This is a genomic window from Oryzifoliimicrobium ureilyticum, assembly GCF_037199735.1.
Taxonomy (GTDB): Bacteria; Pseudomonadota; Alphaproteobacteria; order Rhizobiales; family Rhizobiaceae; genus Rhizobium; species Rhizobium ureilyticus.
The window spans coordinates 1-57,671 of the sequence record NZ_JBBBVQ010000026.1; the positions used below are offsets into that span (position 1 = coordinate 1).

A 57,671-nucleotide genomic window follows, 5' to 3' on the forward strand; every position below is an offset into this window, starting at 1 on the left:
AGAAGCTGATCCCGCTGATGATCCTCAATGCGCTGGAGGGCAAGCCGCTGCCGGTTTATGGCAATGGCGCCAATATCCGCGACTGGCTTTATGTCGAAGATCATGCAAGGGCACTTGACCTCATTGCGGAGCGCGGCCGCATCGGCGAGACCTACAATGTCGGTGGACGCAACGAGCGGCGCAATATCGACGTCGTCACACGCATTTGCGAACTGATGGATGCGATCCGTCCGCAGGCAGACAGCCACAAGCGTCTCATCACCTATGTGGATGATCGTCCAGGCCATGACGCCCGCTATGCGATCGATGCCGACAAGCTGGAGAACGAGCTCGGCTGGCGCGCGCAGGAGAACTTCGACAGCGGCATCGAAAAGACCGTCCGTTGGTATCTGGAAAATCAGTGGTGGTGGGAACCACTGCGCAAGGGATATGCCGGCGATCGCCTCGGGCTTCTCAATGAGAAGAGAAAGGCAAGCGCATGACCAGTGCTCTGAAACGCATGGTGGTCACAGGCAAAGAGGGACAGGTCGTTCAATCCCTTCTGGAGCGCGCCAAGCAACAGCAGATGTTCGAGGTGATTGCGCTTGGTAGACCGCAGATGGACTTGTCGCAGCCCGAAGGGCTATTTGACGCAATAGCCTCGGTACAGCCAGACATCATCGTCTCGGCTGCCGCCTATACCGCGGTTGATCAAGCCGAAAGCGATGAGGAATCCGCGCAGGTTGTTAATGGCCTCGCTCCTGGCAAACTTGCGGAAGCGGCAGCTCGTCTGAATGTGCCGATCGTGCATCTCTCCACCGACTATGTCTTCGATGGCAGCAAGTCAGATCCTTATCTTGAAACGGATACTGTTGCACCGCTTGGCGCCTATGGCCGGTCAAAACTCGCCGGCGAACAGGCGGTTGCTGCAGCGACGGACAATCATGCCATTCTTCGAACGGCCTGGGTCTACAGTCCCTTCGGCAAGAACTTCCTCAAGACAATGTTGAAGGTTGCCGAAAGCCGCGATGAGCTGAATGTTGTCGATGATCAGCGTGGGAACCCCACCTCTGCACTGGATATCGCCGATGCAGTGCTTCAGGTCGCAGCCAATCTTCTGGACAGTGATAGCCGCAGTCAGCGTGGCGTCTTCCATATGACAGCCAGTGGCGAGGCAAGCTGGGCTGATTTTGCCATTGAGATCTTCAAGCAGTCTCAAGCCTTGAATGGACCACATGCAGTGGTCCACCGCATTCCATCCAGTTCCTATCCAACGCCCGCCAAGCGACCTGCCAACTCCCGTCTCAACTGCACAAAGCTGCTCGACGTGCATGGGGTTCAGCTTCAAGACTGGAGGCAGTCGGCGGCTGAGATCGTGGCGCGGCTTATTCAACAATAAACTTTAAGGGCACATCGATCATGAAGGGCATCATTCTTGCTGGCGGTAGCGGCACGCGGCTTCATCCGATGACGAGGGTCATCTCGAAGCAGTTGATGCCGGTCTATGACAAGCCGATGATCTATTATCCGCTGTCGACGCTGATGCTCGCAGGCATCCGTGAGATCCTGATCATCTCGACACCGCTTGACATGCCGCTCTTCGAGCGCCTCCTCGGCGATGGATCGCAATGGGGCGTGAAACTCAGCTATGCCGTTCAGCCGCATCCCGGCGGCCTTGCCCAGGCCTACATCATCGGCGCCGACTTCATCGGCGACAGCCCATCCTGCCTCATCCTTGGCGACAACATCTTCTACGGCCATGGCGTGACCGATACCTTCCGCCGCGCCATCGACAACCTGCAAGGCGCAACCGTCTTTGCCTATCGCGTTGCCGATCCGGAGCGCTATGGTGTCGTCGAGTTCGACGAGACGCGCAAGGCCATCTCCATTGAGGAAAAGCCCGAAAAGCCGAAATCGAGCTATGCCGTGACCGGCCTTTACTTTTACGACAAGGACGTCGTTGAGATTGCTGCCAATCTGAAGCCATCGCCGCGCGGAGAACTTGAGATCACAGACGTCAACAAGGAGTATCTGAAGCGCGGCCGGATGAATGTCGAGACGCTCGGACGCGGTTTTGCATGGTTTGACACCGGAACTCCCGACAGTCTCCTCAACGCGGCAGAGTTCGTCGCGACGCTGGAACGGCGTCAGGACGTCAAGATCTCTTGCCCGGAAGAGATCGCCTATCGTCAGGGCTTCATCGACCGCGCTGCCCTCACCCGCCTTGCACAAGAGTATGGCAAAAGCGCCTATGGGGCATATCTGCGGGAAAGGGTGTTGGCGGACGATTTCGGATGATCATGACGAATGTATCGACGAGGATGCGGCTCCAATAAGTTATGTCGTCCATCCGGCGGTGTGACAGGCTCCGATAAAAGAATTGCCCAGATGAAACGAAGGCGTGCGTGGCGTATTCATGACCACTCCCGCCATGAGGACGGCTTGCCGATAACAGCTGTCAATACATGTATAGACATTAGACTTGCATGATGGTTCAATCTTCAAAAAGGGGGTCATCATGAAAAGCTCAATGTTCGATCTGACAGGAAAACTTGCGGTCATTACCGGTGCAAGTCGAGGCTTGGGTCAGTGGATCGCCGTGGCCCTCGCCGAAGCTGGAGCGAATATTTGCGTGACCGCGCGCGACGAAACATCCCTGAGCGAGACGAAGAATAAGGTCGAAGCGCTGGGCAGAACCTGCGCAACAAGCGCCCAGGACGTTACGGATCTTAAGTCGATCGAAGAAACACTGACTAAATTCGACAGCGCTGCAGGTCCCATCGATATCCTCATTAACAATGCCGGTTACGAGCAAGTTTCACCCTCGCTAGAGGTCGAAGAGGAAATCTGGGACAGGATCATCGGGACCAATCTCAAGGGGGCGTTCTTTTGGTCGCAGGCTGCGGCGCGGCAGATGTCGAAGCGGCCAAGCGGCGGGACCATCATCAATGTCTGCTCCCTCACCTCCTATGTCGGAATACCGACCGCCGTGCCCTATGGCTCCTCGAAGTCGGGCCTACTGGGGATGACTCGTGCCCTTTCTGCGGAGTGGGCTTCGCTCGGTATTCGCGTCAATGCAATTGCGCCTGGCTACTTCCGCACCGCGATGACGGAGGGATTTTATCAGGACGAGGCATGGGCAACCAAGATGGAGGAAAAAATCCCACAGCGACGTTTTGGAGACAGCTCAGACATCGGCGGCGCAGTCGTCTTTCTCGCCAGCAGCGCGTCGGCCTATATCACCGGCCAATGCATTCCCGTGGATGGTGGTTTTCTCGCCTCGATCTAATCGAAAGACGCTTGACAGCTCCAAGGTCGCTGTGTTGTCTTAGCATGTATAGACAATTAAAGAACCAGTAACGGGAACGAAGTCTCTGACTTCCTCGAAGTCCGCCGAATTCTTCGGCGTCTTCAATCAAACAGCCTGTGACACACCGCGCTGCCTTCATGGGTCTGAGCGCGAGACGTGGATAAGCGTGCCGAGCAGCACGACCTTTCCACAGAGAGCGCCTTCGTGCGCCAAGAAGGATTTGGGCATGACCGAAGTCACCTTTCATGACTATGCGAAGCTTGGAGCTGACGAGAAGGCCGCGCTCCTACGCCGATCCGAGACTGATATCTCTGCATTTGTTGAAAAAGTAGCGCCGATCCTCGAGGCTGTCAGGACCGAAGGCGATCGCGCGGTCGCTCGCTTCGGCCGCGAACTCGATAAAGCCGAGGTCACCGAGGCAACGCTTAAAGTCACCGAAGCGGAGTTCGATGCAGCATTTAAGCTCGTCAGCGAGGATGTCATTGAAGCGATTACCTTCGGCATCGAGAATATCCGGCACTTCCATGAGGAACAGAAGCCGGAAACCATGTGGCTCAAGGAAATCAAACCGGGCGCCTTCGCGGGCGACCGCTTCACGCCAATCAAATCGGTCGCACTCTATGTTCCGCGCGGCAAAGGCTCTTTTCCTTCGGTCACCATGATGACTTCGGTTCCGGCCGTTGTGGCAGGTGTTCCCGATCTTGCGATCGTCACACCGCCCGCCCCCGACGGCAGCGTCGATGCCGCAACGCTTGTTGCGGCTCGTCTTGCCGGCGTTGAAACGGTCTACAAGGTGGGCGGTGCTCAAGCCGTCGCGGCTGTTGCTTATGGCACTGAGACAATCAAGCCCGCCCTTAAAATTGTTGGCCCTGGAAGCCCGTGGGTGGTGGCCGCCAAGCGCTGTCTGTCAGGCATTATCGACACGGGCCTTCCTGCGGGTCCGTCCGAAGCGATCATCTTTGCAGACGACACGGTTCATGGCGGCCTTGCCTCCCTTGATCTCCTTATCGAGGCAGAACATGGCCCAGACTCTTCGGCCTATCTGGTCACCCATAGTCGCCGCGTCGCCGAGGAAGCTTTGGCTGCCCTCCCCGAACATTGGGCACGCATGACTGATCAGCGCGTTCAGTTTTCGAGCACTGTTCTTTCAGGCAAATGCGGTGGGGTCATCCTCACCTCCTCGGTCGAGGAGAGCTATGAGTTCATCAATGCCTACGCTCCAGAGCATCTTGAGCTCCTATCGCAAGACCCCTTTGCGCATCTTGGCCAGATCACCGAAGCCGCCGAAATCCTCATGGGTCCTCATACGCCTGTCAGCATTGGCAATTTCTGCCTCGGTCCAAATGCTGTCTTGCCAACAAGCCGCTGGGCGCGGACCTTTGGCCCTCTTTCTGTCACCGATTTCGTCAAACGCAGCTCGGTTGGATATGTAACGGCCTCCGCTTATCCCGAGTTTGCAAGGCGCGCTCACACTCTCGCCGAATACGAAGGTTTTTCCTCGCACGCTCACGCGGTATCCGCGATCCGCGATAAGTACCTATCAAAACGAGGCTGACCGATGAAGGCGGCGCGACTTTATGACAAGTTTGATCTGAGGGTGGAAGAGATCGACAAGCCGTCGTCTCCCCCCGAAGGATATGTGACGATCGATGTGCGCGCTGCCGGCATATGTGGTTCCGACCTCCACAACTTCAAAACCGGCCAGTGGATCAGCAGACGCCCTTCAACGGCGGGGCATGAATTCTGCGGAAGGGTGAGCGCCGTCGGTGAGGGCGTCGACAATATCATCGTCGGCGACCTGGTCGCAGCCGACTCGCGCTTCTACTGCGGGCAATGTGAAGCATGCCGATCGGGCCGGACGAATATCTGCGAGCATCTCGGATTCGTTGGCGAGGTATGCGACGGAGGATTTGCGGAGCAGACACAGCTACCTGCACGTCTCCTTCACAAGCATGATCCCTTCCTCGATCCTGCAGTCGCAGCGATGGCAGAGCCTTTGGCAGTCGCGCTTCATGCCATGCGGCGGCTCAACCCACCAAGGGGGGAGCCAGTTATCATCATTGGATGCGGAACGATTGGCGGCCTATGCGGTCTCCTGTTATCGCATCTTCATGAGGGAAAGCTCCTGTTCGCAGATCTCAATGGCGAGCGAGCTCAGATGGTCGCCGAAATCTGCAAGGGGTCGGTCGTCGCGCTGGACAAGGAGCAGACAAGAGCCGCACTTGATAGAGCACGCCTACGATATGGCATTGATGCGACCGGGAGCATCAAAGCCATTGCCGAGGGGATCGATCTTTTGGACGGAGGTGGTGCGCTGGCTCTCGTGGGCATTAGCCACGGAAAGCTCGACATCGATCCGAACATCCTCGTGGAACGCGAAATCGCTCTTATCGGTTGCCACGCTTTCAACGACGAGCTTCCCGAAGCCGCTGCGCTGCTTCCAGAGCTTAAACCAGCACTTTTGAAATTCATAGAAATCCTGGAAAATATGGACGACATTCCTGAAGCGTATCAGCGACTTATCGACGGTCGTTCAACCAAGCTGAAAACAATCATACGCATCGCTGACTAATCCAAACGATCTGTCCGCGTGCAACGGAGATGGACATTGCCTGGCCTGTCTGACACCGCTCTTCCGCTGTACGAAAAGGTCAAGGACTTCGTCCTCGACAATATTGGAAACGGGAATTGGCCGCAGAACAAGAAGCTTCCGTCTGAGCATGAATTGACATCATCGCTCGGCGTGTCGCGCATGACGGTCCATCGCGCGCTGCGCGAGCTCACCGCTGAAGGATACTTGCGGCGGGTTCAGGGTGTGGGCACCTTCGTCTCCCCTCCCAAGGCCCAATCAACGCTCATCGAGATCAGCAATATCATCGCGGAAATCAAGGCGCGTGGAAGTGAACATCGCGCAGAGGTTATCCTGCTAGAGCGCATTGAGCGGCCAGATCAGATGCTTCTGGACGCATTCGAATTTGAGGCGCCCTGCCCCATCGACCATTCGATGGTTGTTCATTACGAAAACGGCGTTCCCGTTCAACTGGAGGAACGCTGTGTCAACACGCAGCTTGTCAGCAACTACCTCGATCAGGACTTTACCTCGATCGGCACCTACGACTATCTCCAGCACAGTACGCCGCTGACTGAGGTCGAGCATCTGATTAGCGCCATTCCGGCGACGGAAAGACTTGCCCGCCTCTTGCAGATCCGGGAACGCGACAGCTGTCTCGTCCTCCACCGCAAAACCTGGACCGGGCCGACGATCGCGACAGTCAATACGTTTACCTACGTGGGAAGCCGCTATTCTCTTGGCAGTCGATACCTGCCGCCGAAGAAGTGAAGGCATCTCGGGCAATGAAGGAATGATGAAGACTATGGGGCCGTCCGGCAGTCGAACCGCACTCATCCGAGAGAAAGCCAAAGCACGCAACGGCAGTGCTGAAGGGCTTCTTGCGGGTCTCCTGCGAGATCTGTTTCAGATCGAGGCGCAGGATGTGGCGATCAACTACGATCAATATAGCCTAAATTCGCTGAATGGCTTCTTCTCGGCCGATGGAAAGCAATACTTCTTCAAATTCCATCAGGAGGAACATGAAGAGGACATGAGCGGCGAATATTATCGCGCCGATATTCTGGCAAAGGCAGGCCTGCCGGTAGACCAGCCTATCATGATTTCACAGCTTCCAGGGGAGCAGATCCTCGTCTACAAACGCAGGACAGATCCTCGCTTTTCCGATTTCCTTCGTTCCCTTGATGAAGACCATGACGATGACCTGGCTCGTCTGGCGCTCGACGCAGAGCACGAACTGAATGAAGCCGTTCTCGCCGTCTATCTTAAGACGCTGCATCCCGTTACGCCTGAGCAGGTCGCACAAGAACCGATCCATCGGCTATTCCATGACCGCCTCGTCAGCGTTCCTGAGGATGTCTATCCGGGCGGACGATTGTCGAATTTTTACGTCAGCAAGGTCTTCAGATTTCCCGGCCTAGACCTATCCTGGGACATCCTTTCCAAGGCTCATTTTGTCATCAACGGTATCAACTATCGCAACACGTTGGCAGAGCTTTTTGACGCAGCACATGAGCGATTGGCACCGTCGCGTCTTGACGACAGTGGAGGCGTCACGGCGCATGGTGATGCCCATAACGCCAATGTCTGGTTCGAAATACGGGACGGTCACGCAAGGCTTGCGTTCTTCGATCCAGCTTTTGCCGGCGAGCATGTCCCAACGCTCCTCGCCGAGGTTAAAACCACGTTCCACAATATCCTCGCTCATCCGTACTGGCTTTACGATCCTGCGATTGCTCAACAAAAATTCAACGCAAGGGCGAGGTACGAAAATGGCGTCCTTTACGCGAATTTCGATTGGGAACTGACGCCGGTTCGGGCAGGTCTTCTCAAGATAAAAGCTGAGAGCATGTGGCGCCCGCTCCTTGCTGCTCTGAAGGACCGTGGATTACTTCCGGCGGATTGGCAGAAGGTTATCCGGCTTGGGCTCTTTCTATGCCCGACACTCGTTATGAACCTTCGGGCGGATGCGACAAGCCATAATCCGACGTCGTCCTTGATAGGCCTTTCAGTAGCGACGATGCTCGGGTCCGAACCTTGTGAACGCGACGACCTTGTGTCCCACTTCCTTTCAATGATCGATCCGGAGGCAAGATCGTGACGTTCGTCAATATCAACGACCTCCGGCTTGCATCCAAGAAGCGGCTACCGAAACTGCTCTTCGACTATATCGATGGTGGATCGCTTTCCGAGGAAACCCATCGCCGAAATATTAGTGACTTTTCGAAACTAAGGCTTCGTCAAAACGTTCTCGGCGAATATGCCGAACCTGATCTAACGACCGAGTATCTTGGAAGCAAACACCCGCTGCCCTTTATGTTGGGCCCGGTTGGGTTTCTTGGGCTCTACTCAAGAAACGGGGAACAGAAAGCAGCGACTGCCGCTCACGCTGCGGGAATTCCTCTTTGTCTTTCCAATTTTTCGATCGCATCCTTGGCGGATTTGCGTCGGGTGACTGCCGGCGAACTAAACTTCCAGCTTTACCTGCTCGATGACCGAACGCTTTGTGAAGACTTCTTGAGCGCTGCGGAGAGCGCCGGCGTCGAGAAGTTGTTCGTCACCGTCGATACCGCCATCACCGGCATCAGAGAGCGCGACGTCCGCAACGGCTTTCGATCACTGACGCACGTGACACCGAAGCTCTTTGCGAGCATGTGCCTCAGACCCCGGTGGTTATTGGAGATGGGCCCCGGCGGCATGCCATCTGTTCGCGCCGTCGCGCATCGGAATGACTTTGGCAAAGGCGCGCTGGAACAGGCAGCAAACCTTTCGAGACGCATCGACAAAAGGGTGTCTTGGAAGGACATCGAGGTGTTGCGCGATCGCTGGAAGGGAAAGCTGATTATCAAGGGCATCCTCGCACCGGAAGATGCGGTGAGCGCCCAGAACATTGGCGTCGATGGCATCGTAGTTTCAAATCATGGCGGACGCCAACTCGACGGTGCCATGAGTACCATTACAGCCCTTCCGGCCATCCGGGCCGCGGTCAGGCCGGACTTCTCGCTGATGCTGGACGGCGGCGTGCGAAGAGGAAGCGACATCATCAAGGCCATCGGCCTTGGTGCGGACGGCGTCATGTTGGGGCGAGCTTATACCTTTGGCCTTGCGGCTGCAGGTAAGGCTGGCGTCGAGCACACTATCGAAACCTTAAGGCGAGAGATCACCGTCACGATGACTTTGATGGGCGTCAACTCAATCGCGGACCTGAAGAAACGGGGGCGCGACCTCATCATAGAGGATGAGAGACTGACTCCGACGAAAGATGAAAGCCTTTTTCAGACAGAATGACTTCCACCAAACGATCCAACGGAAAACGTCAAACCAACATCAAGTGCAGGTCCAATCAACAAGAAAGAGGGGTTCCCAATGAACTACAGATCGATCCATCAGCAGTTTTCGCGTGCAGCCATGGCGCTCGGGCTAGCCGGCATTCTCGCCGTCGCCCCAGCCCAGGCGCAAGATCCAATTCCATCAAAGCCCGAGCCGGGCACCTTCAAGATCGGCATTGAGCCATGGCTTGGCTACGGCCAATGGCACGTTGCCGCAGCCAAAGACTTCTTTAAAAAAGCTGGTCTAGAGAAGGTAGAACTTGTCAACTTCAGTGAAGACAAAGATATCAACGCAGCCCTTGCCAGCGGTCAGCTCGACGCCGCTAATATTGCTACCCACACGGCCATGGGCATGGTCGCGGCTGGACTACCTGTAAAAATCGTTTCGTTGCTCGATTTCAGCCTAAAGGCGGACGCGATTCTCGCGGGCGGCGACATTAAGAGCGTTGCTGACCTGAAGGGTAAGAATATCGCGTTTGAAGAAGGCACAACGAGCGACATTCTGTTGAACTACGCGCTTTCCACCAACGGCATGACCTTCAACGACATCACGCGTGTCCCGATGCCAGCCGCCGATGCCGGAACGGCCTTGATTGCGGGGAGAGTCCCGGTTGCCGTGACTTACGAACCCTATATCTCGACGGCACTTGCGCAGGACAAAAACATCAAGCTGCTTTTCGAGGCTGGTAAGGATCCAGGCCTGATTTCGGACGTCCTCGTCGTTCGCGAGGAAGTGCTGAAGGAAAAGCCTGGCCAGGTCCTTGCGATGATCAAGGCATGGGATGCTGCTCTCGCGGATTATAAGAAGAATACGGAAGAGGATCGTGCAATCATCTCCAAGGCCGTTGGTGCGTCACCAGATGATCTGAAGACAGCCTTCGATGGAGTTCAGTATTACAGCTCTGCAGAAGCTGCCAAAGCCTTTGCTGGGGACTTCAAAACGAAGACCTTCGTTGACGTTCTGAAAGCTGCGAAGACAGCCGGCTTGGTCAACCAGGACGTTTCCGCCGACAGCATCATCGACACCTCATTCGTCGATGCCGCGAACAAGTGATTTCCGAGCGCCCACAGGATCATAATGACCAGCTCTGAACTGTCTTCGACAATGAAAACAGGGCCCCGCGCGCAACCGCGCGCGGGCGTAGGAAGACCGCCAGGTGCTTTCCGGATTGGCGACTCTATCCCCGGTCGATCATTCGTCCTGATCGCTATTGTCGTGTTTGCCCTCCTCCTCGCCGTGTGGTGGATGGCGACAGCCACCGGTTGGGTAAAACCGATCTTCTTGCCCTCACCCGGCGCGGTGTGGAGCAAGATGATGGAACTCGCAATCGATGGGACGCTGTGGACTGATGCTGGGATCAGCATCTACCGCATGCTCGTTGGTTTCTTGATCGCATCAGCTTTGGCGATCCCGATCGGGATTATGGTCGGCTGCTTCAAAACGTGGGAAGCAGCAATCGAGCCCTTCGTCGATTTTGTTCGTTATATGCCTGTCGTGGCCTTCGTGCCTCTGACAATCTTGTGGGCGGGAACAAGCGATGTCCAAAAGTTCGTGATCATTTTTATCGGGACTTTTTTTCAGCAGGTCCTGATGGTTATGGATAGCGTCAAGCGTGTGCCAAACGATTTTGTCGGACTTGGCCGAACACTCGGCATGTCCGAGTTCAACATACTACGCCGCATCGTCCTTCCCTCGGCCCTTCCGGGGATCTGGGATACGCTGCGCATCAGTCTAGGATGGGCGTGGACATGGCTGGTGCTGGCAGAACTCGTCGCAGCCACATCCGGCCTTGGCTATCGCATCGTGGTGTCGCAGCGATATTTCCAAACGCAGACGATCATCGGATACATCCTGCTCCTCGGCTTGCTTGGTCTAATCACAGACCAGAGCATGAAGGCCCTTGAGCGTGTCTTTTTCCGGTACACTTCAAGGCATTGAGATGAGCGAACCCAAACTCAAAATCGAAGGCCTGAATAAGTGGTATGGGGGCAAGAAGAGCCCCGTCCATGCTCTGAGCAATATCGATCTTGAACTTGCCGACAATGAATTTGTCTCTCTTGTCGGCGCCTCCGGCTGCGGCAAAAGCACTCTCTTGTCGATCGTTGCCGGTCTACAGGCATTCGATAACGGCGTGCTCCTGACGGACGGCTCCCCAATCGTTGGTCCCGGACTTGATCGTGGGGTCGTTTTTCAGTCCTACACGTTACTGCCATGGCTGACGGCGCAACAAAATGTGGAGTTCGCTCTGAAGGCCGCGGGCCTTAAGGCGGGCGAATGCCGGGATATAGCGCGCCACCACATCGAGCTGGTCAAGCTCACCAAATTCGCCGACGCGTTTCCATCGCAATTGTCCGGCGGCATGAAACAGCGCGTCGCAATTGCCCGCGCACTATCTTATCGTCCGAAAATGCTTTTGATGGATGAGCCGTTCGGCGCACTTGACGCTCTAACGCGTCATCAGATGCAGGAGCTCCTTACTCAGATCTGGGAGGAACATCGCCTGACAGTTCTTTTCGTCACGCATGACGTCGAAGAAGCCGTATATCTGTCTGACCGTATTGTTGCGATGAGCATAAACCCAGGACGGATCAACGCGACCTTCCATGTCGGATTATCTCGCCCAAGGAGCCAGGACATGATTTCTACGCAAGAATTCATCGCTCTTCAAAAGGAAGTGCTTGGTGCGATCCGTGCAGGTTCGCAGGACGAGATGGAACATTAAAACAGGCAAGCAGCCAATTGGCGCAGCAGCCAGACGCTTTTTTTAGTTGAAAGGTCAAGTCATGTTTGAAACCCTTACCGCCGCCCCGCCGGACAAAATCCTCAGCATTTCGCTTCTTTACAAGAACGATCCACGACCGGAGAAAATAGATCTGGGCGTTGGCGTCTATAAAGATGCCCAGGGAACGACAGCGATCATGAGGGCGGTACGTGACGCTGAAAAGCGGCTCTTTGAGGCACAGACAACGAAGACCTATGTCGGCATCGCAGGTGATGAGAAATTCAACAAGGGTATGCTGAAGCTGGTCTTTGGAGAGACCGCCGATCTTTCGCGGATGTTTGCCTGCCAGACGGCTGGAGGATCGGGCGCGCTGCGCACGATCGCAGACCTTTTGATGAAGGCAAGGCCTGACGCAACGGTTTGGCTATCGGACCCGACATGGGTGAACCATCTTCCTATATTGAAGGCAGCGGGCTTCAAAACTGCGAGCTACCCTTACTTCGATCCAGGCACCGGCACCGTCAAGTTTGACGCCATGCTTGAGGGATTAAGGCAGGCCAATCGCGGCGATGTCGTCCTGTTGCATGGATGCTGCCATAACCCGACCGGGGCAGATTTAACCATGGAGCAATGGAGCGCTGTCGCTGAGGTTATGATCGAGCGTGATCTTTTTCCGTTCTTCGATCTTGCCTATCAAGGCTTCGGCAACGGTTTGGACGAAGACGCGGCTTCTGTTCGTCTCTTCGCCGGAAAGGTTCCTGAACTCGTCGTCGCAACCTCATGTTCAAAGAACTTCTCGGTGTATCGCGACCGGGTGGGCGCCGTCATCTTGATGGGAAAAGATGCTGAAGCTGCCCGCATCGCAGGTAGCCAGGCCCTTGCTACAACGCGCGTCCTCTACTCGATGCCGCCGGATCATGCGGCAGCCATCGTTCGCATGATCCTTGAAGATGATGCATTACGCGCCGACTGGAAATCCGAGCTCGAGACCATGCGCCTGCGCATGCTCAACTTGAGATCGGGCTTTGCCGATGCGCTTCGTCGCCAGTCGAACTCTGCCCGATTTGATTTTGTCGCCCAGCATCGAGGTATGTTCTCTCGCCTCGGTCTAACCGAAGAGCAGGTCGAACGCTTGCGGAACGACTTCGCGGTCTACATGGTCGGCGATTCCCGGTTCAATGTCGCGGGGCTGAAGGAAGATCGTCTCGATGACCTCGCGAAAGCGGTGGTTGCGGTCCTTTGATAGGAGGATCAAATTATCCGCGTGGAGCAAGTTAGGTCCCAAGCGCTGTGGCGCTACCGCCTGATGCCGAGGAGGTTTACGTCCCAAAGAGGTAATATATGATGCGATCAGGCAATTTTGAAAGCGGCTTTTTTTCCCTGGCTCGCCACGAAGGAATCGCGGTCGGCATTACGTTCGTTATCAATGAACCAAGACGCGATCGGCCTGGCGCTAATCACGGAACGAAGTTGCAGCGTTTGTAAAGTTGTCAAACAGGAACAGGATGGGATTACCGAGCATGGACAGCAAATTTCATCAACCAGTCGACGGTGCTCAAGTACCTCGTTTTGCTGGGCACGCGACCTTTATGCGGCTGCCTGCCGTCGCATCGGCGGCTGGTCTTGATATAGCGCTCGTCGGTATTCCCTGGGATGGCGGAACAACCAACCGTGCCGGTGCCCGCCACGGTCCGCGCGAAGTGCGCAACCTCTCGAGCCTTATTCGCAGCACCCATCCTGTCTTCAAGACGGAGCCTTTCAAGGTCACCAATGTCGCTGACGTTGGTGACGTTTCCGTCAACCCTATCGACCTTCTGGATGGCCTCAAGCGAATTGAAGAGGGAATTTCCGAAATCGTCAGCCATGGGGCACTCCCGCTTTCCGTTGGCGGCGACCACCTGACGACCCTGCCCGTTCTCAGAGCTGTGGCAAAGACTGGTCCGGTGGGCTTGATCCACTTCGATGCCCATTCCGATACCAACGACACTTACTTCGGTACTAACCCTTACACACACGGGACGCCCTTCCGCCGTGCCATCGAAGAGGGTCTGCTCGATCCTCACCGCATCGTTCAGATTGGCATTAGAGGGTCCATCTATGAGCCCGGCGAACACGACTGGGCCAAGGCCCAAGGCGTTCGGATCATTTACATGGAGGAGTTCATCGAGAGAGGAGCTCAGTCCGTTATCAAGGACGTCAAGGATATCATTGGCACATCGCCGGCCTATCTCACCTTCGATATCGACTCCATTGATCCTTCCATGGCGCCGGGCACCGGGACACCGGAAATAGGCGGCTTCACGACAAGGGAAGCTCAGCAGCTCATCCGTTTGTTAGACGGCGTCAATCTCGTCGGTGCGGATGTAGTAGAAGTCGCTCCCCCGTTTGATCTGGTCAACATGACCTCAATCGTCGGTGCCACCATGATGTTCGAAATTCTTTGCATCATGGCCAGACAGATCGAACGCGGGCGCTAGTGGCGCCCACCAGTCCTTCGCCCCTCCGAGCTACTGTGTTGCGATTTTGTAGGCTAATCTCTCATGCCGAAATCTAGAGCCTTTAGGTTCACGGAGCTTTATTATCTATTTTCCGAGTTTGGTACTAAGTCGTATTCCACACCAAGGGCAATTACTAATCACCGTCCCGTTATTAGTCCCTTTGCCACTAGCTAGAAAATACACACCAGCATCTTTAACAACAGCCTTTCCGCCTGAAGCTGAACAAGCATGTGCTATGTGAACACATGGATGCCCGTCAGCAGACCGAAAGATATGTGGGGTTGCGTACGCGCTTACATTATATGGATACTTGAGACATCTACAACGTTCTCAGCACTTTGGAATCCTTGAGGCTAAATCTAATATGGCGTCTGACGATCCGATCCGATTGGTCTACAACCCGGACGAAGCTCAAATACCTGACACCACATTGGGGGTAGTACATCAACTTTATCAGAACTTCAAAATGACCCATAGCACCAAGTGGGAAGCTTGGTATGAGAACAGGATTCAGGTCGAAACCCTTACGGCAGCTTGGGTTGGTGCATTCGTATTTCTAGGAACGTTTATTGCGATACGCTCGTGGTGGGACTCGATTTTCGTAGTTTTGATCACGACTCCGTTCGCGGCTCTGGCGATGTATTTTACAGCCGTCCGGTATGGCAGAGCGCGACAATCGGCTTTCTCCGCGAAGTTCGTTGAATATCAAGTGAAGTTCGATAAAGAGTTCAACAAGAGTATTGAGGTCGAACTTTCTTCTGCCGGTTTCAGACAAACCACGACAACACATTCCTGCACATTGTCGTGGATAGAGTGCCACCTTGCACTAACGCAACCAGAACACCTGGTTCTTGTTTTTCAGACCGCCGTCGTCGCCATCCCTAATCATCTCCTTCCATATCCTCCAAAGGAGATAACGGAGTTAATTCTCCGCTGGACCGATCAAACGATGGAAGAACTGAATAAGAAGAAAACTCAGGAAGAGAGCACCGAGCACGATCGTGGCCCAGTATCTGAAAAGGCCTCTGATACTAGTGAATGATGTACAATCAGTATGAAAGTTAGGTGGGGCCGTCGGACGAATCACAATGACGTCGAACGGGGAAGATGCAGAACGAAATTGATCCCGGTCTTTGAACTGACTTTTTCGGCCGTGAACCGTCCGAACCAGTGATGCTTTATAAACCACTGCGCGACCGCTTCGTCATATAACTCTGTGATAAAAGTGACGATGGTTGTCTGCAGTTCCAACATAATTTCTTCAGAGGTCAGTCTCGCGGTAGATATGAACTTCTGTTTTTTCTTGGCTGGCGTCTTGCCATCAGACACATAGAGAGTGATGCGAGGTTGATCATATTGACTCACTCGGATTTTTAAACGACGTGGCTTTCGAGCATCGAAATCTGTCTCGATAGCCTTCAAGATCGCCGTGACTTCCTCTTCCGATATGTTTACTTCGGGCAGGACATCCTCGACCGGTTGTAGCTGATCTCCAAATACCGACTGTGTCACTTCGGAAGAATATTCGGCATAGGTCAAATGTTTGACAGGGAGTTTCTCAAGCCAGGCGCGTCGAGTGCGGATGGCCATTTCTCGGGCACGAGCATCCCCATATTTTCGGATTGAGAATTGGGCCTTGTTTTGACCATCATTCGTCAGAAGCGTTACTTGCCAGACTTCCTGACCCCGAAATTCGGTCTTTCTTACGCCAGATATTCCACTGTTATTCGTCGACTTTAACAGAACCGCCTGTTCGTGATTTGTCCGTGGCGGCAGGGCCGAGATGATTGCATCCCGAAAGGCCACGGCTTCGGCGAGACTGGCCTGTTCCGAGCCATATATGCTGTCTTTGAATGTACGCCTGATAAGACGGCCGCGTCGCCTGAGGTTCACGCACCAGCCATCACCTCTGTTTGCCTGCGCCAGTTCACGGATAATCGCATAGCCTGCGCGGTCGCCAGGACGACCGTTAACGAGATCGTCCGTCTTGTGATTGTTCAGCGAGATGTCTTCCAAAAGTTCAACCACCTGATGCTGTCTTAAGGTGGAAATCATCCGCGTCTAATCTAGGTTGCTTGTTGATATACGCAACGGACGAATGGCAGAAAGTGGGCTACATCCTTTATTTTGACACAATCTACCATTGATTTCTGGCGCAAATTTGTTCAACCGACGACCTAGAGTATAAGTAATTCCTGAATTTAGAGGGTTATGATGACCGAACAGCCATCGTCTTCCGATTTCATCCAGGCAAGTCGAATTCTAAAGGTTAAGTCTCCCCTCGGCCAGGATGTCATACTGCCTGAACGCCTGCAGGTTGAAGAAGGAGTCAACAACCTCTTCGATATAAGGCTGTTCTTTCGCGTCAAGCGAGAGTCGCTACAGCCTCAGGAACTGATTGGCAGGCTGCTTGATGTGTCCGTTGAAGTCCAGCAAGGTCAAGGCGACGATGGCGGTGTAAGGCGGCCATTCAACGGCCTGGTAACAGCTCTTGACGAAGGACCTCCGGTCACACGGGGACTCCGTTCCTACTCACTGACTTTACGACCTCAGATGTGGCTTCTCTCCCAGAGAAGCGATTGCCGTATCTGGATGGACAAGACATCGATCGATGTCGTCGAGACCTTGTTCGCCGAGCATGGCTTGCCAGCGCCAGATGTGTCAGGGGTTATAACACCACCACGTTCCCTCCATTACAGCGTCCAATGGGCGGAAGATGACCTTTCTTATCTTCTAAGGCGATTCGAGGAAGACGGATTATTCTACTGGTTTAGCCATGAGGATGGCAGCCATAAGCTGAATGTTGCAGACACCGCCAATGGCTGGCTTGGACCTTCGCCTTCTGCACAAGGCGAAGGAAAGGTGCGCCTGGCGCAGGGTTCATCTGACCGCAACCACATCACAGATTGGGCAAGGCGCTATTCCTATGTTCCCGGTCAAAGAGCCGGGGCAGACTGGAACTTCGAGACGCCAAGCATGGTGCCGGGAACTATGACGCCCTCGTTGGTGCAAATGCCGGACGCAACAAAGCGCGAGCTTTACGAATATCCAGCCCGCATCTCCTCCGTCGCCGAAGCAGAACGCGCCCAGAAGCTGCGGGTACAAGCAAGTGAGGCAGACCATAACAGGGTATTCGGGGCGTCAACCGTTCGCATCCTGGAGGCCGGTCGCCGCTTTACGCCGTACGAAGTAGCTCATCCAGAGCATGAGTACGAAGAGCACGTGATCATCCGCTCGGTTCACACGGTTGTCGACCGCTCTTATGAGACGAATACCAACGAGCCGGAATATACAAACCAATTCGAAGCGATCCCCTCGCGCGTTCCGCTGACGCCCCACCGCAGCACCAAGCGACCACGCATCGAAGGCACACAAGTCGCCATCGTGGCCGGTCCGCAGGGCGAAGAGATTCATCCTGATCAGTACGGGCGCATCAAGGTCTGGTTCCCTTGGGACCGCAAAGCCAAAAAAGACGGGACAGATACTTGCTGGGTTCGTGTCAGCCAGGCATGGGGCGGCGGTACATGGGGAGCGCAAGTGATCCCGCGCATCGGCATGGAAGTGATGGTCGCCTACATTGACGGTGACCCAGACCGACCGGTCGTAACCGGCGTCGTGAACAATCCATCGAACACCGTCCCCTATGATCTGCCTGCCAATAAGACGAGGATGGTCTTGAGGTCCAACACCCATAAGGGGCAAGGCTTCAATGAGATGACGTTCGAGGACGAGAACGGCAAAGAGAACCAGTTCTTCCATGCTCAGAAGGATCAGACGACCCGCGTTCGCAATGACCGGACCAAACGTATCGACCGGCATGAAGTCTCTTCCATCGGCGGCAATCGTGCTGTCGAAGTCTCTGGAAACCAGAAGCACGAGATCGGCGGCTCGGTAAATACCGTCGTTGGTGGTACCGGTCCGATGGCAACGATGGCTCTGGCCGGTGTCATGGGCATTGCCGGAAATACAGCCGGGTTACTCGGTCAGGCGGCACAGATTGCTGGCGTTGGAGGCGGAATAGGATCATTCGTGACATCGATGGCCTCGTCCGCCTTGGGTTTCCTGGGAGCAAGCGGATTATCCGCAAGAGAAGGCGTGGTGTCAGGACCGAGCCCGCGAGCAGATGCTGGCACCGCCCTTGCAAATTCCGGATCAGGCGTTGGCGAAGCAGCTAGTGGCCTGTTTCCGATGTCCGGTATCATGAACACCATTATCGGCGCGTTCCAGTCGACATCCGTTGGCGTTGCCAGGGCCGAACAAATCGGATCGATCCACGTCGTCAATGTCGGCCAGGTGTCTCTTGAGAGTGTCGGCACTTTCAAGAAGATCGCGGTTGGAGACGAATTTGTCATCGAGTGCGGCGATTCCAAACTCGTGATGAAAAAGAACGGAGAGATTCTACTTCTAGGAAAGAAGTTCAACTTCGCGGCAACCGACCATATCCAGCTTTCGAGCGAACTCGTCGATTTGAACTGAGGGTCGTCAGGTGAAACTCGACAATCGCCTGCCATTTCCAGCTCTCGCGTTTCGTCAATTCGATATGAACGGCGACCTCGATTGTGTGGTATCCATGCGAGCGACATTCTTGCACCGCCAGGACGAAGTTCCGGATATCGCATCTGAACAAGAGCCGTTTCATTATGAGGACGTTTATGGAGGCGACCCGCACAAGACGCCTCTCCTGAAGCAATCCGACCTGACACCTGAAAAGCCCGGGACGGATGTCACCTACCTCGGGACATCCTGGGCACCCGGAGGACAGCCAAGCAAATCTTGGGTTGCGTCGATCAAGGTTGGCGACCTCTCAAAAGAGGTTGGAGTCTGCGGAGAGAGATTTTGGCACCCTGTCGTCAAAGAAAAGTGGGCAGGTTTCAAAGCCAAGGAGCCGCTGCGGGTCATCGCCGACTGGAAACTTTCAGAGCCCGCCGAGGTGTTGTCGGTTCCGATATGCTGGTCAAAGGCTTTCGGTGGCGAAATACCCGGGACGGCTGATGAACAGGCGGGCATTCCCATCGACGTTGATCGTCGTAATCCACTTGGATGCGGCATCGTCTCGCTGGAAATGCCGCATGACACACAGCCTGTGCCAGCCCCGCAGATCACAAAGCCAGGATATAAATTGGATTGGAAGGATCGACCGCAGCCTGAAGCGTTCGGACCAATGTCACCATGGTGGATCACCCGGCATCAATATGCGGGTACGTACGACGGCGATTATGTTGAAAAGCGCCATCCACTTTTACCGGAAGATTTCGACGCCAGGTTCTGGATGTGCGCTCATCCCGATCTGGCGTGCCCTTCCTTCCTCAAGGGAGACGAGGCGTATGAACTCACAAATCTCGATCAGGTAAACGCGGTTGCGCGGGGAAGACTGCCTGACCTCACCTTCGGCGTCCGCTGCCAGATTGGGGAAAGAGACGAATGGACTGTGCTGCGCTTGGACGGCATTCACTTCGACTGGAGAAATGACAATCGTATCGTCATGACGTGGCGAGCCCGGTTCCCGCTGCCAGAAGCCGTCGGCGCGGAACTGACGTTGACCAGGGTCTCAGTGAAAAGCAGACCTGCCGATAACCTTGTGGGGGAAACCGCATGAGCATACCGACAGAACCCAGACTCCGCGACCCGGAATATCCAGCACCGTGGACCACGTCGCAACCTCGCGAGGGTCTTCGCGACATAGACGAGGCGAAGATCGTCTCACTCTCGCCCGACATCTGCTTGACGCCCTGCGGGTCCTCGGTTGTGGCGGTGCCTTATCCGATCGTCGACTATTGCGGACATGACATTGGGTACACCAAGTCTGTAAGGCTTAACAAAAAGAAAGCAATGGTTCTAAGGTCTCGCACAAGCCATGTGCACGGAGACAGCCCTGGTGTTCGGAAGGGTATAAAATCAGGTACTGTTGAGGGCGTTTGCGAACCCGTTGGTCATTCGAAAAGTGTCCGGGCGGAAAAGTCCTACTCAATTCGCCATCTCGACCGTTTCTGGATGAATGACAGGAATGCGCCAGGCGAGGCCATCTATGTGAAGAGTACAAAGACCGTTCCCGCACCGAAAGAAGACGATCCGGTTCCCGGATCATTGAGATGGGTAGGGAAATCGGACGAAGGGCGCGTCGTGAGCGATGCTGCGCCTGAGCGCCTGATACCGGGTGCTCAGTACGCATTTTTAGCTCCGCAGCAGGTGCCTCAACCGACGAATCCGGCACCGGCTCCATTCAGACCGGCACCGGCACCGGCTCCTGCTCCCGCGCCACCCAATAATGTTGTACCCATCAGGCCAGGCGTTCAGATCGGAGAGGCTGCGGTAGAAGCCGGGGAAGCAGTGAGGACTGGCGGCGCTCTCGCAAGGGCGATGAAGTGGGGTCCTTGGATTGGGGCAGCTATTCTTTTCCTCACCCCTACCGACACTGCAATGCCTTGGAACGACGAGGTGCCGCAAAACCCCCACGAAGATTGGGTCTTCAGGGAGGCAAGAAGAAGGATCGCTGAAGGAGACGATCAAGACAAGGTTCTAGAATGGTTTCGGGAAAATCGGCGGCGTAAACCAACACAGGAAGTGAAACAACCGCAAGAAGAACCAATAAAGACGCCCACTCCTGCGCCGAACCCGGATAACGTTCGTTCAAAGAAGGACAAAGACGACAAGAAGTGCCTCGTTGGTCCTTACGACGCCATAAGGGATGCTTGCAGCGCGAGAAACGGCTACGCGCACCATGTCGTACAAGACATGACCTATCGGTTGGGAGACCGCAAAGGAAAGGTTACGACAGACCGTATTCCTAAGGCACCAACCGAAGGAGAAGGGATTTCGATTTGTCTCACAGAAGACGAACATAGCAATAAGGAAGGAACAAACGGTGTTCACGTCTGGCTTCGGAAACTTTTGCCGACTGTAGCGAACCCACAATATCCTGCAACCGCCCCAGTAGGTCGCATTCTCAAGGTATCCCAAACCGCGCTCCTGAACGCGGCTAATGATAAGGCATGTGCCGCACTTGCTAACTCGCTGGCGGAGGAACAGGTCAAGCATAAAACTGGAACGCAAGCGCCTGGGCGAATTAAGAATGCCCCGCTACCGAGCGGAGAGACGAAACAGGTCCTCGAAAGAGGATACTATTAATCAGTGAGGCTGGATCATGAGTAAGGACTTCGAAGACGAAGAAGATTTTGAAGAACTTTACGGACCGTGGGAACCTTCCCTTTACAATGCGGTCATGGCGAACGAACGTCACTTCGCGATGCTTGTCGGCGGGCCTCGTTGGGATGATCCGTATACCATCATCCTGAAGCGCGATACCGTTGATCGGACGTTCAGCAGAAGCGATGTCCGCCGTGAGTTGACGGGTATCGAAGTCATGCCGGACGCCAACAGATCGCCGGACGATGAACCTTCTTACGTCGCTCTCAGCATCAGTGGCGATATTTATATCTTTCATCCGGAAATAACCGAGCATTTTATCATACCCGGGACAAAGGCAGAGTCGGAAGATAATCCCGATATCCTGTTTTTTACGATCACGCCAATGGGTGACCAGTTTCTGGTGGCGGGAACACAGGGATGGCTTAAGCTAGGCCATGACAAAACGTGGCAGGATGTGGCTCCAAAAATCGATGTTCCGGATCCATACAGTCCACCTGAATATAGAATCATCGGTGTTGACCAGGAAGATAATCTCTTTCTTGAGGTCAAGGTGACGCCGAGCATGGCGTCTTTCAATCTTTATCCTGGTCACCCCTTATACAGAGACGATATGTCCGATGATGAAAAGGAATCCCTCCAGAAGAAGCTCGATGAGGAATATGAAACGTACCCAGTCCTTACCAAATTGTATACGGGTAAGCCTGGAAACTGGAAGAAGCATGATCTTCCTGATCGTATCGCCGAGGTGAAACAAGATTCGGCCAGTCTTTCAAACGTCTGCAGGGACAAGCAAGGATTTTACTACGTCCTGGGCGACAAGGGACTGATTATGAAGGGAAGCGCCGCGACGGGCTTCAGCGACATCTCCTTTGCTGGGGACAGGAACACACGGATCAGCTTCGGCGAATTTCTCGGTGACAGAATGATCGTCACCACCCATGACGGCGTGTCCCAGTTCGACGGTCACATGCTGTCGCCGTTCGTTCCCAAGATCAAGGTTAACAGCCCTCCTTATCTCGTTCAAACCAGCAACCTGCAGATCGAGGGAGGCAAAGCATATCTCTTCGATTATCAGCTTCGATATTTCTGGACGGATGGGGCCACCTGGGGGCAGTACGATATTCCAAAGGAACTGAGCGAGCGGCCGTTCAAAGGTAACCCTCCTCGTAAATAAGGCTGGGAAAATCCGCGTGGGCCACTGTTCGGTTGCTCAGTCCATAAAGCAGCCGAGCATCAAAGGCGAAAGCTAAAGCGGCTGCAACAATGAAGCGGAGCCTACTCCGTGTTGAATAGCGCAGTAGAAGACGACGACAGAACAGGCTCGGAGAACTCACCTTAACCGTAACCGCTGTTCCACTCCCACATTGTCGTTTTCCGCCTGATTTGTGATCGAGGTTTCAGTGGATAAAGAACGGGAGTTTCTCTATGGAGACCTCATCAGAGTTTCTCACAACCAGAGAGCCTCGACGTGAGATTCACCGAGATTGGCCTGATGAGATCAAGGCGAAGATCGTTTCGGAAAGCTTGAGGCCTGGCGCGACGGTCAAGGAAGTTACCCAGAGATAGGGGTTGCGAGCCAAGAGCCTTAACACTTGGCGGACGATGGCGCGGCAGGGCAAACTGATCCTGCCAGCACCTGAGGACCCGCTAGACTTCGCGACGGTGATCGTTGATCCACCAGTTTCTGAGCATCGGCCGAAAGCGATTGGCAAGAGCTATGCGGCCACAGCTTCTCAGCCTCGATGACACCTGCCGCGCAAAGCAGACGACAATTGCCTCCAGGAACTGCGGTGGATCTATGATCGCCGGGAATTGTCAGAGGCCAAGAGCGATCTCGCTGCTTGGCTGAGGAAATGGTCACCGCGATATCCCAAACTCGCCAGCTGGGCGGAGGAGACCATCGAGGAGACGTTCACCTTTTACAGGCTGTCTCGCCAGCACCACAAACACATGAGGTCAACGAACATGCTCGAGCATTTCAACGAGGAGATCAAACGCAGGAAGATCGTGCTACGTATCTTTCCCAACAAAGACAGTTGCCTAAGCCTCATCCGCTTGCTCGGAGGAAAATAACGTCGTATGGGCAAAGATCACGGAAAGCGGCTCACGCGATAAGGCTTTGGTGATTTTCCATCATTGGAACGCCACCGGTCGCAATCGGCAAATCGCGAAATGTTTGTCGCAGAGCGGAATTGCAGTAGTCGAGATTGCCATGCCCTATCACATGGCGCGGAGCCGTCGCGGCTCGCTTTATGCTGATTACATGCTCAGCGCCGGCCTCTGTCGAACCATCCAGTCTATCAAGCAGGCAGTATGGCATGGGCGAAAGCTAGTTGAGTGGCTGAAGTCTGAAGGCTACCGAGACATATCGGTCCTCGGCATGAGCCTCGGTTCGTGGGTTGCGGGCTTGGTCGCGGCACATGAGCCGGCCGCAAGAGCCTTGAGCCTGCGCTCAGCCTTGCCGATCTGCGCAAAGCTTGGGCTCCTGAACCTGAAGGAGGGACACGGTTGTTTTGCCCGAGCTGTCGCAGCGCCTCATCCAGAAGCTGGCCGACGCCGGAACTAATCCGAGGGTTCTAGACCTCAACTGCGGGCATTACTCGCTCAGTATGCCGCCCTACATTCTGATGGCGGGCTAGAGGCTCAGGAGGTTCTTCAAGCGGTCTCGGACTTCATAGCTAAACTTGTCAGCGGAACTTGTGAGGATATGAATAATTGGATATGACTATATCCTCTAAAGGATATGCCCATGCCGCTTTATATCAAGGATCCGGAAGTGGATAAGCTTACAGAAGAGCTTATCACTCTCACAAAGACATCCAAGGTTGATGCCGTGAAAACGGCCTTGAAACACGAGATCGCCAACCGTAAGGGCAGCTTGTCCATCCGCGAACGGCTTGCAAAGTCTCTGCAGATGGCCCGCGCTGCCGGACCATTTGCATCGGGCGACCATAAACGCGAAACCGACGAAATGTGGGGCGAGGACTGATGCTGTTCGTCGACGCATCCGTGATCGTGGCAATCCTTGCCGAGGAAGAGGACCGTGACGCACTGCTAGACCGCCTTGGACAGGACCCAGGGCCTTTCTATGTGTCTTCTGTCGTCCGCATGGAGGCCTCGCTTTCGCTGACGCGGCGCAAGGCAGAGGCAAGTGGCCGGGACAAGCCGGCGTCACCTGAAATGCTCGCGGATGCTCGCCGGTTGGTTGACCAGTTCATTTCTGATCTGGAGGCCAAAGAGATCATGATCAGCGGCGATGTCGGCACAAAAGCGCTCGACGCGGCGCAGGACTTCGGAAAGATCGTAAATCATCCGGCAAAGCTCAACATGGGAGACTGCTTCTCCTACGCATGTGCCAGAGCCTACAGAACCAAGGTTGCCTATAAGGGCAACGACTTCGCCCTGACCGATATCGGTTGGTAAGGTCTGAGCGGTTCCGGACCGCATAGAGCGCACTGATATCAGCGGGGCTTTCGCTGCCGCCGCTCTTGCAGCGGCCATGGGTTCCCGAGAGCAGAAGTCACGGCAGAGGTCGGTGGAATAAACTATGCCTTCCCATCCGGCTACCGCGCAAGCGCCTCCAAAGGCAGTCTCTAAGTTGAGGCTTCCCTGCCTGAATGGGGCCATGGCAACCTACCAAACCGGGTTGGGACGATCATCTTCAAATTTTGGTCCACGACACGCGCGAACAGAACATAGCCGAGTTATGGATAGGCTTTATGATGGATCGCCCTGGGTTTCGGGAAAGCCTGACACGATCGTGAGGAAGTACCGATCAGAGCCAAACTTCGTCGTTCGGGAAACGGCTTCCGGAGAAGATTGTATTCCTTCCGGATCAAGATATCAGTTCAATGCCTGAAGGCTTTTTGGTCTGCAGCAGGCCAGGGCCACCAATTTTCCCTTATGCATCCTGCAAGCACTATTTCGTCCAAGATCATCAGAGATGGCAATCACCTTCGGGCGCTAGTTTGTCAGGGATTGTTGGTCAATCCGCAGCCGCGCGAAGCAATATCTCGATCATCACAAAGAGTAGCCCAACTGACCGATCGCGGCATTCGCCCGTTTGCCAAGATTGATATAGAGCTGCACAGCCCTCATGCGGTCTTCGTACGAATACATGAACTATCTCCTAGTGGTGCAAGTTTTCGTCCGCATCTCCGACACAGACAAGTGACCGCGAGAGGTGGTAACCGCCGTAGGTTTCGACTGAATTGTGAAAGTCTCGTTTCGGGGCGCTTCGATGCGATAATCGGGCGTGAGACAGAAAAGACCGCCCTGGTTTTGAACGGTCGATCTTTGCATTTCGAAAGGGCCGTTCTGGTACTGACGCAATTTTCCTCAATCGCTTTAAGTGTTTAGAGCTTTCAACGATAGCACCAAGGTCATCGGATTTGCCGGTGACGCTGAAAATTCAAAATGTTCATAGAAGGCCTTGACCTCCTCAGAGATCGCGTGAACCAGAAGGCCGCGAATACCCATGATGTGGGCCGCCTGTCCGGTGCGGAGCACGGCGTCTTGCAGGACCGCGGGGCCGATGCCTTTTCCCTGCCAGCTGCGATCTATCGCCAGTCGACCAAGCACCGCCATCGGAACGGGATCGGGCATATTGCGCCGGATCGTTCCTGGGGCTTTTGAGAATGCGAGGGCTCCCGATGATAGGCAATAATAACCGACAACGCGCTCGCCTTTACAAACGACATAGGGTCGCGAGGCGCCGCTGACCTGATTGGCCCGCGCGCGGCGGCGCGGCCATTCATCAAGACTGTCGTGCCCGCTGTTGAATAAGTGTAGATCGTGCGCTTCACCCAGAAGCACCGGTGCCGATAACATTACGGCTGCCAGGGCTTTGGAGCGTTCATCAATCGTTCGAAGCCCTCGCCGCTTGGTGGCTGGTCGAGGACGGCGAGATAATATTCATAGCTGTCCGAATCGACCTGCACGGTCGACAAGCGCGTCTTCGGCGGCCCGACGCGCGGCAGTCGATCATAAAATCCGAGCGGGTTTTCCCGTGGACTTTGGCGGCACGGTCGAACAGGCCGCGAACGTCCTCAAGAACCTTAAGATTGACGGGCCGCTTATGGGTATCGCTGGCGTTTTTGTTGACCATGATATTCTTCCTTTCAAATCGATGTAGCACCAACCCGTGCACAATGTGTATCTCCTTCCTACGGTATTGCGCGTCGATGGCATGACTCGGCCCTTTACCCCCTTTCGGGGATAGGCGTCGATCATTTCCGTGGCGAACGCATCCAGCGTCAGCCCGGGGACCAACCCGGCGTGCAGCCCAAGGAAGCTGCGATAGCCGGTTTCGGAGAGGTACTGCTTGTCAAAGTCGACCGCATCGGCGCTGGAATTCATCCGAGGTCTTTACTGCGATCCGATGCCGAATATCCCACCAGTCTCGATCCGCACATTCATGCTTTGCGCTTCGATGGTGAAGCTGCCGGTCTGCCCCCATAGCGGAATGTCCCCAACAGCGGTTACAGTCGGGCACCATATAGCCCGGCGCGTCCCGCCGACCAGAATGCCAGATTCTCTTATGATGCAGAGCCTCTGTTGTTCCTTAGGCCTGCTGCACCGCTAGTAGATTTACATTTCCAGGACCAAGTTCGCTGATGGATGCTCAGTGTGTTCAGACTAAAGCGCGCGAATACCTTGGGCCCTACTGGCGTAACTTCTTTGTGACCCGAGGAAGCTCAACTGGCCCTTAGTTGATGGCGTTCCTGGTCTGAAACCGATAATGAAGTATTCTGACTGGCACGGCAGTAAAACATAGCACGCGCGCTCCTCAGGAACTATTGGAGACCACACGAAATGAGCCTGGAAGAGCCGCTGTCGGGCGACTGCATTATTGAAGCGGGAACCGTCCTGTGCGGCGTGCTACCCGACGGCACCATGTCCATATGTCACAATGCAGCAATACGTGTCGTGAGCGGCGTGATCGAGCAGATCGCGCCTCTTGCTGCCTTTGCCCAAGACAACGATCATCTTCCTCGCTTCGGATCTCCCGACATGATCGCTATGCCTGGATTGGTCAACAGCCATCACCACTTCGGGATTACGCCGTTGATGCAGGGCGTACCCTTTGCTCCTCTGGAGTTATGGCTGCCGCAATTTCGGGCGATGCGCCAGATCGATGTCCGGTTGGACACGCTCTATTCCGCGATCGAGATGCTGGAAAGCGGAACGACGATGGTGCAGCATATCAATAGCGGTCTCACCGGCGCACCGGAGGACTGGATGGCGACGGCAAACGCTACGCTTGGCGCATACAGAGAGATAGGGATGCGCGCCGGCTTTTCCTTTATGATCCGCGACCGCAACCTTCTGACCTACGACGAGGACGCAAAGGTCCTAGCCGCCCTGCCGGATTCCGTCCGAGGGTGGATCGCGCCCAGACTAGACGCATCCAACATCCCTCTTGCAGATATGATGGCATTTCACCATGCGCTCAAAGAAAGCTGGTTTGAGACTAGACCGGATCATGTCCGGATCAATCTCGCCCCCGCCAATCTGCACTGGTGCACGGACGAATGCCTGCAGACGATTTTCGAGACCGCGCGCGAAACCAGTTCTCAGGTCCATATGCATCTTCTAGAAACCGAGCGGCAATCCCGCTTCGCTCACAAAAATTTCGGGCACAGCGCCGTTCAGCATTTGAAGGCGCTTGAGTGCCTGGGTCCAAACGTCACGCTCGGCCACGGCAACTGGATGAATCGAGAGGACCTCGACATCGTCGCCGAGTGCGGCTGCAGCATATGCCATAACGCATCATCCGGCCTGCGGCTCGGTAGCGGCATCGCCCCTGTCAACGAGATGCGCCGCCGCCGCATTCCAGTTGCGCTCGGAATAGACCAGTCGAATATAGCTGACGATCGCGATATGACGCTGGAAATGAAGCTCGTCTGGGCACTGCACCGCGAGACAGGCATGTGGAATGACCGTCCTGATTCTGGTTCCGTGCTGCAGATGGCGACGGAGCATGGCGCCAGAACCATCGGCTTTGGCGGCTTCACCGGCAGGCTCGAACCAGGTTTTCAAGCCGATATTGTGCTCATGGATCGCCGCAAAATTGGACGACCGCATGTAAATCCTCGGACACCGGTGGCTGACAGTGTCCTGCATCGCGGCGGTCGGCATGCCGTCACTCAGGTGTTCGTTGGAGGTCGTCTGGTCGTTGATGACGGAAAGGTTATCACCATCGACCGCGACGCGGTGCTTGCAGAACTGGCCGAACGATTGCAACGAGCTGAAACGCAAGAAGAGCGGCGAGCCTGGGATGCGATATATGGCCTGATTCCTCATCTTGAAGCATATCACCGCACATTCACGGCAACAGGCGAATATCGTCCATATCACTACAACGCGATGGCGAAGAAAGACTGAAGAAAGACTAGAGGAAGAACGTTTCAACAATACGCAGAGCAAGGTGGCGCTCGTTACATCGCCTGAGACCGAGCAGGCTGGATGGCTCTTCCAAGGGCCGGAGTACGCTCCAAATCGGACATCAAAGGCGGCATTTCGTTCACAGGATGCCTACAGCCTCGACAACATCGCGCAACGCAATCGGCTTCTGAAGCCTTTGCACCTCAGTCAGTTCCTCCGGTATCACTTCTGGATCGTAGCCTGTCAGAAACAGGAACGGGATGCCACGACGAGTGAGCCTGCGCGCGATATCGAATTTTGGGCCGCCTGCGCCCAGATTGAGATCGAGAACGACCGCGCTTGGAGTCTCGTCCTGAAGCAGACGCACTGCGTCTTCCTCTGTAGCACAGGGGCCAAGTACCATCGCTCCCGCACTGCGCAGTGCCGCTGCCGTGTCAGACGCGACGTAATAGTCGTCTTCGATCACCAAAACTGTTTTACCGCTGAGGTCCGTTGCTCCGGTCATGTCCAGCCTTCCTTCGTAAATCTTCGTTGGCATCGGCGCGTCTGTCTCGAGAATGCTCTCGGCTTCGCGGAGCGGAAACTCGATATGGCAGCGAGCTCCTTCCATGGCAATCGTCGTTTTCCCTATTCCACGAAGCTCGTAAGGGATTTTCGTTTCGATCAGCTCCGACCCAAAGCCGTGACGGGTCGGCGGCGGTCTCGGCGGAGCACCCTCCTCGACCCAGTCGATGGCGAGCTATGCCTTTTCCCTCTTTTCGAAGAGCTTCCAGCGCACGAAGATTTTTCCACCGCTGACCGACAACGCTCCATACTTCAGGGCATTCGTGGAAAGTTCATGAAAGGCGAGCGTCAGGACTTCGACCGCTTTGGGCGACAGCATGATGTCGGGGCCGGTCAGTTCGTACTGACTCTCCGAATGCGCTTGTGCACTAATCTCGCTTTCAAGAATGCTGCGCAGCGATCCGCCTGCATTGTCCTGGCGGGTCAACAGCGTCTGCACGCGAGCCAGAGCAAGCAAGCGACCAGCGAGCGATGTCCTGTAATCTTCGACGTCAACCGCACCGTCGGCGGACCTGACTACCGTCGATCGGATCATGGCCATGATGTTCCGTACCCGGTGCTGCAGCTCGGCCAGCAACACGCCCTGGTGCTCAGTCAGCAGCTTGGCCTCGGTCACGTCCTCGGCGAGACCGCCAATGCGCTCCACCCGGCCTTGAGTATCAAAGAGTGGGAAATCAGTATTCCTGATCCATCTGAATGTCCCGTTATCGTGCCGCTGAATTCGAAATTCGTGTACCACCGCTTCTCCATGGCGCGCCTCTCCAATACGCCTGAGCGCGACCTCACGATCCTCCGGCAGGATCAGCGCTGCCCAACGCGTCATGTCACCGAGGAATGCGTTGGGCTCGACCCCGTAGATACGTGCAATAGCCGGGCTAACATACTCCATCGCCAGTGTCTCGGCGTCGCGTATCCACATGCCGGCCGCGGATGCCTTGGCGAACTGCTGGAAACGCGCTTCGCTGTCGCGCAGAGCAGTTTCGGACCGAGCGCGCTCGATCGCCGTCCACGTGCGTTCCGTGGCTTCCTCGATTAATTGGATTTCGTTGTCGGTCCACGCTCGGGTCGTGGCCGTGGCGGCCGTCAAAGCCCAAAACATATCCTTCTCGCCCGCGCCTAGTCCGAGGCAAATCAGAGCGCGAACATGGACTGTTTTAAGCGACTGCCGTACCGCATCGGACAGCGTTCCGTCTTCGATATACTGGACAACCAGGGTGCTGCCAGTGATGTGTCGGATGCCCTCGGAGAAGTCTACGTGACGATAGTTGCCCACCATCGGCGCAAGGTCCTCGCGGCGATATTCGGCCGTGACATGGCTCTCGCCGCGCCCATAGTCCAGTCCGGTGATGTAAACTCGATCTGCGCCGATATGGCTAGCAATTAGGCCAAGCGCGGTGCGCTCGATTTCACGCTCGTCCGCGAGCGCGCGAAGCGTGTCGCTGAGCCGTAGAAGAAAGGCCTGCCGCTCCCCGCGTTGGCGTGCCAGAATCTCGGCTCGCTTGCGCTCAGTGATGTCGGCGAACACGCTGGCAACCAGGCGGCTGCCGCGCTCTCCGATGACGCACGCGTAGACTGAGTACCACCGATCACTGTCTGGATGATATTGCTCGAACCGGACCGGATCACCAGAACGAACGACGGCATCGTAGGTAGCGAGCCACGTCGGAGCCGAAGCCGGTGCATACTCGCTACCGAGCTTACCGGTAGGATCGCGTTGTCCAGTCTGCCTGAGGAAGGCTGGATTGACTTGGACATAAAGGCAATCCCGCGGCGCGCCGTCCGCACCGTAGAGAATTTCCAGTACGCAAAATCCTTCGTCGATGCCCTCGAACAAGGTGCGATACTTGTCTTCACTGGCACGCAGCGCTTCCTCGGCACGCCTGCGCATGTCGATGTCGATATTCAGGCCGACCCATTTCGCGATGTCGCCCCGTTCATTGAGCAGCGGCGCGGCAAGAACGTTAGTCCAGCGCCACCCACCGTCCGGGGCGCGAAGGCGAAACTCGGCGTTGACTTGCCTGCGTGTCGCCATCGCCTCTCGCCATTGTCGCTCGGCATAGGCGCGGTCGTCAGAGTGGATCGCGTTCATTCAGCCATAGCCAAGCCATTCTTCGAGCGTTTGGCCGGTATAGGCTCGCCAGCTCGGGCTGTCGCCGACAACCACGCCGCTGGCGTCAGTCTCCCAGACCGCCTGCGCCCAAGTTTCGATTAGTAGACGGTTTCGAGTGTCGCTCTCGCGCAGGACAGCCTCGACGGCAGACGCTATTTGTTCGGCTATCTTCAGACGCCGCTCTAATTCGTCGCTTGAAATCGGTTCGTTGGCCATGACAACAGTTTCCTACACGATCGCAGCATGCCCGGTTTTTGGGTTAACGCACAACTAGCTCAGATGGCGACTTTCGTCGGCGGGCGGCAGCGGGCATGTCCGAACGCGTAAGGGCGTCGAATGTTCGTGCTTCTGAGGCGTTTGCCCGTCGGACCTAACAGGTCGTTAGTGGACAATGGCAAGAGCAAGTTTGGTGACCCTGATCCGCGACAGCGCTTCCCATCTCATGCTTGTGCTAATAACATACCCCACTGCGCGAGAAGCCGAACTCCAAAGTCCGTGCTTTACCCTCCCAATGGAAAGAACAGCCCCATAGCCGTCCGAGGTTGGTTTGCGATTTTCGAGGTGCAGGAGTCGCTTTGCAGCGCCTCTTGCCATTGAGATCGCATTCATTTGATATTGATCTGTCCTTTGCCCCACCAATGAACGTATGGCTAAGCTGGCGCCCGCGCCATCTCTATCAGCGCGTGCAGGACGGCGCGCCGGCCTCCGCCCCGTCGTGTTTGGCCGATCTATCGAGGCACTAACTGTTTGGCTAAGTCGGCAAGGATAGACAAGGGAAGCGTGTTCCGCAGCATCAGGCGATCAGGCACCGTCCTGCGCCGGCCACCGGATGCGCAATCGATCAGGGCCATCCTCCAAACAGCCGTTCCAGATGGCGGGATCGAAGGCTGAGCGGATTTCAGCCGCCGCCGGTCTAGTTATCTCACCGAGGCTGACAACCGTGGCATGTCGCCCCCACAGGCTATGGAGCAATACGGGCATCGCCCGGTCTAGCAAACGTCGAGCGACTATAACAGCTGGGTCAAGCCTTTCGGGCCCGTATATGCGCGGGCGATGCGTCATGTAACCTGCCCCAAACTCGCCGGAACTGCCTCGCCGATGAAAACCCTGCCCGTTCGGCAATACTATCCATATCGAGCCTCGATCCGACCACAAGCTCTTTAGCTAGCGCAATGCGCATACGGTTGACATAGTCGATCACGCTCATGCCGGCATGCTCGTTGAAGAGTCTCGACAAATTGCGGGAACTGGCTCCAGCGATCTGCGCAAGCGTCTCCAACGACCAGTCACGCGATGGATCCGAACCAACCGCATCTTGGACCCGGTGAATGGCTGGATGGATATGGTTGCGTCCTTCGAGCCAGGGCGAAAGCTGAGGATCGGCGCCAGCCCGGCGTAAGTATATGACAAGATTGCGGGCAACGGATAATGCAGTTACGTGGCTTACATCGCGCGCAATGACCGCTAGCATCAAATCGATACCCGCCGTGACACCGGCACTCGTCAACCGTTCTCCGTCCTCCACGTAAAGCCTGTTCTCTCTCACTCGCGCCGTCGGTGCAAGACGTGTCAGATCGGGGATCAGGCTGTGATGCGTTGTGCATTCATAGCCTTCGAGCAGGCCGGCACGCGCGGCGAGCAACGCGCCGGAGCAGATCGTCGCAAGGCGGATACCGGACCGCATGGTTCGCCTCAACCAATCAACGATTTTGGCTTCTAGTACGGCGTCCGTGGCTCGCATATCGGTGCCCGCATCCAACGGCTCGTCAACCGCCCCGGACACAACGACAAGGGCACCATCTGGAAGGCTCGCAGGCAGCGGGTTCATAGCCGTCAGGCCAAGCCCGATCGAGCTGAGAACATCGGAGGATGGACCGATATAGGTGACGGAAAATCGAACCGTCGCCTGCTTCATATTCGCTGTTCTCAGAACCTCCATCGGCCCGGCAATATCCAAGAGAAGAGCGCGCGGCGGCACTATCACGAAAACCGGGATCAGCTTCTGCTGCGCGCTTTCCTTCATTCCGCTGCTCTCTCAGGCACCTTGGTGAGCGCTTCTTCAACGGTCGCGATGCGGGCGAAACGGCCCGCCAGTACAAGTTCCGTCCTCGCACGAATTGCCGCGGCACTCCATTCGCGGCCCGACACGTCGGTCATGGGAAATGTAAGCGTCGCCTCGCTGACGTAATCGACCTCGTAACCAAGATCGGAAGCATGCCGAGTTGTCGTCTCGCAGCATTGTTCGGTGCGGATGCCGGAGACGATGATACGACGAATACCTTTCTCTGTCAGCCAAACATCCAGCCCGCTGCCGACCAGGGCGCTGTGTCGGCGCTTGCGGAAGACAGCATCCGGCTCGATGCGCAGCGGCGCTAGCGGACGAACGAGACCGGAGGCTTCGGAAAACGCTCCGGCATCCTCGACATGGAAAATCTGAACGATAGAAATGCCGCCAGCCTTCGCGCCGTCGATTAGCGCCTGCTGACGTTCAATATAAAGCGCCACCTCCGCGTCGCGAAAATAAGGGCGATGACGGAACGATTCCTGAGCATCGATGACAAGAAGTGCGGTCTCGGCGGACATTTTCTGTTATCTCCAATGGTGAATATGAAGATATTCTAGCGCCCGATACATATCATGTAAGATCGTATGCGGACATATACCGGACATATCACGCCAAATGCTCTCGGTTGCCTAAGCTCTGACTTTTTACCCAGGCGCTTGTCAAACTCCCATTCCGACATGGCAATCGCAGTTTAAAGCGGCCTGCTAAGTAAGGTTGAACGCCCTTTTTTCGCCGACCCAACCGGTCTTGATCAGGAATTGCTCCCAAGTGAGACTGGAGGGATTGATCCGCCTGCTCCACGAGAGATCCCGGTCCTTACGGAAATATCCGTATTCGACCGCGTATTCCGCCATGCCGATGTTTTCTCGAACAAGTTCTTGATTTTCACCGAACTGCGGAAAATGACGAACGAACTCATCGGGGGAGTAGGCAGATGCATACGCAGCTTTCCGGCCCGTGACGCGCTTGAAGGTCGAGATCATCTCGGCGGGTGATAGGACGTCGCCGATTATCGGAAGCGTTTGCCCGGCGTAGGTTTCGGAGTGGTCGAAGATTTCCAGCACGGCCGGCCCTGTCGCCGTCAGCGGATCGACGAAGGGTGCTCGGAAATTCTCCGGCAGATAAACGGGAAAGACGAGCGTGTCGCCTTCCTTACGCGGCGTATAATATTCGAGAAGGTTGGTGTAGAAGAACGCGAGCTGGACGAATGAGCTGCGAACAGGAAGACCCTGGATATATGCCGCGACGCGCGCCTTGTCCGTGAAATGCGGCGCGAACTTCGCACCTCCGGTGATTTCATCGACGTTTTCCAGCGTGCTGAAGACGATGTGATCAACACCCGCCTCAACAGCGGCATTCGCGAGATCCCTGCCGATATCGAACTCGTAGGTTTCCGGCGGGGCGACAACTGGGGTCATTAGGAAGGCGCCCTGAGCTCCCCGAAACGCTTTCACAAAATCGCTCTTGTGGTCGATCGCAAGCGGCACTGCAATGAGTCCAGCGCCCTGCTCTGCCAGCTTCAGAGCCGCAGGTGAGTCTGGACTTCTTGTCAGCGCACGCACGTGATATCGTCCACTCCCCAATAAGGACTTTACGACGCTCCGGCCCTGCTTGCTCAGGCTGCCTGCGACGACAATGGTAGGCTTTTGATCAATCGACATGTGTATCTCCATCATTTCCTGGAGCAGCGCAGCACGGCGCTCCCTGGAGATGAAAATTGCAATTAATCAGCCATGTGTGAAATCGATTGATTTATGAGTTAGTATCCACCAGATGGATATGAAACGCGTCGATCTCAACCTCCTCGTTAGTCTTGAAGCTCTGCTTGTCGAGCGCAACGTCACCAGGGCAGCTGCCCGGCTGCATATGAGTCAGCCTGCACTCAGCGCCCAACTGAACCGTCTTCGCGACCTGTTCAAGGATTCGCTACTTGTGCCAGGGCACCGTGGCATGGTGCCGACCGCTAAGGCCCTTGAGCTCATTGAACCGTTACGAGCTTCGCTGGATCAGCTCCGCGGCACACTACAGGGCCATGACAGCTTTTCGCCCGCGACGGCAGAACTAACCATTTCGATAGCCTGCACGGACTACGTCGAAGCTGTGGTGGTGGCGCCTCTGATGATATCGCTGCGTGAAAAGGCGCCTAATATCCGGGTTGCGGTGCACCGCTTTACGCCGGCGAAATTAGTGCGGCAACTATCCGATGGCGATATCGACCTAGCCATTGCCACGCCGGATTCCAATCAAGCTCACCTGCGTACCCGACACCTCTTCGAGGAGAGCTATATTCTGATCGGCCGTCTCGGCCATCCGCGAATAACGGAAGGAGCGACCCAATCTGGGTTTGCCCGACTTGATCAAGTCGTCGTTTCGCCGTCAGGCGGCGGATTTTCCACGCCGGTTGATGCCGCTCTCGAGAGAAACGGTTACTCGCGCAACGTTGTCGCGTCTGCCGCCTCTTTCCTCGTTGTTCCGGGCATCGTAACAAGGAGCGACCTTGTCGCTTTGGTGCCGCGACGCCTGATGCGGAACCGTCTAGCTGAGGTCGCATGGGCAGACATTCCGTGGCTTCAGGAACGGTTCCAAGTGGAGCTTATATGGCATGAACGGACGCACGCGCATCACGGCCAGCAGTGGATACGCGAGCAGATCCACGATCTCATGGTCGCTACGTAGTAGGCGCTGACGAGGCCTAGTATGGCGCTACGAGTGCGGGCACAAGCCGGTAAGGTGGATCGGTGGCGTCTCATTGATCCAACTGCTTGACGCGAGCGACCTCTGCAGCCGCATCCATCCGCCATCGACAATAATGATCACAGGACACGCGATTAAGTGGCCTGGGCTAACCGGTCGATCTCGGCAGCTTTCCCCTGGAGATGGTCCGGCTTGTCCGTGACCGACAAGATCCAGCTCGTCAGTGGTGCGGTTGCTGATCCTGGACATGGCCAAGGAAAAAAGCTTTGCTGCTGGGTTCGAAGGGTAACGTTCAGTTGATCCGCGCTGAAAATGCGATCGATATCGGTGGGAACAAGATTACCGCGAGGTCGCACATTTGGACGAGAACGTGATGGTCGAGATCCATGCTCGTTGCCAAATCTTTGCGCTCAAGAGATTTCAATCGAAAAATTCCATGTACATCAACGAGCGCTGAAGGACGGACAGCGCTTGGTAATTCTGGCGACGTGTGAGTTCGCGCTAATCTTGATCTGACAACTATTCGCGCGGCAACGGCCTTGGGCCACTAGTGGTCGATCAGCGGAATTCGCGCAGTTATCATTTTCACCATTTTAAGTTTTAAGAAAATGAGGCAAAAAGTGTCGCCGGTTACGGCTCGGGTGCGACGTTCCTGGCGATGCTGTCCGGCGGGCCGCCCCCAGAAATGGCCCGCTGCCGCAGTGCTCCCCGGCACTTCGGCAGCCCGATAAACACAGCGCCATTTGAGCTTGGACGCAGCCTTTTAATGTGCTTCGCTTTCGCGCTGGATGGGTGAGAAAATGTGAATCCCGGTCTCGCGAACCTTCTCCTGTGGACCAATCCAATGAGCTTCTTGGAGCCAGCTTTGCAGTCGACGCGGGCTCCATGCTGTTATTGGGTCCCACCATTCGGTGGCCGGAGAGGCACGCAATATCGTTCGAGTAGGACCTTGGCCGAGGGTTCATGCACGTGGGCCGGTTACCAAAGCCTGCCGTGTTTCCTCATCGGCCGGATAGAAGCATTCCAACGCCAGTTCTGCTAGGCTCACGTCGGTCGCGGTACCGAAAATGGTTGTCGTTGACAGGAACGACAGAACCCTGCCATGCGCCTCACTGTGAATAGACAGCGGTACTGCGATGCGGGCGACAGAGCATGGCGGGCTACGACTGGCTGGACAGGGAAAGCTGCTGAGCTCGGCATAGAGTACTTCGAGCTCATCGTCTGCCGAACCCGCCATGTCTAAGCGCAGCCGCGTCAACAGGTGGTGCCGCCATTCGGCCAGATTTGCGATCCTTGGCGCCAGTCCCTTTGGATGGAGCGTTGCGCGCAGCACATTGACGGGGGTTGTCAAGAGTACCGGATCGACACCAGCAAGCATTGCAGTCAACGGATCGTTCGCCCGCACCAGATTCCAGTGACGGTCCACGGCCAGAGCTGGAAACGGAGCATGAGCATGCAAGACTGCCTCCACGGCAGCTAGCGCGACCGCCATATCGGGAGTGTCAAGCGCGCGCTCGCCGTAAACGGGCGCATAACCCGCCGCAAGCAACAGCCGGTTCTGCTCCCTGAGCGGGATGGCAAGCGGTTCGGCGAGACGCAGCAACAACTCGCGGCTGGGTGCTGACCGTCCAGTCTCAACGAAACTCAGATGGCGGGTCGAGACCTCCGCCTCACCGGCGAGATGAAGCTGGCTCAATCCGCGTCGCGTTCGCCAATCGCGTAACATGTCTCCAGCTCGGGTGCCTTGTCTTGCCATGTCCCTAACCTATCACACCACCGCGAAGACACCATTACCTGCAGGGTAATCGCCTTGCCTAACCCGCTCGGGCATCATCAACCTATCAATAACTGGAGATGACAGATGGCCAATCCTGACCGAGTAGCACGCGACTATCTCGCGCTGTGGAACGAACCGGACCCGTCGATACGCGATCGTCGTCTTCGGGACGACTGGACGCCTGACGCCCGCTACGTCGACCCGCTGATGACAGGTAACGGCTATCACGGCATCGCCGCTATGATCACCACTGCTCGTGCGCAGTTCCCTGGCCACGTCTTCAAGATGCGCGGAATGCCCGATGGACATGGTCCCTTTGTGCGTTTTTCCTGGACGCTCTCGCCGAACAACGGTTTGCCGATCGCAGGCGGCACCGACATCGTCCGGCTCGCATCTGATGAGCGCATTGCCGAAGTGATCGGTTTTCTAGACAAGGAGGTCGCATGAACACGGCCTTCATTTCGCGTGGCAACGGCCATACGCTCTACGTTCGCGGCTGGGGTGATGGACTGCCCGTCGTCCTGATGGCCGGCTGGGGGTTGGACGGTCGGATTTGGGGTGAGACGATGCTCCACCTTAATGCCGCAGGTATTCGGGCGATCGCCTACGATCGCAATGGTCACGGACGATCAACCGATCGGCCAGGCTATACCTATGATGCGCTGGCAGATGACCTCGCAGCTGTCCTGGAAACGCTCGACCTGACGGGCGTCACGCTTGTTGCCCATTCCGGCGCTGGCGGAGAGGCAATCCGCTACCTTTCGCGTTACGGACCAAAGCGGATCGAACGGCTCATTCTCGTGGGCGCAACGGGTCCGCGCGTCATTGGTGTAAATGGTATCACACCAGACATGATAGATGGCCTTTGCGCTCAATTGTCCTGTGACCTTTCAGGATGGATCGATGCCAACATCGAACCCTTTGCACCGGGCACACCGTGGCGTGTCAACGAGTGGATGGCTGCAATGGTATTGGATTGCTCTCGCCGTGCCATCGTTGAATTCCAGCGCACGATCGCCCTGAGCGATCTATCCGCTGAAGCTGCGGCCCTCACCCTACCTGTCACCATCATCCACGGCGACCGCGACATCTCCGCGCCTCTAGAAAGAACCGCCCGCGTCTATGCTGCGACGATCCCTGGCGCAGAACTCGTTGTCTACGACGGCGTCGCACATGGTGTAATGGTGACTGACGCTTCCAGGCTCGCCAACGATATCGTGCAGCGGGTGATGCGATGATTGCGTTTGCATCTAGCCGCATCATCATCGTTGATCGACTGCATGTCGCTGCAGCGGTGTGTGGTGCGCGGGTCTTTCTGGACAGAGAGGCTATCACGTGATCGCGGAAACCTACGTTATCACATTCCATATCAAACCTGATCGTGTGGATCGTTTTCACGCACTGCTTGATCCGGTACTAGACGCGATGCGTCATGAGGCGACCTTCGTCTGGGCGACCTTGCACGTCGATCCCGAAAGGTCCAACGTCTTTCAGCTACACGAAACGTGGACGGATCGAAATGATGTCCTCAATGTTCAGCTAAATCGACCGTATCGGCGGGCATGGCATGCCGGCTTGGACGACATCTTGGCCGAACCCCGGCGCATTGCTATCTGGACGGTCGTGCGATCTGATTGATCCTGTCGCTGCGACGGCACGACATGAGATATGGCTGCCGTGATGTTCACCAAAACCACAGGCTGGCGGCGTAAGCGTTATCGGCTCATGAAATAGCGCCTTCAAGATTTTAAGCGGCAGTCCAGTTGATTAAGACGCCAAACAGCGTGCGCTTGATGGCGAAGGAATACAGCTCAAGTAAAAGATGCGAGCGGATGACGGTCCGCCTTAGCACACCATGTGTTGCGTAAAAATTCGACTTTCGAGCCGTGGGATGTTGATCGGATTCCGCTGATGGAGACCTGTAGAGCCGCACATTACGAGCCATGGAGAGCAAGAGGGGATGAGCGGTAGATTGGAGGGCCCGGCAACGAGTTTGCGCAATTAGGTAGCAACTGCCACCAAGCATTTGCCAGAACTTCCGTCACGCCGACCAACCGACGGCGCAGGTCGTTCGACACGGGCAAAGTGTATTAGAGAGTGTACTGTTTTTCAGCCCATTCGACGAATTCTTCGAGTCGCTCCAAAGCTCTCTCGGCATCCCTCCGCGTCTTTGCCCTTGAGCCATACTGGACCTCGTCCTTCTGCTCGAGGAGTGCCCGCAGATTGGATTCCTGCTTGGAAGGAAACTGCTTGCCCACGCCGCTTTCAGCAGCTTGGTTACCGCCTGATGGTCATCCTGGTTGATTTCGCCACGAAACTTGGCTGTCAGAGCGTCAGCATAGGCGATAGCGCAATTGACGACGGTCGACTTGGACGGGTTGCCGATATCGCCGGGGTCTGCCACAGCATTGGTGTCGCGCGCATCTTTGAGGTATCCGCGGGCTATCAGAAGTCTGCCGTTTGCAAAAGCCTCATCCTTCTTCTTGGCCGATCCCGTTCTAACCAATTTCGTCTCCTACCATGCCAATGCCTTCCTCGGGACGCTTTCCAGAAAGGAGTATTGCCTCCGAGATGACGTTCTTCCACCAAGGGTCTGCGTCTCTATCCAATCTTTTGATGTCAGCAAAGTCCAAGCCAACCACATTCGGGAGAAAGCCGAGCCGCTCTGCCACGTCTCTCAGATTCTCGCGCACGCTCTCGGTTACCTCGGCGAGGTCGTCAGTCTGCGCGATTATCCCGATATCCAAATCGCTATCCATACTGTCCTCCCCACGCGCAACGCTGCCGTAGTAGAAGAGACTGAAGATTGGCATTGCTCTAGCGGACGCACGCACCGCATCTAGGATCGCCGCGAAGCGATCACTTTCTGCCTTGAAAAGCTCTGATAACACGGGAGCAAAGTAGTGGTCGACGTTGAGGCGGTAAACGCTTGATCGTCCCAATCCGGACGACGATACGATCCCAATCGAGACAAGATCGATCAATGCCCTTCTCACGCTTTCCTGAGCCAGGTGGGTTTTCCGGAGTATCTCCTTGGAAGCTAGTATCCCTCCATGAAGCGACAGTGCCCGCACCACCCGCAAGTTGGAGTCGACGCCTAGAATGGCAGTCAGAGGATATCGGAGTGCACTTTCTCTTGATGATCTGGCCATACGATTCTCCAAGGAGAGCGAAGTTTGACGTAAACTCGATATCTAGTTTTAAAGCTCGATATTAAGTTTTAATACTAGATATTGAGTATTAGGCCAACTGTCGATCTGGAGGGGGCGGGGATACTCTCGCTGTGAAGCTGCCCGGCTTTCGCCCATTGATTACATCGAGTTTGGTGGCAGTCGCTATCTAGGTTCGCGAGTTTAGTCTGATGCGCGTACTACCTCCCCAGAGCAAGCCAATCTCGCTAAATTTCCCCGGCTGCGCCCACGTTATCGAAAAGCGGCCAAGCTGGATGACTGACCTATCCCGACAGGCACGCGGCCTCAAACGACCTCTCTACACACAGGATACCGAGCGCAATCCCACTGGCTCTTCTACATGACGAAACATGGCGCCGGTTCGACCTTGTTGCCTATGCAACGACTCTGTTTCTGCCGAGTGTTTTTGCCTGATAGAGATTTCGGTCCGCGGCCCTCAGCCGCTCGGACGCGTCAAAGCCTGGTGAGCAGTGACATGCGCCGATGCTCGCGGATATCGGCGCCGACACACCAAAATCCGCAGACAGAACGATTGCGGCGATTTCTGCTCGAACCTCCTCGCAACTTTTGTGCATTTCTTCCAAATTTAAGCCGATTTGGAACACACCAAATTCCTCACCTCCCAGGCGTCCAACAAGATCTGACTGTTTTTGGTAACTAGATAGAACCCGACCTGTCATACGAAGCGCCTCGTCACCAAACGCATGACCATAACGATCATTGATTTCTTTGAAATAATCCAGGTCAAGAAACAGAAGGCCCCCGGATACACCCTGTTGGCTCAGCACTTCAAGATCTTCCAAGAATGCGCTTCGCGTCAGAACTCCCGTCAGGCCATCGGTGCGCGATTGAAGACGAAGGGCCTCATAGGCGTCTTCCAGTTCCTGTAGAACCTCTCTCGTCTTAGCCTCTGCCCGCTGAATCCGGTCGGACTGGACAAAGTGAAATGCCGACGCTGGGATCGATATGGCCAACGGACAAAAAATGGTCATGAACAGCCCCGCTCCAATCACTTGCCCGCCCAACAACGGCACGATGCAGAAGGAAAGAGCGAGCGAGGCCAACATCGAGCATAGTCCAGTCACCAACGACTTCTGAATAATGCGACGCATACTCACCACCGGCAAAATAGAAGTGTCTATGGACCTCAGCCATTAAAAGTCGGCTAACATATTGTTTCTTCCAGCATGCTGGCCCGAGTTTAACCTCCCAAAAACGCATTCTTCAAACTAATGGCCAACTTGCAAGGCCAGGCAGAACGAAAGATCACTTTATTATTAAAGGAGGAAAGAGCGATCACCGGCTAATCGATGGTCGTTAATAGTGCTTAACGATCTTCGCAATTAGCTCAGAGCCTTCAAGGCGACATGGAAGGGATGCCGCCACGACGAGACAAACCGCGCGTTTATCGACATTCAACGATCTGGAAGCTGACATCACTAGGAAAACAGAAGCTGCGAAAACCGAAAACACGGAAGATGCGATTTCGGTGCTTGGTTTTGAAAGCTATGAGACTATGCACCGTATTCTTTCGTCCTCGCGGCTCGACAATGTTAGGCTCTGACCGCGCAGGGACTGCTTGCAATCCGAGAAGTGACACGGCGCGTGAACCGCGATGCGCAGGCCATTCATCTGACGTTACAACGCTGATCAATAGCGGTGTGATTGATCGTCATAAAACATTCTTTAATTTCAGTATGATAGAATTCGCTTTGAATTTTATGTGACAGCGAAAACAGCGGCGTGACCTCCTCGTCGATGTCACGCCGACCGGCATCACCCTGCTTCTTTGCCTCCACAAGTCTGCTCCTTCCAGATATTGCCGAGCTCGATAGGGAACGGCTTGTCTATGCTTCCCTGGCGAAAAGTTCGACAGCGAATACCTTTAACAGCGCTACCTCACCCATCGTCAGTTGCGTAGGATGGCCGTTGTGGTTGAGGAGCTGCCGTGTTTTCGATGTGAAGTTCCCATCCGTTGAACCGAAACTCGCAGTGCCGCCCAAAGCACGAATTCAAGCGGCCACCGGCCAGTCTCTGCCCAGGCCGGCGCCCGAGGCACTGCCGCTGAAATTCGTGCTCCCATATCCATTTTTCGAAGAGACGGCGCAAACTGGCTATCGATACGGCAGGCCTTCAGCCATTACAACGATACTGCCCGGAAGAGCGGCACGGCGTCTATAACGGCAGCACCGGCCACTCCGTCCATCATCGCATGGCCGCCCCGCCTTTTCGGCGTGGTGTGATCGCATCACGCAGTCAGGCGGCAAGAGCTCATTCACCGCCTTGAAGATAGGGTTCGTTGGTGACGCGTAGCAGCACTTCCATGCGGTTGCTGGCGTTGAATTTGGCGAGGACGGAGGAAACCTGATGTTCGATTGTGCGCAGCGACCGTGAGCAATGCAGGGCGATCTCCTTGTTGCTCAGCCCCTGCACCAGCAATGACAGAACCTTCTGTTCGGACGCGGTGAGCCCCAGCGGATGCCGGCGCGCCGACGCGTAAGGTCCCCGCGGTGCCTTCGGGACGCCGCGTGTGAGGCCCGCCTGCTGCGCACGCCGGCGCGCGAGTGCCGCGGCCGGCTTGGCACCAAGATCATCCAGAATTGCAATGGCTTGTGGCAGGCTGGAACCGCCGCTGTGCATCAGCACAAGCGCGGCCTCGTAGGGTTGTTTGAGCAACTGCCAAATGCGGCTGGCACCCGCCTCATCGCCTTGAAGCTCCGCCAGCCTTGGGCCAGGCAGGGCATCCGTGACCAGCCCCGACGGTATTGGCAGTCCGCAGCGGCGGCGCCAGACGAGAAGTTCGCCTAGGTCCCAGCCCGAAAGCTCGGGCACTCGAAAGGCATCCAATGCCTGAATCTGCGCCTCAGCGCCCGAGCGGTCGTCACGCAACCAGGCGAGTTCGGTGAGTGAAAGTCGGACGGGAATGATCCTTTGCGGCTCGCCGGTGCTCAGGCCTTCCTCCAGTGCACGCTGCAGCAAGTCGAGTGCGCCAGCGACGCCGAGCCTCGCATGAACCCGACCCAGGACGGAGAGCGCCGGCAGCCGCATGACGCGCGGCAGGCTGGGTTTTTGCACCACCCGGTTGGCGATCGTCTCAGCCTCGTGAAAGCGGCCCTGCTCCATGCGCAACTGGGCCTGGTGCCCGAGCAGATAATGAGTGGCCGAATCCAGATCGTGGCGGGCGCAGAAAGCGATACCTTCGGCCATAAGGGCATCCGCCGCGTCAAAGGCTCGCTCGATCATCAGGCATTCGGAATAGTTTGTGTAGCCTCGTGAGGCATGATCGTGAAAGCCATGATCGAGCGCGATGCTTAGACTTTCCTCCAGCAACTTGTCGCCGTCGGGACCGCGGGTAATCATCAGCGCGGTTCCGACATTGTTGAGCGCATGCGCCCTTATTTCGGCGCGCCCGAGCTCATCTGACAGCTCGATAGCGCGACGCCCCCATGCAATTGCATCCTCGAAGCGGTCCTGCAGCATCAGGAATTGGGATCTGGTGCTGAAGGCAAGGGCGAGTTCAGCGCTCGGCGGCAGCACTTCCAGCTCCCCGACGGCCTGTTCGGTATAGTGGAAGGCGCGATCCGTCTCGCCATGCCGCCAGTGAAGCCGCGCCAGGCGGCACAGGTTGAGCCCCACCTTGTCGATCCGTCCGAGCGAACGCCACAGAGTGATTGCCTGCTTATAGGCCTCGATCGTCTCTTCAGGTGCGCCGACGCTTGCCAGAAACGTCTCATGCGCCCAATTCTCGTAGAGCTGTGCAGCGATATCAGGGGAGGCCAAAGCGACGTGTCGGATAGCCTCGCGCAGATAATTTGCCGCCTGCTGATGCGCGCCCATGGCCGCGGCGCGCGCGGCGAGCGAGGGACCGAGAGCGAGAACCGCCTGCGCGTCGCCCGAAAGCGTCAGATGATGGAGCCGCTGCGCCATGAGGGTCGTGTCCGTCTGTGCCTGGGGCAGCTCGGCAAGCACCCGCGCGATGCGGATGTGGAATTCACGGCGGACCACAGGCGAGAGCCGGTCCTCGGTCGCCTGACGCGCCAGTTCGTGACGGAAGATCAGGACTCCTTTCTCGTCGGAACGTAGAAGGCCTCGTTCCAAGCACTCCTCCGCGAGGTGTTCGCCCGCGGTTCCAGCGAGAGCTTCGACGAAGGCGCGCGTGGCGCCGCTGGGCAACAGGCTGAACAGGTCAAGGAAATCCCGCAGGGGAGCGGGCAATCTCGACCAGCGGGCCATCACCGCATCGCGCACTGAAGCCGGGGGCTGTCCCGTAGCGCCCATGCCATCGGCGAGAAGTTCGGTGACGAAGAAGGGATTGCCGAGCGTGGCCCGATAGATCGCCTCGCCCTTTTCCGGGTGACCGGCAAGCGCCGTCACGGCCGCTTCGGACAAGGCGGGCAGCACCAGGCGTACTGCGGATGGCAGGTCGCCGAGCACTTTGTTGACCGCGTGTTCGTGCTCCAGCTCGCCGCTGCGGATGGTGACGATCACAAGCACGCGCAGTAACGAGATGCGGCGCCCGAGGAAACGAATTAGGTCAAGCGTGGCTTGGTCTGCCCAGTGCAAATCCTCAATGACAAGGATCGTCGGCGAAAGTAGGCGCATTAGCCGCTTGAGCAGCGAGGCGAAAATAGCATCCTGGGGCGAACCCTTGGCGACCATTTCGCCCAGTTCGCTGTCCAGCGTGGCGAGGATATCCTGCAGCGCGCCGAGCGGCCGTGGCGTGGAGAAGGGATCGTTCCAGCCCCAGTGGACATCGGACGCCGCACCGATTGCAGTGCAGACATGCTGGATCAGGGATGTCTTGCCGATGCCGGCCTCACCTTGGATGACGACCAACCGACCCTTGCCCGCCTGGGTGTTGGCATAGGCGGAGCAGATTGCCTTTATCGCCTCCTCGCGTTCGAAAAGGACGAGGCGTTCGCCAGTGGCAGCCATTGGCGGCGAAGCGGTGGGCAACATCTGCGGCGATGCCGTCACCCTAGATATGAACCGGCCGGGAGCAGGGAAAGAAGGCATGACATCTGGAACTTGTTGCGGTGGCCGCAAGCGGCGTCGACAGGATTGACAGGAAGACGAGCGTCGGGCGAACCATCGAATTTCCCTGGGAGCGCGGGCGAACTACTTGGGCCATCCTTCCCGATACAAGGCAACCGGATGGCTATCTTTGGAAATTTGCGTCTATATTGGGGATTGTAGCACTGTTATTATCCGCTCACATCACCCGAATGGGTAATGTTGCATCGCGATCTAATCTTATCGTCAGCGACAGGAAGGTTTGGCGGCTCATATTATCAGCCAATTGCGGGGCCTTTAATGCACTTTTCTGAACATGACCTCGAAGAGTTTTCCGACCTTGTCGGACTGATATACGAAACAGTGCTCGACGATGGCCAATGGGCGGAGGTTCTTGGAAAGGTCTGCTCCTTCGTGGGCGGTTCTGCATCCCGGATCTACTGGCGCGACGCAACCAACGCAAACGCCGAAACCGTCCACTCCTGGGGCTTCGACCCAGAATTCCTTGATATTTACCGGCGCCGCTATGTTTCGCTTAACCCGCTTTACCCCGCGTCGGTGTTCGTCGAGCCCGGCCATATCTTTTCCACCCAAAACCTTGTACCTCCGGACGAATTTCAGGCCAGCCGGTTCTTTCGTGAGTGGGTCTTGCCGCAGGGGTTTTTCGACGCGGCGATCTTCAACATCCAGCGTTATCACGCGAGTGCGTCCGCCTTCACAGTGATCACCGGCCTCGATTACGGCGCGGTCGACGACCGGCTTCGTTACCGACTTAAACTTCTTGTGCCGCACCTGCAGCGCGCCGCGCTGATCGGGCGCGAGCTCGGGCAGCGCAGCTTGCATGTCCTGTCGCTCGAGGCGGCGCTGAACCGGCTGCAATACGGCGTCTTCATTCTCGATCGATCGGGGCGGACGGTGTGGGCCAACGATGCAGGTGCGGCAATGTTGACGAAGGGTGACGTCGTCAAGGACCGCACGACGCGCCTTGGTCTCACCCATCCCGGCGCAGATGTTCTGCTCGAAGAGGGACTGTTGCCCTCCGGGGAGGCCGGGGATGGCTTGCCGCAGCAACAGGCGCTCATCAAGATGAAGGACGGAGAAGGTGCTGCCTGGACTGGCTGCCTCATCCGGCTTCCGGCGCATTCAGCTACGCTCAAGGCGTTCCAGAGGGTCGAACCGTTTGCTCATGCCGCACTCTTTCTACGTCCGACGGAGGTGGTGCCCGCATCTCGGCTGGAGACCTGCGCGCGGCTTTACGGCTTAACGCCTGCCGAAGTCAGGGTTCTGAACGCGGCTATCGATCTGGACACCGTCTCGAAGATGGCGGAAAATCTCGGCGTGTCTACCAACACCGTGAAGAAACAGCTTTCCGCAGTGTTCGACAAGATGGGCGTGTCGCGCCGCACCGCGCTCGTCAGAGCGGTAATGTCCATCGAGAGCGCCTCGTGATCAGTGCATCTGCGCATGTCGTTCCGACAAACGAAATATAGGCGGACAGTATTTCAAATGTAGGTATCCGTACCGCTGCGCTGAGATCGTCCTCCTGCCTATCCTCTCAAAGTTCGACCGTTATGTTCCGGCCCGTCCGCCGACCTTACCGGTGTGAGCGAGGCATGGTGGGATAGAGGATCATGAGATGCTGTCGGTGATGATCGCGAACGCGCTGCTGGCCTTGTCAATCGCGGTGCCGTTCGGCCCGATTTCTTTGATGTGCGTGCAGCGGGCTTTGATCTTCGATCCCTGGCGGGCCCTCGCTTGTGGTGCCGGAGCATCGACCGCCCATGCGGTTTTCGCAGCATTCGCCTTTCTCGGCGCGCATTACGCCATCGGCCATGCTGTCGGCTTGAAACCGTTATTGCAGTCGATTTCCGGGCTCTTGCTATTCATTTTGGGTATCCGGATTCTGTTTTTGGCGCGGCGCGGTGATGTCTCCGCGCCTGTCACAGTTTCCGTGTCGGGGGATTTCGCGGCCGGGCTTACCATGGCGTTGTGCAATCCTACCACCATCCTGCGCTACATCGCGCTTTCCGGCTCGGACATATCCCAGGTGCGTGGGATTGTGGCGGGCCTCACCGCGACAATCTCCGGCGTCGTGCTCGGTACGGTCGTCTGGTATGCCGTCCTCGCCTGCTCGGCATCCGCAGTGCAGAGCAAGGTCTCAAGAGCCTTCCTCGCGCGGCTGAACTTCCTGTCTGGCGCTACGCTTGCCGTTATGGGGCTGTCGATGGTCGCTCTTTCCCGTAGCGGAGGCTAACTGCCGCCCTCCATATGGCAATCACAGTCGGCGGCGATGGGATGTTCTGCCGCGGCGACTTATCGCGTCGTCCATCTTAATAAGCGGGGTAATCGGTCGGCGAAGAAGGTTAGCCCTCAAAGCGCCAGAAGCAAGTGTCTGAAGATAGTATGGGATCCGCTACTGCGTGTCAGCTCAGGTTCTTCAAATAGAGCGAGAGCAGCTGCGTCTGCGAAGAGATGCCCAGCTTTCGATAGACATTCCGGCGGTGGACCTTCACCGTTCCTGTCGAAATGTTGAGCTTTAACCCAATCGATTCCGACGAATGGCCCTGCAACACCAGCTCGACGATGGCCGTTTCACGCACTGTTAGATTGAGATCGTGCCACACAGTGTCCGCACGGGGAGCATTTTTGCTTCTGCGCCGGCTTTTTCCCCTCGCCGCGAGCTGGGCATCGAAGCGCGGCCCCATCCCGGTCCAGTAATGTTTGACCATGCTGGCCACCAGTGCTTCAATCTTTTGTAGCATTGCAAACTCGGCGGGCGAAAAGGCCCCAGACTGTTCCCGCCGCATCAGTGACAGGACGACGGTAATGTTGCTATCAACGGGCACGAAGAAGCCGATCTCCTCGGCGAGACCTGTCTGGATGTAGTAGGTGCGATAATATTCGCTGGAGAAAAACCTGTCCGGCGCCAGTTCGCGCATCCGGAAGACACCTTCCTTCCGTTCGCGGGCGGTATGATAGAACGGGTCGAGCAGATAGGGACCGGCCTGGTAGAGCGTTACAAAAACGACGTGCTCGTCGCGATCGAAGGTGCTGTAGACATCGATCGGTCGTTCTTTTCCCCGATATGCGAAGACGACCACATAGTCGAAGCGCACGAGCGCCTTCATCATCTGTCGAAAGATATCGCCAAAGCCGTCATCCGTCATCGCAGCCTTGCCGATCAACGCATTGAAAGCCCTAAAAAGCGTCTCCACGTCGATATTCACTTGCCCTCCCTCCCCGCCATTCCGCATAAATCGCGGAAGCTGAATATACACCTTCCAGAAAGCGATTTCCGCCTAAATACCTCTTTCGGGGTATATACCGTCGAGGAAGCTCAGGCTTAGTCTTTCCTCAACGACGGTGGCAATACGGCAGCGATAGACTGCCATTCCAAACCAACCGCGGGGAACAGACGTGGCATCTGCTTCGACGAACGACATCGAATTCCGTTCGGTCACAAAGAATTATGGCGCCGTGACCGCCGTGACGGATATTAATCTCGCCGTGCCCAAGGGTGCCTTTTTGGCGCTGCTCGGCCCATCCGGTTGCGGCAAGACAACCTGCCTGCGCATGATCGGCGGCTTCGAACAACCGAGCGAAGGCACGGTGCTAATCGACGGGCGCGAGATGAATGGCGTTCCGGCATATCGCCGCCCGGTCAACATGGTCTTCCAGCATTATGCGCTGTTCCCACACTTCAATGTCGAGCAGAACGTTGCCTATGGGCTCAAACAGATGCGTCCGAAGATCAACGCGAAGGTGATCGACACACGGGTTGCGGAAGCGCTCGAAATGGTTCGGCTCAATGGTTTTGCAAAGCGCCGTGTCCATGAAATGTCAGGTGGGCAACAGCAGCGTGTTGCCCTTGCCCGTGCCATTGTCAACCGTCCTTCCGTATTGCTTCTCGATGAACCTCTCGCCGCGCTCGACAAGAAGCTGCGGTCTGCCATGCAGATCGAACTTCAGACCTTGCAGCGCGAACTCGGCATTACCTTCGTCCTCGTGACCCACGATCAGGAAGAAGCGCTTTCAATGGCCGATATCGTCTGCGTCATGAGTGCGGGACGGATCCGCCAACTCGGTCGGCCGCAGGAAGTCTATGATCAACCGGCAGATCTTTTCGTTGCCGATTTTGTCGGTAAGACGAACCGGATTGCCGCGACGATGGAAGCCGATGGGACGACGCTGAGGCTGTCGGACGGCTCGGCAATCGCCTCCGGCAAGCACCTCGCGTCGGGCGAAGTCATTGCTGCGTTGCGGCCTGAGGCAATCCATCTGGCGCGGAAGGGCGCGTCGCAAGGCGCCTCGTTCAAGGGAACGGTAACGCATCGGATTTTCCTCGGCTCGTCTGCCGAATATGCGGTCAGCGTGCCAGGGCTTGGCGATTTCCTGATCATGGCAGACCGGCGTAGCGTGAAAGAGAGCGACCTTGTGGAGCCCGGCGAAGAGGTTTTCCTCGGTTTCGATCCCACCGCTATCCATGTCTTTCCAGCATCGAATGCATAAACCAGAACAAGGGAACAGCATCATGAGCAAGGATTACAAGGCCAATCTGCCAATTTCAGCCGCTAGCTTCGTATATGAGTTCATGCGCCTGAAGCGCGGTTCGGTCAGCCGCCGTCACTTCCTCGGCGTCACCGGCCTCGGCCTTGCGACTGCAGTGCTGTCGCGCTTCCCGGGTGCCTTTTCGACGCCTGCCTACGCGGCCGAAGATCTGGGTACGCAGATGTCAATCGCTACATGGCCGAACTATCATGATCCGGCAACCTTCGAAAACTTCAAGGCGGCGACCGGCGTTGCCGTGGAAGTCAATGTGTTTGGATCAAACGAGGAAATGCTTGCCAAGCTACAGGCCGGGGCCTCCGGCTGGTCGCTCTTCGTGCCGACCAACTATACGATCGCCACCCATCACAAGCTCGGCCTGATCGATGAGCTCGACCTATCCAAAATTCCGAATTTCAGCCAGGCAACCGAGAGCCCGCGCTTTACCAAGGAGGGCCAGATAGACGGCAAGACCTATGCTGTGCCGAAAAACTGGGGCACGACCGGTTTTTCCGTCAACACGTCGAAGATCAAAACAAAGCTTGCCAGCTGGAAAGACTTTTTCGAGGTCGCCCAGACGGAAGCCGACGGCCGAGCTATGGTGCACGACTATCAGCTGACAACGATCGGCAGCGCACTTGTCTCACTCGGCTACGACTTCAATTCGATCAAGCCTGAAGAACTTGCCAAGGCAGAGGAGCTCCTGATCAAGGTCAAGCCGCATCTCTTCGCCATCAATTCCGACTATCAGCCATCCATGCGCTCAACCGACGCATGGCTGACCATGTGCTGGACCAATGATGGTGCGCAGCTCAACCGAGACATGCCGGAGCTTGCCTATGTGCTGGCCACCGACGGGGGCGAAATCTGGACGGACTACTATGCGATCCCGAAGGACGCGCCCAACAAGGCCGCGGGCTACGCGCTGCTCAACTACCTGATGGATCCACAGAACGCGGTAAAGGAGCATATCGCCAACGGCGCGCCCACCACCGACAGCCGCGTAATCGCGTTGCTGCCCAAGGAGGTGACGTCGAACAAAATCGTCTATCCAGACGAAGCAGCATTGACACCCCTCGAATTTGGCGCCGCTGTGACGCTTACCGATCCAGGCCGCGCCGAACTGATGGCCCGCTTCAAGTCGGCTTAGGTCCCCTCTGCATCTCGGCCTCCCCCCAACAGTGGGAAGGCCGGCCCAGTTCCAGATTCGGTTGATGAAGACCAGCCATGCTCCTGCCCCATGTCAATAAACAGCGCCTGATCACCGCGGCCCTCCTTGGCCCGGCCAGCATCTGGTTGTTCGTCTTTCTGGTGCTGCCTTTCATCGCCATCATCGTGTTCGCCTTCGGCGAACGAGCCCCTGAAGGCGGCTATCAGGCAGCTTTCACTTTCGAACAGTTCGTAAATCTCGGTGCGCGCTCGGCCGCCTTTGTCAACACGCTGATGTTGGCACCAATCGGAGCGGCAGCCTGCCTGGTCGTCGCCTACCCGGTTGCCTACTACCTAGCGGTCAAGGCGAGCCCGCAGCGCCGGCTGCTGCTCGTGTCCCTTGTCGTCGTTCCGTTCTGGACCAGCCTGCTGGTGCGCACCTATGCTTGGATGTATCTGCTGGGTGCGCGCGGCATTCCGCACTTGCTCGAATTTGTCGGCATTGAAAATGTAAGGCTGATCAACACGCCTGGCGCGGTGCTGCTCGGCATCGTCTACGGTTACCTGCCGCTGATGATCATGCCGATCTATGTCAGCCTGGAAAAGCTGGATCGCCGGTTACTCGAGGCCTCGGCCGATCTCGGTGCCAAGCCGGTCTCAACCTTCTTTGGCATCACGGTCCCGCTATCACTGCCGGGCGTGATGACGGGCATTGCACTGGTCACGATATTGCTTCTCGGCGAATATCTCATTCCGCAGCTTCTGGGTGGCGGCAAGGTCTTCTTCATCGGCAATGCACTTGTCGATCTCTTCCTGCAATCGCGCAACTGGCCGTTTGGTTCGGCGATTGCCGTTACATTGGTTGCGGTCGTCGTCATTGTGCTGCTTGTTGCCATGCGGATTGCCTGGCGCGTCGCCGGTACGCGGCAGGTGGATCTCATCTGATGCGCGCGCTCGTCACTTTCGTCTATCTCTTTCTTTATACGCCGATTGCGCTGGTGGTGCTGTTCTCCTTCAACGCAGGCCGTAATGCCAGCGAATTCACCGGCTTTTCCACGCAATGGTATGGCCGGGCGCTATCGAACACCTTTCTGATGGAAGCGTTGCGCAACAGTCTGATTATAGCCATCACCAGTGCAGCGTTGGCTGCGATCTTCGGCACCATGGCTGCCATCGGCATGGAGCGGCTCGGCACCCGAATACGCGCTATCTTCGACGCGCTCTTTGCGGCAGCAATTGTCGTGCCGGGCGTCGTTATCGGCATTGCCACACTTGTTGCACTCGTTGAAGTCTTTGGCGTTATCAATCCCGTCATCGCTACCCTCTGGCCGGGCGATCAACCGCCGAAGCTGGCGCTCGGCTACAGCTCCATTATTGCAGCACACGGGCTCTTTACCATGGCGCTGGTGACAATGATCGTCAAAGCACGCATCGCCAGCCTCGGTCGGGATATCGTAGAAGCCTCCAGCGATCTTTATGCAACGCCATTCACAACATTTCGGCTGATCGTTCTGCCGCAGATCATGCCGTCGATCCTGGCGGGCTTTCTCCTCGCCTTCACCTTTTCGTTTGACGATTTCATCATCGCCTTCTTCGTGGCGGGGTCGAATACAACCTTACCGATCTATGTCTTTGCCTCCATTCGCCGCGGCGTGACACCTGAAATCAATGCGATCGCGACGATGGTGCTCGTCGCCTCGCTCGTCCTTATTTTCATCGCGCGTTTCCTGATGCGCGAAAAGACAACGACAAACTGACCGGGGAAACTCCATGATACTGAGAGATCACGTTGCCATTATTACCGGCGCAGGCTCGGGCATTGGTAGAGCCGGCGCACAGATCATGGCGCGCGAAGGCGCCCATGTCGTCGCCGTCGATAAAAGCTTTTCGAATGCCGAAGAGACAGTAAAACTAATTACGGAGGCTGGCGGGAGTGCCGAAAGCCTCGTGGTCGACGTTACAGACGATGCGGCGCTTGAAGCCGGCATAGCCGATATCGCCGCACGTCATGGACGCATTGACATTCTGCACAATCACGCGGGTGCGCAAGTCGCCGGAGATCTGGAGCAGGTCGCGATCGAAGGCTTTGATAAGTCCTGGAGCCTGAATGTGCGAGCACATTTTATGGCAGCGCGTTTTGTCATGCCAATCATGAAAAAAGCGGGAAAAGGCGTGATCCTGAACACATCCTCATCATCTGGCGTGCTCTACGACCGCGAAATGATCGCCTACACGACGACCAAACATGCTGTCATTGCGATGACTCGTCAGATGGCAGGTGATTTTGCCAGGTTCGGCATTAGAGTGAATGCGCTTTGTCCGGGATGGGTCGATACGCCGTTCAATGAGCCCTTCATCACGCAGATGGGCGGACGTAGAGCCATTGAAGACTATATTGCTGAGCGGGTCCCGCTAGGCCGCTGGGCGGATGTTTCTGAGATAGCCGAACCGATCCTGTTTCTGGTCTCGGACCGTTCGTCCTACATGACAGGGCAAATCCTCGTAGTCGATGGCGGCGAGACCGTCGTTTAGACTGAGCTAACGGATATCTTTCTACCTCAGTTAGCAGTGCCTTGCATTGATCCCGCCTATACGGTGTGCGACGACTAGGCACGCGATCCGCAGTCGATCAATGTGACCCTCAAGCAGCGTGCGAACATGGCGGGCTAGGACAGAGGTGAGTTTTTCGGCGGCCGGGATGAGGTCCGATTACCTAACGAAGGCCGCCAAGAGCGGTAACTTGCTGCCTGAGGCGATGGAATAGTCAGGGCATCGCTCAATGCACACATCAACCTGTTACAAGAATGCGACGCGGCGGAGTGGCAGGGCAGCACGGTTACTGCGCAACTTCAACAAAGCTGACAGCAAATGCCGCCTTGCGGAGAGCGGGGAGCGTTCGTTCCTTTGGGGAGAGCGGCCGACCAGATTGTCAAACCACCAATATTTCTCGTTCTGGCTATGGTAGCTACTCCCGCCCAATTGGGAAATCAGCGGTATGGACCAACCAGCCGATAAAGGGTGGGCAGCCTCGCAGCGGCAGGCCGCATCATGATGAGAAGGCCCGCTAAAAGACTAAGCATTGGGGATGCGAGAGTTCCAAAAGCGAGGCACTGACGGGCACCTGGTGCCTGATAGGCTCGCTCATAGAAACCATTAATCCGCCGAATGCACACGATCTCGAAGATGCTGGCTACGGTTCTGTTAAGCGATGAAACGCGCGAGAGGCCAGGGCAATAAAACAATGTTCTTACAGCACCAAGGAACGCAACAATGACAACGGGAATATGAAGCAGAACATCCTTGTTAAAATAAGACGATACTTTATCAGATAAGGATGATATACCGAGGTATTGTCATCATCCAAGACTTACGCGACCGTATCGATATTTGCATCGTATCAGGGACTGTATTTCGATGGGTTTTCTCTCATCTATCGACGACATGAAGATGGTGGCGTGGTACGCAATACTCCTTGGCGCCGTTTTGGGGTGTCTTACTGCTGTTTGTGGCATCGTTGCCTTGTTGGCCGATCACAGAATTAAAATTCTTCAGACACAGGATCGATCAGAAGCTAGCGCAAAATCTTCCATTTCTGTTCCGAACGGGGACGTGTCGATCGGTGGTTATGACCCCAGTAAGCCGAGGCTGATACTCATCGCGGCGGGCGGATCAGATACTCGAAATTACGCGACGCAACTCGTGGCAGCTCTGAGGACGACCTATGATGTTGCGTTTGCCAAGGTTCACGTGACACCCGACATGCCCTCGATCGTGCAGTATTTCAAAGATATGACAGACCTCAAAGCGGCGATTGAAATAATAGAAACCAGCGGCGGAAAACCCCTGCCTTTGGCTATAAAGCCTCAACTCCCCGCATCTCTTCGAATACTGGCTCCCCGAGCCTCGATCATCTTCGTGGGACAGAACGCGGCAATCTTGTTTTGAAGTTGGGCTCGCGGTAACTTAGGCACGTCTGCGCTTTCACGTCAAAAGCATAAAAGAGCCTATTAACCTGGTCTTTTGCGTGCTGTCGGGTGATGGAGAAAACTGTCATTGTCCCTCCTTAATCAGCGAACTTCGACACATTGTAGTTCTTGGTGCAATCTTAACCGCAACAATGTCCCGGCGCAAAACGCTAGCTGGCAACCCTTCCAGGTCGCTGAACGCCTCAACCCCGACAGCAGAGTGACGACGATACTGTGTGAGCAAGAGCAAGCGACGAAAGATTATTTGCCGACTGTCAGTATTCAAACGCTTACCGCCAGATTAGAGTCCCAAGACGTTATAGGGCGGTCGCATTAACATTATATCGGGACGGAGGCGGCTGCAGGGCAAGTCAACTTGTGCACCCGTATAGCGCGCTGGCGGAGGGTGCCCAGCGGGCTACAACGCCCAATTGAAGGCCGCTTTCCGCCATGAACGGTTGCCTCCTCACCGTGAAGGTAATTGCTGATATCTCGGATACCTGATGAACGAAGGCAACGAACAGCGCTACGACGGCCGGAAGCAGATGAAGAGATCGCGACCCGATTGACGGTCAACCACTGGGCCTCCGGCGACGTCATCTCGGCCCCTGGGGTGGCTGAACGCCTTTCTGCGCAATTGCTGCTAAGTAGACCTCTTTCAATGCTAACAGAGACAAAGCAAATGATTGTTCGGCCGCTGTTTCATTTCGCCAACCTAGTTATTTCCAACGTAGCTTCGCCAACCACCATGATCACTGATATCTGGCTGACCTTTGGTGGCCATTGCCTCGCAAAGGAATCCGGTCACTGTCGTCCCATCGGAAAGCGACATCTTTCCAACGCCGAGCGGAGCGGGAATTCTGCCGATGAAATCGCCAAAGCCCGCGACCGGAAGCGCCCAAACTTCAACTGAAATCGGCGCGCCGTCACTCGCAACACGGATCAAGCCCGGTTTTGGCGGTACGGTTCCTTGAAGCGCAAACAGTCTGTAGTCTCTCGTTGTTTGAGCGGTTCGGCGGAAGACACCACCGCGCTCTGTCAGTTCGTGATTGAGTGGCATGCCGGACAAGTGTGCACCGACCACAGCAATCTCGCGATAATCCTGGGGTAAGGGCAACTCTTCAGTCGCAGGATAGGCGTTGTCGAATTTGCCGAGCTTTAGACCCGTCGCCTTATGGAACGCCGCTGCAATCCCGGCTGCGCGAGCCTCTTCAAAGCTCCGCGCGAGGAATGTCACGCCGAGCGGCAGGCCATCGTTCCGGAAACCATTAGGAACGGCAATGCCACAAAGCCCCATCAGGTTGACAAAATTCGTGTAGATGCCGAGGTTGCTGTTGAGTTGGATTGGGTTCGCCGCGACTTCCTCCTTCGTGTAGATCGTCGGCGTTGTCGGCACCATGAGGACGGAAACGTCATCCCAGACTGCCCGCGTGTCCCGCTTTAGTTCTGCGATGCGATGAATCGCTGCGAAGGCGTCGAGTGCGGAAAAGCTCCCAGAACGTGAAAGGATTTGCCGCGTGACAGGATGAATGGCTTCGCCATATTGGGCAAGAACACGATCAAGGCTGAGCGCTCGCTCAGAAATCCATGGCCCTTCATAGAGAATGCGCTGAGTTTCCTCAAAGGGCGTAAAGTCCACCTCGACTTTTTCACCACCC

The 57,671-nt window shown here is 56.2% G+C and carries 51 protein-coding genes and 3 pseudogenes (1 of these 54 running past the window's edge); 37 read left to right on the forward strand and 17 right to left on the reverse strand.

The window, feature by feature from the left end; all coding sequences use genetic code 11:
* From VQ830_RS24965 to VQ830_RS25035, 15 genes are all read left to right on the forward strand, one after another.
* The coding region (locus VQ830_RS24965) for a dTDP-glucose 4,6-dehydratase (RefSeq protein WP_337270872.1) at window positions 1-482 on the forward strand (482 nt) is incomplete at its 5' end.
* Window positions 479-1,378: a dTDP-4-dehydrorhamnose reductase gene (rfbD, locus tag VQ830_RS24970; protein WP_337270873.1), complete on the forward strand. Its 900-nt coding sequence runs from the start codon at window positions 479-481 to the stop codon at window positions 1,376-1,378. The genes VQ830_RS24965 and rfbD, both read left to right, overlap by 4 nt.
* 20 nt (window positions 1,379-1,398) lie before the next feature.
* Window positions 1,399-2,277 (forward strand): glucose-1-phosphate thymidylyltransferase RfbA, encoded by an 879-nt coding sequence (gene rfbA / locus VQ830_RS24975; protein WP_337270874.1) that lies wholly within the window; start codon window positions 1,399-1,401, stop codon window positions 2,275-2,277.
* A 220-nt stretch (window positions 2,278-2,497) separates the two neighbouring features.
* On the forward strand, window positions 2,498-3,268 hold the full coding sequence (locus VQ830_RS24980; RefSeq protein ID WP_337270875.1) for an SDR family NAD(P)-dependent oxidoreductase: 771 nt from the start codon (window positions 2,498-2,500) through the stop codon (window positions 3,266-3,268).
* A 247-nt stretch (window positions 3,269-3,515) separates the two neighbouring features.
* On the forward strand, window positions 3,516-4,844 hold the full coding sequence (gene hisD / locus VQ830_RS24985) for a histidinol dehydrogenase (protein WP_337270876.1): 1,329 nt from the start codon (window positions 3,516-3,518) through the stop codon (window positions 4,842-4,844).
* Between the two features lie 3 nt (window positions 4,845-4,847).
* On the forward strand, window positions 4,848-5,861 hold the full coding sequence (locus tag VQ830_RS24990) for a zinc-dependent alcohol dehydrogenase (protein WP_337270877.1): 1,014 nt from the start codon (window positions 4,848-4,850) through the stop codon (window positions 5,859-5,861).
* 36 nt (window positions 5,862-5,897) lie between these two features.
* Window positions 5,898-6,629 (forward strand): histidine utilization transcriptional repressor HutC, encoded by a 732-nt coding sequence (gene hutC / locus VQ830_RS24995; protein WP_337270878.1) that lies wholly within the window; start codon window positions 5,898-5,900, stop codon window positions 6,627-6,629.
* A 34-nt stretch (window positions 6,630-6,663) separates the two neighbouring features.
* Complete coding sequence (locus VQ830_RS25000) at window positions 6,664-7,959, forward strand: hypothetical protein (protein ID WP_337270936.1); 1,296 nt, start codon at window positions 6,664-6,666, stop codon at window positions 7,957-7,959.
* The gene (locus VQ830_RS25005; protein WP_337270879.1) at window positions 7,956-9,146 is read left to right on the forward strand and encodes an alpha-hydroxy acid oxidase; all 1,191 of its coding nucleotides are present in this window, start codon (window positions 7,956-7,958) and stop codon (window positions 9,144-9,146) included. Before VQ830_RS25000 ends, VQ830_RS25005 begins: the two co-directional genes overlap by 4 nt.
* Window positions 9,147-9,224: 78 nt before the next feature.
* Window positions 9,225-10,241: an ABC transporter substrate-binding protein gene (locus tag VQ830_RS25010; protein WP_337270880.1), complete on the forward strand. Its 1,017-nt coding sequence runs from the start codon at window positions 9,225-9,227 to the stop codon at window positions 10,239-10,241.
* A 24-nt stretch (window positions 10,242-10,265) separates the two neighbouring features.
* The gene (locus VQ830_RS25015; protein WP_337270881.1) at window positions 10,266-11,126 is read left to right on the forward strand and encodes an ABC transporter permease; all 861 of its coding nucleotides are present in this window, start codon (window positions 10,266-10,268) and stop codon (window positions 11,124-11,126) included.
* 1 nt (window position 11,127) lies between these two features.
* A complete protein-coding gene (locus tag VQ830_RS25020) occupies window positions 11,128-11,910 on the forward strand; it encodes an ABC transporter ATP-binding protein (protein WP_337270882.1) in 783 nt (260 codons plus the stop codon).
* A gap of 61 nt (window positions 11,911-11,971) precedes the next feature.
* Window positions 11,972-13,153 (forward strand): amino acid aminotransferase, encoded by a 1,182-nt coding sequence (locus VQ830_RS25025; RefSeq protein WP_337270883.1) that lies wholly within the window; start codon window positions 11,972-11,974, stop codon window positions 13,151-13,153.
* 277 nt (window positions 13,154-13,430) lie between these two features.
* Window positions 13,431-14,387, forward strand: coding sequence for an agmatinase (gene speB, locus VQ830_RS25030; RefSeq protein ID WP_337270884.1), 957 nt, complete (start codon window positions 13,431-13,433; stop codon window positions 14,385-14,387).
* A 385-nt stretch (window positions 14,388-14,772) separates the two neighbouring features.
* A complete protein-coding gene (locus VQ830_RS25035) occupies window positions 14,773-15,450 on the forward strand; it encodes a hypothetical protein (protein ID WP_337270885.1) in 678 nt (225 codons plus the stop codon).
* A gap of 41 nt (window positions 15,451-15,491) precedes the next feature.
* Here VQ830_RS25035 and VQ830_RS25040 read toward each other — a convergent pair whose 3' ends face one another.
* Window positions 15,492-16,436, reverse strand: coding sequence for a hypothetical protein (locus VQ830_RS25040; protein ID WP_337270886.1), 945 nt, complete (start codon window positions 16,434-16,436; stop codon window positions 15,492-15,494).
* Between the two features lie 186 nt (window positions 16,437-16,622).
* Here VQ830_RS25040 and tssI point away from each other — a divergent pair, with 186 nt between their 5' ends.
* The 8 genes and pseudogenes from tssI (at window position 16,623) to VQ830_RS25080 (ending at window position 24,977) form a co-directional block, all read left to right on the forward strand.
* Window positions 16,623-18,884 carry a type VI secretion system tip protein TssI/VgrG gene (gene tssI / locus VQ830_RS25045; RefSeq protein WP_337270887.1) on the forward strand — a complete coding sequence of 754 codons (2,262 nt, stop codon included), beginning with the start codon at window positions 16,623-16,625 and terminating at the stop codon, window positions 18,882-18,884.
* A gap of 10 nt (window positions 18,885-18,894) precedes the next feature.
* Window positions 18,895-20,004 (forward strand): DUF2169 family type VI secretion system accessory protein, encoded by a 1,110-nt coding sequence (locus VQ830_RS25050; RefSeq protein WP_337270888.1) that lies wholly within the window; start codon window positions 18,895-18,897, stop codon window positions 20,002-20,004.
* Window positions 20,001-21,533 carry a DUF4150 domain-containing protein gene (locus VQ830_RS25055; RefSeq protein WP_337270889.1) on the forward strand — a complete coding sequence of 511 codons (1,533 nt, stop codon included), beginning with the start codon at window positions 20,001-20,003 and terminating at the stop codon, window positions 21,531-21,533. The genes VQ830_RS25050 and VQ830_RS25055 overlap by 4 nt, the downstream gene beginning before the upstream one ends.
* A gap of 16 nt (window positions 21,534-21,549) precedes the next feature.
* On the forward strand, window positions 21,550-22,728 hold the full coding sequence (locus VQ830_RS25060; protein ID WP_337270890.1) for a hypothetical protein: 1,179 nt from the start codon (window positions 21,550-21,552) through the stop codon (window positions 22,726-22,728).
* Window positions 22,729-23,300: 572 nt separating this feature from the next.
* Window positions 23,301-23,615, forward strand: a pseudogene (locus tag VQ830_RS25065) (transposase); the annotation flags it as partial.
* A 1-nt stretch (window position 23,616) separates the two neighbouring features.
* Window positions 23,617-24,193 (forward strand): annotated as a pseudogene (locus VQ830_RS25070) (RcgR family putative quorum lactone hydrolase); the annotation flags it as partial.
* Between the two features lie 110 nt (window positions 24,194-24,303).
* Window positions 24,304-24,543 (forward strand): type II toxin-antitoxin system VapB family antitoxin, encoded by a 240-nt coding sequence (locus VQ830_RS25075; protein WP_337270891.1) that lies wholly within the window; start codon window positions 24,304-24,306, stop codon window positions 24,541-24,543.
* Window positions 24,543-24,977 (forward strand): type II toxin-antitoxin system VapC family toxin, encoded by a 435-nt coding sequence (locus tag VQ830_RS25080; protein WP_337270892.1) that lies wholly within the window; start codon window positions 24,543-24,545, stop codon window positions 24,975-24,977. Before VQ830_RS25075 ends, VQ830_RS25080 begins: the two co-directional genes overlap by 1 nt.
* Before the next feature lie 924 nt (window positions 24,978-25,901).
* Here the strand turns inward: VQ830_RS25080 and VQ830_RS25085 are convergent.
* Both VQ830_RS25085 and VQ830_RS25090 read right to left on the reverse strand, forming a co-directional pair.
* Window positions 25,902-26,384, reverse strand: a complete 483-nt coding sequence (locus VQ830_RS25085) for a GNAT family N-acetyltransferase (protein ID WP_337270893.1) — start codon at window positions 26,382-26,384, stop codon at window positions 25,902-25,904.
* Window positions 26,384-26,661, reverse strand: a pseudogene (locus VQ830_RS25090) (type II toxin-antitoxin system TacA family antitoxin). Before VQ830_RS25090 ends, VQ830_RS25085 begins: the two are co-directional and overlap by 1 nt.
* A 170-nt stretch (window positions 26,662-26,831) precedes the next feature.
* On the opposite strand from VQ830_RS25090, the gene VQ830_RS25095 reads away from it, so the two are divergent.
* Together VQ830_RS25095 and VQ830_RS25100 are read left to right on the forward strand one after the other, a co-directional pair.
* Window positions 26,832-27,014, forward strand: coding sequence for a hypothetical protein (locus VQ830_RS25095; RefSeq protein ID WP_337270894.1), 183 nt, complete (start codon window positions 26,832-26,834; stop codon window positions 27,012-27,014).
* A gap of 354 nt (window positions 27,015-27,368) precedes the next feature.
* Entirely contained in the window at window positions 27,369-28,940 is a 1,572-nt protein-coding gene (locus tag VQ830_RS25100; RefSeq protein ID WP_337270895.1) for an amidohydrolase family protein, read from the forward strand.
* Window positions 28,941-29,079: 139 nt separating this feature from the next.
* Here the strand turns inward: VQ830_RS25100 and VQ830_RS25105 are convergent, their stop codons facing one another.
* The 6 genes from VQ830_RS25105 to VQ830_RS25130 all read right to left on the reverse strand — a co-directional run bounded on the left by VQ830_RS25105 (window position 29,080) and on the right by VQ830_RS25130 (window position 35,340).
* Window positions 29,080-29,445, reverse strand: coding sequence for a response regulator (locus VQ830_RS25105; protein ID WP_337270896.1), 366 nt, complete (start codon window positions 29,443-29,445; stop codon window positions 29,080-29,082).
* A gap of 234 nt (window positions 29,446-29,679) precedes the next feature.
* Window positions 29,680-31,593, reverse strand: coding sequence for a PAS domain-containing sensor histidine kinase (locus VQ830_RS25110; protein ID WP_337270897.1), 1,914 nt, complete (start codon window positions 31,591-31,593; stop codon window positions 29,680-29,682).
* Window positions 31,594-31,830, reverse strand: a complete 237-nt coding sequence (locus VQ830_RS25115; protein WP_337270898.1) for a PAS domain-containing protein — start codon at window positions 31,828-31,830, stop codon at window positions 31,594-31,596.
* Window positions 31,831-32,635: 805 nt separating this feature from the next.
* Window positions 32,636-33,637 carry a GlxA family transcriptional regulator gene (locus VQ830_RS25120; protein WP_337270899.1) on the reverse strand — a complete coding sequence of 334 codons (1,002 nt, stop codon included), beginning with the start codon at window positions 33,635-33,637 and terminating at the stop codon, window positions 32,636-32,638.
* A complete protein-coding gene (locus tag VQ830_RS25125; RefSeq protein WP_337270900.1) occupies window positions 33,634-34,197 on the reverse strand; it encodes an isochorismatase family protein in 564 nt (187 codons plus the stop codon). Before VQ830_RS25125 ends, VQ830_RS25120 begins: the two co-directional genes overlap by 4 nt.
* 186 nt (window positions 34,198-34,383) lie before the next feature.
* Complete coding sequence (locus tag VQ830_RS25130; protein WP_337270901.1) at window positions 34,384-35,340, reverse strand: NmrA/HSCARG family protein; 957 nt, start codon at window positions 35,338-35,340, stop codon at window positions 34,384-34,386.
* Window positions 35,341-35,452: 112 nt separating this feature from the next.
* Between VQ830_RS25130 and VQ830_RS25135 the strand changes: the two genes are divergently transcribed.
* The gene (locus tag VQ830_RS25135; RefSeq protein ID WP_337270902.1) at window positions 35,453-36,355 is read left to right on the forward strand and encodes a LysR family transcriptional regulator; all 903 of its coding nucleotides are present in this window, start codon (window positions 35,453-35,455) and stop codon (window positions 36,353-36,355) included.
* Between the two features lie 979 nt (window positions 36,356-37,334).
* Here the strand turns inward: VQ830_RS25135 and VQ830_RS25140 are convergent.
* The gene (locus tag VQ830_RS25140; RefSeq protein WP_337270903.1) at window positions 37,335-38,099 is read right to left on the reverse strand and encodes an MmyB family transcriptional regulator; all 765 of its coding nucleotides are present in this window, start codon (window positions 38,097-38,099) and stop codon (window positions 37,335-37,337) included.
* Between the two features lie 135 nt (window positions 38,100-38,234).
* Here VQ830_RS25140 and VQ830_RS25145 point away from each other — a divergent pair, with 135 nt between their 5' ends.
* The 3 genes from VQ830_RS25145 to VQ830_RS25155 all read left to right on the forward strand — a co-directional run bounded on the left by VQ830_RS25145 (window position 38,235) and on the right by VQ830_RS25155 (window position 39,788).
* On the forward strand, window positions 38,235-38,597 hold the full coding sequence (locus VQ830_RS25145) for a nuclear transport factor 2 family protein (RefSeq protein ID WP_337270904.1): 363 nt from the start codon (window positions 38,235-38,237) through the stop codon (window positions 38,595-38,597).
* Complete coding sequence (locus tag VQ830_RS25150; RefSeq protein ID WP_337270905.1) at window positions 38,594-39,388, forward strand: alpha/beta fold hydrolase; 795 nt, start codon at window positions 38,594-38,596, stop codon at window positions 39,386-39,388. The genes VQ830_RS25145 and VQ830_RS25150 overlap by 4 nt, the downstream gene beginning before the upstream one ends.
* A 97-nt stretch (window positions 39,389-39,485) precedes the next feature.
* Complete coding sequence (locus tag VQ830_RS25155; protein WP_337270906.1) at window positions 39,486-39,788, forward strand: putative quinol monooxygenase; 303 nt, start codon at window positions 39,486-39,488, stop codon at window positions 39,786-39,788.
* Window positions 39,789-40,191: 403 nt separating this feature from the next.
* Here the strand turns inward: VQ830_RS25155 and VQ830_RS28865 are convergent, their stop codons facing one another.
* From VQ830_RS28865 to VQ830_RS25180, 5 genes are all read right to left on the reverse strand, one after another.
* Window positions 40,192-40,656: a hypothetical protein gene (locus tag VQ830_RS28865; protein WP_438618674.1), complete on the reverse strand. Its 465-nt coding sequence runs from the start codon at window positions 40,654-40,656 to the stop codon at window positions 40,192-40,194.
* A complete protein-coding gene (locus tag VQ830_RS25165; RefSeq protein WP_337270908.1) occupies window positions 40,649-41,302 on the reverse strand; it encodes a DUF294 nucleotidyltransferase-like domain-containing protein in 654 nt (217 codons plus the stop codon). Before VQ830_RS25165 ends, VQ830_RS28865 begins: the two co-directional genes overlap by 8 nt.
* A gap of 413 nt (window positions 41,303-41,715) precedes the next feature.
* The gene (locus VQ830_RS25170; protein WP_337270909.1) at window positions 41,716-42,453 is read right to left on the reverse strand and encodes a GGDEF domain-containing protein; all 738 of its coding nucleotides are present in this window, start codon (window positions 42,451-42,453) and stop codon (window positions 41,716-41,718) included.
* 516 nt (window positions 42,454-42,969) lie between these two features.
* Window positions 42,970-43,140, reverse strand: a complete 171-nt coding sequence (locus VQ830_RS25175; protein ID WP_337270910.1) for a hypothetical protein — start codon at window positions 43,138-43,140, stop codon at window positions 42,970-42,972.
* Window positions 43,141-43,612: 472 nt separating this feature from the next.
* Entirely contained in the window at window positions 43,613-46,300 is a 2,688-nt protein-coding gene (locus VQ830_RS25180; protein WP_337270911.1) for an ATP-binding protein, read from the reverse strand.
* A gap of 354 nt (window positions 46,301-46,654) precedes the next feature.
* On the opposite strand from VQ830_RS25180, the gene VQ830_RS25185 reads away from it, so the two are divergent.
* Together VQ830_RS25185 and VQ830_RS25190 are read left to right on the forward strand one after the other, a co-directional pair.
* The gene (locus VQ830_RS25185; protein WP_337270912.1) at window positions 46,655-47,803 is read left to right on the forward strand and encodes a helix-turn-helix transcriptional regulator; all 1,149 of its coding nucleotides are present in this window, start codon (window positions 46,655-46,657) and stop codon (window positions 47,801-47,803) included.
* 187 nt (window positions 47,804-47,990) lie between these two features.
* Window positions 47,991-48,608 (forward strand): LysE family translocator, encoded by a 618-nt coding sequence (locus tag VQ830_RS25190; RefSeq protein WP_337270913.1) that lies wholly within the window; start codon window positions 47,991-47,993, stop codon window positions 48,606-48,608.
* 169 nt (window positions 48,609-48,777) lie between these two features.
* On the opposite strand, the gene VQ830_RS25195 is transcribed toward VQ830_RS25190, so the two are convergent.
* Window positions 48,778-49,581, reverse strand: a complete 804-nt coding sequence (locus VQ830_RS25195; protein ID WP_337270914.1) for a helix-turn-helix transcriptional regulator — start codon at window positions 49,579-49,581, stop codon at window positions 48,778-48,780.
* A gap of 190 nt (window positions 49,582-49,771) precedes the next feature.
* Here VQ830_RS25195 and VQ830_RS25200 point away from each other — a divergent pair, with 190 nt between their 5' ends.
* From VQ830_RS25200 to VQ830_RS25230, 6 genes are all read left to right on the forward strand, one after another.
* A complete protein-coding gene (locus VQ830_RS25200; RefSeq protein WP_337270915.1) occupies window positions 49,772-50,863 on the forward strand; it encodes an ABC transporter ATP-binding protein in 1,092 nt (363 codons plus the stop codon).
* A gap of 22 nt (window positions 50,864-50,885) precedes the next feature.
* A complete protein-coding gene (locus VQ830_RS25205) occupies window positions 50,886-52,049 on the forward strand; it encodes a polyamine ABC transporter substrate-binding protein (protein ID WP_337270916.1) in 1,164 nt (387 codons plus the stop codon).
* Between the two features lie 77 nt (window positions 52,050-52,126).
* The gene (locus VQ830_RS25210; RefSeq protein WP_337270917.1) at window positions 52,127-52,993 is read left to right on the forward strand and encodes an ABC transporter permease; all 867 of its coding nucleotides are present in this window, start codon (window positions 52,127-52,129) and stop codon (window positions 52,991-52,993) included.
* A complete protein-coding gene (locus VQ830_RS25215; RefSeq protein WP_337270918.1) occupies window positions 52,993-53,805 on the forward strand; it encodes an ABC transporter permease in 813 nt (270 codons plus the stop codon). Before VQ830_RS25210 ends, VQ830_RS25215 begins: the two co-directional genes overlap by 1 nt.
* Window positions 53,806-53,818: 13 nt before the next feature.
* Entirely contained in the window at window positions 53,819-54,580 is a 762-nt protein-coding gene (locus tag VQ830_RS25220; protein ID WP_337270919.1) for an SDR family NAD(P)-dependent oxidoreductase, read from the forward strand.
* An 882-nt stretch (window positions 54,581-55,462) separates the two neighbouring features.
* Entirely contained in the window at window positions 55,463-55,993 is a 531-nt protein-coding gene (locus VQ830_RS25230; protein ID WP_337270920.1) for a hypothetical protein, read from the forward strand.
* Between the two features lie 735 nt (window positions 55,994-56,728).
* On the opposite strand, the gene atzF is transcribed toward VQ830_RS25230, so the two are convergent.
* A protein-coding gene (gene atzF, locus VQ830_RS25235; RefSeq protein WP_337270921.1) for an allophanate hydrolase crosses the window boundary here: on the reverse strand, window positions 56,729-57,671 show its 3' portion. It continues 884 nt past the right edge of the window; the window shows 943 of its 1,827 coding nt (coding positions 885-1,827); the start codon falls outside the window, past its right edge — the gene reads right to left on this strand; its stop codon occupies window positions 56,729-56,731.

Bases quoted from the DNA above. Each gene is read 5' to 3' on its own strand.
- rfbD (WP_337270873.1), top strand. From the start codon at position 479: ATGACCAGTGCTCTGAAACGCATGGTGGTCACAGGCAAAGAGGGACAG.
- rfbA (WP_337270874.1), top strand. From the start codon at position 1,399: ATGAAGGGCATCATTCTTGCTGGCGGTAGCGGCACGCGGCTTCATCCG.
- VQ830_RS24980 (WP_337270875.1), top strand. From the start codon at position 2,498: ATGAAAAGCTCAATGTTCGATCTGACAGGAAAACTTGCGGTCATTACC.
- hisD (WP_337270876.1), top strand. From the start codon at position 3,516: ATGACCGAAGTCACCTTTCATGACTATGCGAAGCTTGGAGCTGACGAG.
- VQ830_RS24990 (WP_337270877.1), top strand. From the start codon at position 4,848: ATGAAGGCGGCGCGACTTTATGACAAGTTTGATCTGAGGGTGGAAGAG.
- VQ830_RS25000 (WP_337270936.1), top strand. From the start codon at position 6,664: ATGGGGCCGTCCGGCAGTCGAACCGCACTCATCCGAGAGAAAGCCAAA.
- VQ830_RS25010 (WP_337270880.1), top strand. From the start codon at position 9,225: ATGAACTACAGATCGATCCATCAGCAGTTTTCGCGTGCAGCCATGGCG.
- VQ830_RS25015 (WP_337270881.1), top strand. From the start codon at position 10,266: ATGACCAGCTCTGAACTGTCTTCGACAATGAAAACAGGGCCCCGCGCG.
- VQ830_RS25020 (WP_337270882.1), top strand. From the start codon at position 11,128: ATGAGCGAACCCAAACTCAAAATCGAAGGCCTGAATAAGTGGTATGGG.
- VQ830_RS25025 (WP_337270883.1), top strand. From the start codon at position 11,972: ATGTTTGAAACCCTTACCGCCGCCCCGCCGGACAAAATCCTCAGCATT.
- speB (WP_337270884.1), top strand. From the start codon at position 13,431: ATGGACAGCAAATTTCATCAACCAGTCGACGGTGCTCAAGTACCTCGT.
- VQ830_RS25035 (WP_337270885.1), top strand. From the start codon at position 14,773: ATGGCGTCTGACGATCCGATCCGATTGGTCTACAACCCGGACGAAGCT.
- tssI (WP_337270887.1), top strand. From the start codon at position 16,623: ATGACCGAACAGCCATCGTCTTCCGATTTCATCCAGGCAAGTCGAATT.
- VQ830_RS25055 (WP_337270889.1), top strand. From the start codon at position 20,001: ATGAGCATACCGACAGAACCCAGACTCCGCGACCCGGAATATCCAGCA.
- VQ830_RS25060 (WP_337270890.1), top strand. From the start codon at position 21,550: ATGAGTAAGGACTTCGAAGACGAAGAAGATTTTGAAGAACTTTACGGA.
- VQ830_RS25075 (WP_337270891.1), top strand. From the start codon at position 24,304: ATGCCGCTTTATATCAAGGATCCGGAAGTGGATAAGCTTACAGAAGAG.
- VQ830_RS25080 (WP_337270892.1), top strand. From the start codon at position 24,543: ATGCTGTTCGTCGACGCATCCGTGATCGTGGCAATCCTTGCCGAGGAA.
- VQ830_RS25085 (WP_337270893.1), bottom strand. From the start codon at position 26,384: ATGTTATCGGCACCGGTGCTTCTGGGTGAAGCGCACGATCTACACTTA.
- VQ830_RS25100 (WP_337270895.1), top strand. From the start codon at position 27,369: ATGAGCCTGGAAGAGCCGCTGTCGGGCGACTGCATTATTGAAGCGGGA.
- VQ830_RS25105 (WP_337270896.1), bottom strand. From the start codon at position 29,445: ATGACCGGAGCAACGGACCTCAGCGGTAAAACAGTTTTGGTGATCGAA.
- VQ830_RS25110 (WP_337270897.1), bottom strand. From the start codon at position 31,593: ATGAACGCGATCCACTCTGACGACCGCGCCTATGCCGAGCGACAATGG.
- VQ830_RS25115 (WP_337270898.1), bottom strand. From the start codon at position 31,830: ATGGCCAACGAACCGATTTCAAGCGACGAATTAGAGCGGCGTCTGAAG.
- VQ830_RS25120 (WP_337270899.1), bottom strand. From the start codon at position 33,637: ATGAAGGAAAGCGCGCAGCAGAAGCTGATCCCGGTTTTCGTGATAGTG.
- VQ830_RS25125 (WP_337270900.1), bottom strand. From the start codon at position 34,197: ATGTCCGCCGAGACCGCACTTCTTGTCATCGATGCTCAGGAATCGTTC.
- VQ830_RS25130 (WP_337270901.1), bottom strand. From the start codon at position 35,340: ATGTCGATTGATCAAAAGCCTACCATTGTCGTCGCAGGCAGCCTGAGC.
- VQ830_RS25135 (WP_337270902.1), top strand. From the start codon at position 35,453: ATGGATATGAAACGCGTCGATCTCAACCTCCTCGTTAGTCTTGAAGCT.
- VQ830_RS25140 (WP_337270903.1), bottom strand. From the start codon at position 38,099: ATGTTACGCGATTGGCGAACGCGACGCGGATTGAGCCAGCTTCATCTC.
- VQ830_RS25145 (WP_337270904.1), top strand. From the start codon at position 38,235: ATGGCCAATCCTGACCGAGTAGCACGCGACTATCTCGCGCTGTGGAAC.
- VQ830_RS25150 (WP_337270905.1), top strand. From the start codon at position 38,594: ATGAACACGGCCTTCATTTCGCGTGGCAACGGCCATACGCTCTACGTT.
- VQ830_RS25165 (WP_337270908.1), bottom strand. From the start codon at position 41,302: ATGGCCAGATCATCAAGAGAAAGTGCACTCCGATATCCTCTGACTGCC.
- VQ830_RS25170 (WP_337270909.1), bottom strand. From the start codon at position 42,453: ATGCGTCGCATTATTCAGAAGTCGTTGGTGACTGGACTATGCTCGATG.
- VQ830_RS25180 (WP_337270911.1), bottom strand. From the start codon at position 46,300: ATGTTGCCCACCGCTTCGCCGCCAATGGCTGCCACTGGCGAACGCCTC.
- VQ830_RS25185 (WP_337270912.1), top strand. From the start codon at position 46,655: ATGCACTTTTCTGAACATGACCTCGAAGAGTTTTCCGACCTTGTCGGA.
- VQ830_RS25190 (WP_337270913.1), top strand. From the start codon at position 47,991: ATGCTGTCGGTGATGATCGCGAACGCGCTGCTGGCCTTGTCAATCGCG.
- VQ830_RS25205 (WP_337270916.1), top strand. From the start codon at position 50,886: ATGAGCAAGGATTACAAGGCCAATCTGCCAATTTCAGCCGCTAGCTTC.
- VQ830_RS25210 (WP_337270917.1), top strand. From the start codon at position 52,127: ATGCTCCTGCCCCATGTCAATAAACAGCGCCTGATCACCGCGGCCCTC.
- VQ830_RS25215 (WP_337270918.1), top strand. From the start codon at position 52,993: ATGCGCGCGCTCGTCACTTTCGTCTATCTCTTTCTTTATACGCCGATT.
- VQ830_RS25220 (WP_337270919.1), top strand. From the start codon at position 53,819: ATGATACTGAGAGATCACGTTGCCATTATTACCGGCGCAGGCTCGGGC.
- VQ830_RS25230 (WP_337270920.1), top strand. From the start codon at position 55,463: ATGGGTTTTCTCTCATCTATCGACGACATGAAGATGGTGGCGTGGTAC.